Genomic DNA, 57,671 nt, shown 5'->3' with positions numbered 1-57,671 from the left:
CAATCGTCGTAATGCCTCGCTGCATCCACCAGCTAGCCGGGAATGCAAAGCCATTGCGATAGTCATTAAATCCATGTACCGCGATGACAATCGCTTTTTCAGGGTCTAATGATTTCCAGGTTTTTAAGGGGAGATCTACACCATCAGGGGCTTGAAACTGAGCCTCCTGTAACGTGGCCGGGCGAAATGCCTCTTTCGAGGGCTGTATTTTTGGGCTGCATGCAATCAATAGCAAAGCAGAAAAAATAAATAGGACGAAGGAATAAGGTTTCATTCTCATCTCAGTCCAAATAGCCAATAACGTTGCGATGTCGATGATATAGGTAGGAAACTATCAAAAACCCACTTTAGATACATTTCCAAAATTTACAAAAAAGGGCGGCAAAAGCCGCCCTGATATATACCTCTATTTACCTTTGAAATCACCATCGCGCTTTTCAAAAAAGGCATTAATGGCTTCCATGTGATCCTCTGTGTAATGACTCAAAGCCTGGAAACTGGCTGATAATTCCAGGAGACTGTCCAATCGCGTATGCTCCCCTTCTCGCATTAGCTTCTTGGACAAACGCAATGCATGAGGTGGATTTTTCGCAATTCTGCCTGCCAACTCATTGGCAGCAGACATCAAGTCTTCATCCTCTACGACCCGGGAAACCATTCCCCATTCAAGAGCCGTATCCGCGTCAATCATGTCACCTGTAAAGGTTAGCTCAGCGGCGCGACTTCGTCCGATCGTCCGTGGCAGGAACCAGGCCCCGCCATCGCCTGGGATAATTCCCAGCTTCACGAAGCTTTCTGCAAATTTGGCCGATTTTCCAGCAATTCGAATATCGCACATGCAGGCCAAGTCACAACCGGCACCAACTGCAGGACCGTTGACAGCAGCTATTGTTGGAACTTCAAGATTGTAAAAAGCTAGCGGAATTTTTTGAATTCCATGGCGATACCCTTGACGTAGCTCTGTTGGGATCCCGGCAAACAAACCTTCTCGGTCACGCATATGCTTGACGTTACCGCCCGCAGAAAAGGCCTTACCCTTACCCGTCAAAATCACGCACCGGACAGAATTATCTGAATTGATCCGGTTCGCCGCATCTAAAAATGCAGTGAAGATGAGATCGTCGGAAAGGGCATTGCGCTCCTCTGGACGATTGATTGTGAGGGTTACAATTCCCTCATTCTGTTCATAAATTAATGGTTCAGTCATGGTGAGCAAACTTTAGTTCTTTTTAGCCCGAATGCAAACAGGAACCTCCCACAGCAGAATTTTTTCATTGAGAACTATCAAAACCATTCTATATGTTGCCTCCGAAACTCTAAGACCTTAGGACATTTTCATCGTGAGAATTGCCATCATCGGTGCAGGCCTTTCCGGCGTAACGACAGCTTATCATCTGGCGAAAGACGGCCATGAAGTAACCGTATTCGATCGAAACCACCAAGTCGCAACAGAAACCAGTTTCGCAAACGGTGGTCAAATCTCAATCAGCCAGCCTTTTCCTTGGAATAGCCCTGATGTTCCTATGAAAATCCTTAAATGGCTCGGACGACAAGATGCCCCACTCGTCTTAAAGCTACAAACAGATCCTTACCTTTGGAGTTGGGCGATACGATTTCTTATTAATGCGCGATCAGGACCGTTTTACAAAAATGCACTTAAAAACCTGAAGCTGGGAATTTTTGGTAAAGAAGTTCTGGTTAAGACCGTTGAAGACGAAAATCTATCTTATCAAAGAGAAACCCGCGGCATTCTGAAGCTTTTTTCAACCAGCAAAGCTGCTAAAGAAGCTCAAAGACAACAAAAATGGCTACAGCAAAATGGATTTGTACAAGAGTTATTAGACCGCACTGCATGCGAAAAAATTGAACCCGCCATCGAAACGTCAAATCTCAACATCCTTGGCGGAACATATTCCAAAATGGATGAAAGTGGAAACGCCCACGAATTCGTTGTTCAACTCGAAAGCGTTTGCCGTAAAATGGGTGTCACATTTGAAATGGGGCAAGCAATTACAGGAATGGACGCTAAAGGAGCCTCTATAAATTCGCTCTATGCCGGAAAGGACCGTAGACATTTTGATGCATATGTTCTTTGTGCCGGCTCATTCAGCCCCCTGCTCGCTAAATCTGTTGGCCTGAAACTCCCAATATATCCAGTAAAAGGGTATTCCGTCAGTATTCCTATCGCCCAATCCAACACAGCACCCTGGACCAGTATCACAGATATGGAAAATCACGTGGTTATCAGTCGGCTTGGTTCTCATTTGCGGGCAGCTGGAACCGCTGAGATCAATGGTTATACAACCGAGCCCAATCAAACTCGGGAAAATATGGTCTTGGATGCTGTTCGAAGCCTATTTCCAAATGCTGGTGATTTTGATGCGGCTGAACGCTGGTGTGGTCTTCGACCCATGACCCCTGACTGTGTCCCTCTCATAGGCAAAACCCAATACAGCAATTTATTCCTCAATACCGGACATGGTCATTTGGGTTGGACACTCAGTTCAGGCTCAGCAAAACTTCTTTCTGACCTGATTGGAAACAAACAACCGCAACTTGACATTACGGCCTATTCAGTGGATCGTTTTTAAGCTGCTAACCAATAAAACCATTAAATCGCGGCGGAAACGGATCCTCATGACGGCTGAGCAAGTCACTAAAATTATCCCACAATCCTACAAAGGTATTCTCCTTTACTGCACAGCGATCACCATGTTCGTGATCATGGATTCGATCGTCAAATATGCCAACCAGACTTATGAGCCATTGCAAGTTGTCTGGGCCCGATATTTTTTCCACATGGTTCTAATGACCTTGGTATTGGCCCCAAAATTGCGAATGAAGCTCGTCAAAACGGCAAAGCCAAAGCTTCAGATATTCCGCTCCATGCTTTTGCTTGGAGCCACCATGTGTTTCTTCACCGCGCTAAAATTTGTTCCGCTTGCGGATGCGGGTGCAATGGCCAGTACCTCGCCTCTTTTCGTTACTGTTCTCTCTGTCCTCCTCTTAGGCGAAAAAGTCAGTTTTCGCCGCTGGACAGCCGTCTTGATTGGGTTCTGCGGCGCCTTGATTATTCTAAGGCCAGGACTTGGCGTGGTTCACCCAGCTATGTTCCTGGTTGTTTGCATGTCCGTTTTTTATGCCTCCTATCAAATTGCGACCCGTAAGCTCGCCGGAGTTGATAGTTCCTACACGACAATCTTCTATACAGCCCTCGTTGGGACAATTGTCATGAGCTGCATAGCGCCTTTCTTCTGGGTTCAACCGGATCTTTTTGGATGGGGGATGCTAATTGTTATTGGTTTGATAGGCGGTGTTAGCCACTTCATTATTATTCTGGCTTTTAATTACACTGCGGCGTCGACCGTTGCCCCCTTCTCATATACACAATTGATTTCTGCTGCAATTATTGGATATTTCGCATTTGGAGACCTGCCAGATGAGTTTACAATTCTCGGCGCTGTGATAATCGTCTGCAGCGGTCTTTATATCCTTTATCGTGAGCGTAAAATCGATCCAAACACTTGAAAAGTGTCAATTATCATTCACACAGTTTAGGTTGAATAACGAGCATGTCAGGATTATTGTTGGGCAACCAACATCCTGAATGGACCTGCCCAACATGCCTGAAAACCTCATCACTGACATCGATGCTCTGCAAAAGCTATATGGCGACATCAACCCGCTATCGTTGGAAAAAGAAACTATTTACCTGACTGATGATTATCGGGCCTGGATCGAAAAAAGCCGCTTCTTTGCGCTTGCCACAGGGGGCGTGGATGGCTTGGATTGCTCTCCTCGGGGTGACCAGGAAGGCCAAGTTTTAAAAATTCTGGACGATAGAACTCTTCTTATCCCTGACCGAAAAGGCAACAATCGACTGGATAGTCTGAAGAATATCATCAAGGATCCCCAAGTCGGGTTGTTGTTCCTTATCCCCGGCATTAATGAGGCGCTTCGCATTAATGGGCGGGCTGTTATTACGACAGATCAAAACCTAATTGACCTTTTTGAACTGAAAGGTTCCCTTCCCCGTTCCGTAATTCACATCGAAATTGAAGCTGTCTACTTTCAGTGTGCACGCGCACTCATTCGGTCAGACTTGTGGAATCCTGACGCCCAATTTGAAAAGTCACAGGTTCCGACGGCCGGGAAAATGATGAAAGCAGCTAAGTCGGACTTTGATGGTGATGCTTATGACAGCACACTCCCGGAAAGACAACGGTCAACCCTCTACTAAAAAAGGGCCCGTTTGGGCCCCTTTTCATATCTAGCTAACACCACCATCAGCAAGATCCCCATAGGTTTCCGGTCTACGATCCCTAAAGAATTGCCAGTTGTTCCGAATTTCCCGGATCATATCCATGTCCATATCAGCAACAATCAGTTCATCCTGATCTTCGGAAGCTTGCGCTATGATTTCACCGCGCGGGTTAACCACATAGGAAGAGCCATAAAACTCGCCAATATTCCATGGTGCCTCGGTTCCGACGCGATTATTTGCCCCGATATATACACCGTTGGCCACGGCAGATGCTGGTTGCTCCAACTCCCATAGATATTGGCTGACACCTTTTACAGTAGCGGATGGATTTACAATATATTCTGCGCCATTCAATGCGAGCGCCCGCCAACCTTCTGGAAAGTGACGATCATAGCAAATGTAAACACCGAGCTTGCAATAGGCCGTTTCAAACACTGGCCAACCTGAGTTACCAGGACGGAAAAAGAATTTCTCCCAAAAACCTGCCACCTGAGGGATATGTGTTTTCCGGTATTTCCCTAAATAGGTCCCGTCTGCATCAATAACCGCTGCAGTGTTGTAATAAATGCCTGTTTTTTCTTCCTCATACATGGGAACGACGATCACCATGTTGTATTTTCGGGCATATTCCTTCATCAGATTAACTGTTGGTCCATCTGGAATTTTTTCAGCAGCAGCATACCACTTGGCATCCTGTGAAGGGCAAAAATAGGGTTGATTGAAAACTTCCTGGAAGCTTAGAACCTGAACACCCTGCTCTCCAGCCTTTTCAATGTAGGGAATGTGGGCTTCAATCATCAGATCACTGATTTCTTTCGGAGACATATCAGTGTTCCCCTTAAGCCCAAGTTGTATCAAACCGGCTTTTACATTTGCCATTCATTACCTCCTGCCAGATAAAAAAATATTTTTGACCATATGGTCAGGATTTTAACTATCCTTTTGCAAAAGGGAAAGTTAAAATAGGCTAAGGGTAAGTGAGGAAAACCATAATTTTACAATAAGGGTTTGAGTTCAAGCTAACAGGAGATGGGAATGTCAACCTTGATACGTGGCGGTACAGTCGTCACTTCAGAAACAACGTTTCGTGCCGACGTTTATTGCGAAGACGGCGTGATTAAAGCCATTGGTGAAAATCTTGAAGTACCGTCGAGCGCAGAAGTTGTCGATGCAGGCGGACAATATGTAATGCCTGGTGGCATTGATCCCCATACACATATGCAGCTTCCATTCATGGGAACAGTCGCATCTGAGGATTTCTATACAGGCACGGCTGCCGCATTAGCGGGCGGAACCACTCAAATTATTGATTTCGTAATCCCGGATCCGGAAGAGCCACTAATGGAGGCCTACCAGAAATGGCGGGGCTGGGCTGAGAAATCTGTTGCCGATTACAGCTTCCATGTCGCCATAACCTGGTGGGATGACAGTGTTCATGAAGATATGGGTAAGCTCGCAACAGAAGAAGGAATTAACTCCTTCAAGCATTTCATGGCCTATAAAAACGCGATCATGGTTTCAGACGAAATGATGCTGGCAAGTTTTAATCGCTGCCAGGAACTGGGCGCGATGGCAACCGTTCATGCCGAAAACGGCGAAATGGTTTATTACCTTCAACAGGAAATGCTGAAGAAGGGAATTACAGGTCCGGAAGGCCACCCTCAATCTCGTCCGCCTGAAGTTGAAGGAGAAGCAGCAAACAGAGCCATTCGCACGGCCCAGGTTTTAAATACACCTGTCTATATTGTGCATGTCTCCTGTAAAGAGTCTCTTGAAGCGATTACTCGCGCCCGCCTAGAAGGACAAAGGGTATTTGGTGAGGTTCTTGCCGGTCACCTGCTCATTGATGACAGCGTCTATTACAATCAGGATTTTGAATACGCAGCAGCTCACGTGATGAGCCCTCCTTTCCGTCCGAAAGATCATCAACGGGCTCTATGGGCCGGTTTACAAGCTGGAAACCTGCAAACGACAGCAACAGACCATTGCTGTTTCTGTGCACCTCAAAAAGCTGCTGGTAAAGACGATTTCACGCTAATTCCGAACGGAACTTCCGGAGTTGAAGATCGGATGGCTGTACTTTGGCACCATGGGGTGAATACAGGCAAACTGACAATGAATGAGTTTGTTAAGGTAACTTCTACAAATGCGGCCCAGATCTTTAACATCCATCCTCGTAAAGGCTCCATCAGTGTGGGTGCGGATGCAGATATCGTCGTATGGGATCCTGAAATGACACGGACAATCTCTGTTGAGACTCATCATCAAAATATTGACTTCAATATTTTTGAAGGCATGGAAGTCAAAGGTAGCCCAAGCCACACCATCAGTCAGGGTAATGTTGTCTTTAAGGACGGGCAGCTTAATGTGGTGAAAGGTGCTGGTCGGTACATCAAGCGACCAACCTTTAATCCATATTTCGATGCACTCGCAAAGCAGCGGAAGATCAAAGCTCCGAGGAGCGTCAAACGTTAAACAACAAAACCCCGGGAAACCGGGGTTTTTTATTGGCTATTGATAGTCTGTTGATCACTTTCTGAAAGAATATCTTTAATCGTTGCATCAACTTTACTGACAAGGTTTTCATGCTTCTTGTGTAAGTAATGATAAACTGGCGTTTCAATAACCGGTTTCCCGCGTGTCAACGAACCTGCTAATTCTTGTTTCTGGTATTCAATTTCAAAATACGTATCAGCACTCAGAACAACGTCAATTGCACCTTCATGCAGCCTGTGTACGAGATGTATGAGTTCATCCGCTCTGACGACACCTTTTCTACCCTCTACCATTGCTTCAGACCAAACCACACCCCGTTGAATTCCAATCCTCATTGAAGGCGCTAGATCTCCTTCAGAATTAACAACAGTGCCGTCCAAAGTATAAGCGAACCCGCGTAGAACTAATATGGGCGTCGGAACCCTAATCAAATTTTTATATTGTTGCTCAATATGTGCTATTCGAAAAACTTCGCCATCCAATTGTCCTGCATCGCTCATCTCCAGCGACCGTCGACCCGGCAAGGGTAAAATCTTAATGGGAATATTCAACTTCCCGTAAACTTTTTGAATGAGTGGAAAAGTCTTAGGTTGCAGTGAGCTGCTAGCGATTGAACCAAATTCTAAAGTTTCAGCAACAGCGATTGTATTTGGTGAATACAATCCGAAGCACGCGAAAACAACCAAGATGCGAAAAAAATTCTTCAACGTTAGCTACCACCACATAGTACATCTATTACAGTATACTAAAATAAATAATTTGAGTACAAATAAAAAAAGAAAAGGTTGCCAGAGGCAACCTTTTCACTTGCTTTAAGCTAAGCATTATTGGAGCTTACATCCCCATTGCTTTTTCCCAGATTTCCTGAGTATAAGCTCCTTCTGGAGCTGCAGAAATCACTGGTGTAGAATTACTTGCAAGCAGTGTATCAACTGTCCGCTGATAGGCAGCTTCATCAAGTTTTCCGATTGCTTCAGTACTCCCAATCAGCTTGGCGATTTCACCCATCATCCGACGCTGGTGTTTTTCAGTCTGGGCACCGGTTGCATCATTTTCAAGGACAATGTCTGCAGCTTCATCGTTGTTATCAACTGCATATTTCCAGCCTTTCAAAGAAGCTTTCAGGAAACGCGCCAACTTATCTTTCATAGCGTCGTCTTCAAGGCTTTCTTCCAGGACATAAAGACCATCTTCAAGTGTTGCAACGCCTTGGTCTTCGTATTTAAAGACAGAGAGCTCTTCAGGTGTCAGACCTGCATCAATAACCTGCCAATATTCATTGTAAGTCATAGTAGACACGCAAGCAGCCTGCTTCTGGAGAAGTGGATCCACATTAAAGCCTTGCTTCAGAACTTTAATGTCCGCTCCTGAGCCTTCAAATTTCAGGTTCAATTTATCCATCCAGGACAGGAACGGATATTCGTTACCATAGAACCAGACACCCAATGTTTTGCCTTTGAAGTCTGATGGACTGGAAACGCCCATATCTTTACGGCATGTCAGCATCATTCCAGATTTTGAAAAGACCTGCGAAATATTGACAAGCGGGACCCCTTTTTCCCGAGTTGCCAATGCTGAAGGCATCCAGTCGATGATTACATCTGCTCCGCCACCTGCCAGAACCTGCGCAGGCGCCACATCTGGTCCACCTGGTTTAATTGTCACGTCCAAGCCGACTTCGTCATAAAAGCCTTTATCTTTCGCGACATAGTAACCTGCGAACTGAGCCTGTGTAACCCATTTCAGTTGCAATGTCAGTTTGTCTGCCGCCTGCGCCGAAATGGCGGTAAGACTAAGCAGTGCTGCTGACGCAATTAAGCCAATTTTTTTCATGTTTGAACTCCTCTCCTGTTCAAGACTTATGAATTTATTATGCTTCTTCCCTTACTTGTTTTCACCCTTTACTAAACAAATTTTTATTAATTCCTGGAACTTCTGTAAGATGGATGCCAAAAGGTAAATGTCCGCTCAAGTAGAGCTAGAATTCCATAGGATATGGACCCGGCAAGTGCTGCAACTGCAATTGTTGCCCAGACAACATCCACGTTCATGCGACCGACTTCGGTCGAAATCCGAAAGCCCATACCAACAATTGGCGTTCCAAAGAATTCAGCGACAATGGCCCCAATGAGCGCCAATGTTGAGTTGATTTTCAGTGCGTTGAAAATAAATGGCAACGCATTGGGCAGTCTCACAAAGAGCATGGTTTGCACGTAGTTTGCGGCATAAGATCGCATGAGATCCTTTTCCAAACGCCCTGTGGCCTCAAGCCCTGCCAGAGTATTGACGAGCATAGGAAAGAACGTCATCACAACGATCACCGCGGCTTTTGATTGCCAGTCAAATCCAAACCACATGACCATGATTGGTGCGATACCCACAATTGGTATAGCGCTAACCAGTGATCCAAGAGGCAAAAGTCCGCGTTGCAAGAATGGGATCCGATCTACAAGGATCGCCACGATAAATCCACTCCCACAACCAAAGGCAAATCCACTCAACACCGATTTAACGAAGGTTTGATAAAAATCAGCCGCCAGCGTATCCGTATTACCTGCAATTGCCCCCCCAATCATTGCGGGGCTCGGCAGTAAGACAGAAGGAATTTCAAACCCTGTTGTAATAACCTGCCAAAGGAAAAGAACCCAAAGTCCGAAAAATGTTGGTACCAACAACTTCATTGCTTTATTTGCTGACGCCAACGCAGAGGTCATTTCCATTGCTCTCCAGGACAGGAACCCAAGAGCAATAACAAACAGCCATAGGCCAGTAGCATTCACTCCATTGTCAAGCTCTGCTGTAATGTTAATGAGAACAGCGGCTGCACCTGCAAATGTTCCAATAACGATCAAAAATGTCATCGTTACGTTTTCGGACAAGGTAACCAGGCGAATAATCGAGACGAGAATTGCTAAACCAGCCAAGGCTAAACTCGGTAGCGATGCAAACCAGTATACGCCGCCCTGCTCCATTTGCCCAACTGGCAAAACGAGCGAAATAACAGCGAGCGCCACAAACGCAAGGAGCGGTTTATCCAATGACTTGAAATCCATCATACCTGCGCCCCCATTTTTTGGGTCACAAACTTCTCAATGATTGAGACAAGGTACACCAGAAGCATTCCCAATACAGAAGCCATTACCAAAGCCGACCAAATTTGAATAGTTTGACCATAATATGAGCCACTCAAAAGGCGAGCGCCCAATCCAGCTACAGCACCGGTCGGCAATTCACCCACGATGGCACCTACAAGACTGATAGCAATTGAGACTTTGAGACTAGCGAATAAAAACGGAATGGATGCAGGTAAACGCAGTTTCCAGAAAATTTGAGAGGTGGAAGCACTGTAAGTCCGCATCAAATCCATTTGCAAAACATCAGGAGAACGGAGCCCTTTCACCATACCAATGGTAATTGGAAAGAAACATAGATACATCGAAATGATCGCTTTAGGGATTGTTCCCGTGAGCCCCACATTTCCAAGTACAACAATGATCATCGGCGCAATCGCCAGAATAGGAATGGTTTGCGAAGCAATAACCCAAGGCATCAAACTGCGGTCCAATGTTTGAACATGCACGATACCTACAGCCAATAATATTCCGAGCAGACCACCAAAAGCAAAGCCCAACAAAGTGGCGGAAGTCGTCACCCAAGCGTGATAGACGAGGCTCCGCTTGGAGGTGATTTTCTTTTGCAGAACCGTTTTATTCAGTTCCTCAACAATCTGATGTGGGGCTGGCAAAATGGGGCGCTCCATTGCCCAGGCATCCTTTGCCAATTTTTCCATATCCCACTCGACTTTGGCCCGTTCATACTTTGAAATCAATGTATCTGAATTTAGATAAACGGCACCAGCATACCAAGCCACAAGGATCGCAATCACAACTGTGAGGATCGGAAGGGTTTTCCCGTGATACAATCGACCCCAAAGACTACCTTTCGAAGACGAAGATGAAATAGCGGCATCAGTCATCGTAGGAATGCCCTGCCCTCAGTCCTTCACGCACCCGGTGGGCTATTTCCAAAAATTCCGGCGTCTCCCGGATATCAAGGGTCCGGTTCCGGGGCAGATTACAATCGATTATATCAATGATCTTGCCAGGCCGAGGTGACATCACAACAATTTTTGAAGACAAGAATACAGATTCCGGGATGGAGTGGGTCACAAAAATAACTGTTTTCCCTGTCTGGTCCCAAAGCCGCAATAGCTGCTCGTTTAAGTGATCTCGTGTGATTTCATCAAGAGCACCAAAAGGCTCATCCATCAGCAAGAGATCCGGCTCTACGGAAAGCGCCCGGGCAATCGAAACCCTCTGTTGCATTCCGCCAGAAAGCTGCCACGGAAACTTCTTTTCAAAACCTTCCAAATTTACCAGAGACAGGTTTTTCTTGGCCCTAGCAAGTTGCTCTTCCTTGGAAATTCCCATGATTTCAAGGGGCAGCATTATATTCTTTTGGACGGTCCGCCACGGATAAAGTGCTGGCGCCTGAAATACATAGCCATAGGCGCGTTTTTCACGTGCCTGCTTCGGAGACATCCCATTGACCGAAATATGGCCATTCGTTGGTGTCTCAAGATCGGCAATAACCCGCATCAAAGTGGTTTTACCGCACCCAGAGGGTCCGATAAAGGAAACGAAATCACCTGAATTTATTGTCAGATCCACGTCTGATAACGCATGAACCGGAGCGTCCGGTGTTTGAAAGATCAGATTTAGTTTTTCGATCTCTATGACCGGTTTTCCCATACCGCTCATAGCCACCTCATCTTCGATAGCTTGCTTAGCCTGTTGCATTTCACTGCAAAATCCCCTGTTACACATATGGGAAGCGGCGAACCCTGTCAGTCATTTCGCCGCTTGCCTATTTTTAATACTATTACGCTACTGTGGCCCGTTCCACAACAGCATGCAACAACACATTACATCCTGCTGCTAGATCTTCCGGTGTCGCCTCTTCTTCCTCATTATGACTGATGCCATTTTCGCAAGGAACAAAAATCATGCCGGTGGGTGCTACACGGTTGATATAGCAAGCATCATGACCTGCACCAGAAATGATATCCATATGAGAATACCCGGCCTGCTCCGCACCAAATCGCACGGCGTTGACGCAATCATCATCAAAAGCAACAGGTGGTGAGTACCAAATTTGCTCAAATTTCATTTCGTAGCCACCTTCGCTGGCAACCTTTTCTGAAAAAGAGCGTAACTGCTCATCCATCTTTGAGAGGATTTCATCATCTGGATGACGGAAATCAACAGTGAAGAAAACTTCACCTGGAATAGTGTTCCGCGAATTTGGTGTTACGTTCATCAAGCCAACAGTTGCACAGGCGAAAGGCTGATTTTCAAACCCAATACGATTAACTTCTTGAACAATTTTCGAGGCCGCGACGAGCGCATCTTTCCGGCGGGCCATAGGGGTTGGACCCGCATGAGCTTCCTGCCCTGTGATGGTAATTTCATACCACCGTTGACCTTGCGCCCCTTTAACAACCCCAATGGTTTTTTCTTCATGCTCCAAAATAGGCCCTTGCTCGATATGGGCCTCAAAGAAAGCCTTGATCTCACGTCCACCGACCTCTTCCGGTCCGGCATAACCAATTCGCTCAAGCTCTTCGCCCATGGTCTTACCATCAAGATCCGCACGGCTCAGGCCGTATTCCAAATCAAAAACACCGGCGAAAACCCCCGAAGACACCATAGCCGGAGCAAACCGGGACCCTTCTTCATTCGTCCAAACAGCGACCTCGACCGGATTTTCAGTTTTAACGTCGAAATCATTAAGGGTTCGAAGCACTTCAAGACCTGCGAGCACCCCAAAAACCCCGTCATACTTACCACCCGTTGGTTGGGTATCGAGATGAGAGCCCATCATTACTGGCGGAAGATCATCGTTCACCCCTGCCCGACGCGCGAAGATATTCCCCATTTTATCGATTTTAATCGTACAGCCTGCATCCTTGCACCATTGAACGAAGAGGTCGCGCCCCTCTTTATCCACATCCGTCAGGGCAAGCCGGCAACAGCCGCCTTTTTCTGTGCCGCCAATTTTTGCCATATCCATCAGGCTGTCCCACAAACGGTCGCCCTTTACTGCCATATTTTTCATAATTATTCGCTTTACTCTGCTGCTTTTGAGTGAGGGTTTCTTGGATCCTGGTTCCAGTTCATGTAAGGCTTGCCATTATCCACCTCTACCATCGTAATACAATTCTCAACCGGGCATACATGGTAGCACAGATTACAACCCACGCATTCTTCATCCACCACTTCATATCGCCGCTCACCATTAACACGACTCGCTGTAATCGCCTGGTGAGATGTATCTTCGCAAGAAATATGACACAGACCGCATTTGATACATTTATCCTGATCAATGAGCGCTTTTACGTCATAGTTCATATTCAACTGGTTCCAATCGGTGACATTGCCCGAAGCGAGCCCACGGAAATCATCGATAGACTTATAGCCCTTGCTATCCATCCAGTTGCTGAGACCGGTTTTCATATCATCAACAATCTTGAAACCGTGATGCATTGCAGCTGTGCACACCTGAACAGATCCGCACCCTAATGAAATAAATTCAGCAGCATCTCTCCAGTTGGAAATGCCTCCAATGCCAGACATAGGAATGTTCTCACATTCAGGATCCCGGGCAATTTCAGCAACCATGTTCAATGCAATAGGTTTAACTGCCGGTCCGCAATAACCACCATGAGCTCCCTTGCCATCAACAGTTGGTGTCGGCGCCATGATGTCCAGATCAATATTCACGATTGAATTGATTGTGTTGATCAGTGAGACAGCATCGGCTCCACCACGCACAGCTGCCCGAGCGGATTGACGAATATCTGTAATGTTCGGTGTGAGCTTTACAATCACAGACATATCGGAATGTTTTTTACACCATTCCGTGACCATCTGGACATATTCAGGAACCTGACCAACTGCTGCGCCCATGCCACGTTCGGACATCCCGTGCGGGCAACCAAAGTTGAGTTCCACCCCATCGGCGCCCGTCTCTGCAACCCGGTTAAGGATATACTTCCAAGGCTCCTCCTCACAGGGCACCATAAGAGAGACAACCATTGCACGATCTGGCCAGTCTTTCTTGACGCGCGTAATTTCTTCCAGATTCACATCTAGGGGCCGATCTGTGATCAACTCGATATTATTCAGGCCAGCCATACGCTGCCCGTTGTAATGAGTCGCGCCATACCGGGACGACACATTAACTACAGGCGGGTCTTCTCCCAAAGTTTTCCATACAACGCCACCCCAACCGGCCTCAAAAGCCCGAACAACATTTATTTCCTTGTCAGTTGGCGGTGCACTTGCCAACCAGAAGGGATTGGGTGATTTAATTCCTACAAAATCATAGCTCAGATCTGCCATCTTCTTGGTCCCTTATCCCCGGTTAGGCTTTTAAATATTGATCAATTGCATGTGCGGCCAGCTTCCCATCCTGGACAGCAGCTACGGTCAGGTCTTCCCCCCCGAGAATACAGTCGCCTCCGGCGTAAACACCGGGAACGGAGGTCGCCCGATTGTCATCCACCTTGATACGACCATCCAGGATCTCCAGTGAAGTAGCCTCCTCTGTTACCGGATCCGGAATGAAGACCTGACCGATTGCTTTGAACACCATATTGGCAGCCAGTGTGAATTTCTCACCAGTACCTGCCAAAGATCCGTCCGCCGCTTTTTCAGTATATTCAAATGTTACGCCCGAAACTGAACCATTCTCTTCCTGAAGAGAAACCGGTTTTACGTAATGACGTATGGTAACCCCGTTAAGCTGCGCATATTCCTGTTCATGGTGGGTTGCGCTCATATCTTCTGCACCCCGACGATAACAGAGGGTCACTTCTTCAGCTCCCAAGCGCTTCGCTTGAACAGCGATATCAATCGCGGTATTGCCACCGCCAATTACGACAATCTTTCGACCAATTTCAAGATCCGCCTTTGTTTCAGACTGGCGAAGATCTGCAATGTAATCGACCGCGTTAAAAACCCCTTTAAGGCTTTCGTTTTCAAAACCGAGCGAGCGAACCGCGCCAAGTCCAGTTCCGATAAAGACTGCATCAAATTTCTTATGCAATTCTGCCAGACTAATTTGTGAGCCAAGCGCCATATTATGGTGAACCGTAATGCCACCGATAGAGAGAATGAAATCAACTTCTTCCTGGGCAATCCCATGAGGAAGTTTATAGGCAGCAATACCGTATTCATTCAGGCCGCCAGATTTTGCTTTGGCCTCAAATACCTCCACATCATGCCCGAGCATAGCCAGGCGGTGGGCGGCTGATAAGCCTGCCGGTCCGGCACCGACAACCGCAACCGTCTTGCCTGAGGAAGGTGCACGTTCAAAAGGCTGCTCTTTCGTTGCCATCAGCCAGTCAGTTGCAAATCGCTGCAAACGGCCAATCGTAACGGGCTTTCCTTCCTGAGTTTGTCGGACACAGACTTCCTCACAGAGGATTTCAGTCGGACATACACGTGCACAGGCACCGCCCATGATATTCTCAGTCAAAATATCAATCGCAGATCCCCGATAGTTCCCTGTCTGAATTTTACGAATGAAGTTCGGAATATCAATTCCGGTAGGACAAGCCTCCATACAAGGTGCGTCGTAACAAAAATAGCAACGATTAGCTTCGATATGTGCCTTAGCTTCTCCTAAAGCCGGATACATGTCGTCAAAGTTTTTTGACAATTCGTCAGCGGACAACCTGCCCGCCGCGATATCGGCGATACCACCCATGTTTTTCTCTTTCTAGCCCAGTTAATAACCCACCGGTTTTGCCCGGTTTGTTCCCTGAGAAAAACCATAGTCAAAATCTGACCAAATGGTCAAGATTAATTGTTCACTTATTTATAACCCGCAGAATTCTGGGCCTAAAGGAAATTAAAAATTTCTAATTTTGGCGACTTTTATATCATTCGATGATTTTTTAGGCGTAACTGATCTGGAACTAACCAGAAAAAAATAGACATTTACCCACAACGGAGAATCAGACGATCTGGATCGCCGAAAGTGGACACAAATTTGTTTGAGTGATTAAAACTTGCAAAAAATTAGCGGTTCAAGCCAAAATATGTTCCCAATACCGGTTACAGGCTGACTTAAAAAATGACGAAATCCAAAGAAGCGTCCTCTGCATCCTCAAATCAAGGACGAATCCGACAGGAAAACAGAAAAAAGATACTTGCCGCCGCTGAAAAGGTTTTTGCGGCCAACGGCTTTCGGGGTGCTACGACTGCCGATATCGCGGAGGAAGCTGGTCTGCCTAAAGCAAATGTCCACTACTACTTTGGCACCAAAGCCAAACTCTATCGAACCGTCATTGATGATATCGTAGAACTATGGCTATCCTCCTTTCGCGAGATTACAGAAGAGGACGATCCTGCACTCACTCTTGCAGATTACATTCGCGCCAAAATGGAGCTTTCGAAAAACCGACCAGAAGCCTCTCGCGTTTTTGCGAACGAACTGATCAGAGGTGCTCCGCGGATCAAACCTTATCTGTCCGGAGATCTAAAAGAATGGGTGGATTATAAATCGGCCATTTTAGACAAATGGATTGAACAAGGAAAAATGGCCCCCGTTGACAGCAAGAAACTGATCTTTCACATATGGGCAATGACACAAACCTGGGCTGACTTTGAAATTCAGTGGGCTTCCGTTCTCGGTCGGGAGAACAAGCTTGAAGAAGCTGATTTTGAAGAAGCCACCAACGCCATTATTACGACTGTCCTCAGGACCTGTGGATTAACTCCCGTGCCTGCCCGGAAAACAGATATAGAGCTGCCTATCGCCGGCTAGTCAGATTAAGAGGACCCGCCACTCAACTCTTCTTGCAGAATTTCCAATTCCAGAAGACGTTCCTCAGATTGCTCATACTTGCCTTTGGCTTCAGTCAGCGCATCCATCACTTTTTGGAATTTATCTGGATTTTTGGCAAAAAGATTAGGATCTGACATTTCGGCTTCCAGTTTAGCAATCTGTTCTTCCAGTTGAGCGAGAAGATCGGGAAGCATATCCAGTTCACGCTGGTCCTTGTAACTCAATTTTGCCCGCGCTTTTTTAGGTTTTTCAGCCTGAACCTGAACGGGTTTAGATGGAGAAGAAACTGGCTTTTCCTGCTCTTGGCGTTGCCGGACATAATCAGTATATCCGCCTACATACTCATCTACACGTCCCTCACCCTCAACAGCAATCACGGACGTCACTAACTGATCCAAAAACTCACGATCATGACTAATTAGGATAAGGGTCCCTTCATAACTACTCAGCATGTCCTGTAAGAGATCAAGCGTTTCCATATCCAGGTCATTGGTCGGCTCATCCAAAACAAGGAAATTGCTCTCGCGCGCCAACAACTTCGCAAGCAACAACCTATTTTTTTCTCCGCCAGATAACGATTTAACGGGACTCTTTGCCTGTTTTTCCTCGAACAGGAAATCCCGTAAATAAGCCACCACATGCCTAACTTCACCCTTCACCAACAACTGGCCGCTGCCTGGATCTGCAAGGGTATCCCAGAGACTTTCTTCGGGATCCAAACTTTCCCGCTGTTGATCAAATATGGCTGGCGTCAGGTTTGTTCCAAGCTTCACAACCCCTTCGTCTGGCTGCAACTCACCCGTCAACATTTTCAGAAGAGTGGTTTTTCCTGCTCCGTTCTCTCCGATAATTCCAACGCGATCGCCTCGCATGATCCGGGTCGAGAAATTCTTGATAATTGTTTTCTGCTCACCTTCCGCAGTCTCATAAAATTTTGAGATGCCGTCCGCTTCTACAACTACCTTGCCGCTCTTTTCTCCGGAAGCAACCTCAAGCCGCGCTTTTCCGACCCGACCGGTTCGCTCAGCCCTCTCAGCCCGCATCCGATGCAATGCACGTAAGCGGCCTTCATTTCGCGCACGGCGAGCAGTAATCCCTTTACGTGACCAGTCAGTCTCTTCCGCGATCCGCTTATCCAGTTTTCGCGTTTCCACCTCTTCAGCTCTCAGAATTTCCTCTGACCACTCTTCAAACGCAGCGAAGCCTTTACCGTGGGTTCTGAGTTTTCCACGATCAAGCCAGAAGAGGCGATTTGTCAGGTTTTTGAGGAACTGGCGATCATGGCTGATGATCAACAAGGCGCCTTTATACGTTTTCAGCTCTTCCTCAAGCCAAAGAATTGTTTTGATATCGAGATGGTTTGTCGGCTCATCAAGTAGCAGAACATCAGGCTCAGAAACCAACGCCTCTGCAAGCGAAACCCGGCGCGCTTCCCCGCCAGAGAGTGTTTCAAGTAGCCGGTCCCCATTAATACCAACACCTTCGAGAACCTGGTCAACCAGATAGCTATAATCCTGCCCATCGGCCTGAAGATCCTCGGGCAGGCCCTGATAAACCTGATCAAACACAGACCGACCTGCTATGACCTCTGGCTGTTGACGCAAATATCCAACCCGAATACCAGTTTGAACAAACCGGTCCCCGCCATCCAATTCTATTTCTCCAGCTATTGCTTTTAACAGGGTCGATTTGCCAGATCCGTTTCGCCCAACCAGAGCAATCCTCATGCCCGGCTCAACAGCCAAAGAAATGTTATTGAACAGATCACCACCACCGAATGTGATACGTGCGTCCTGCAAAGCGAGAATAGGTGCTGCCATAATTCTTGATATACCAATTGAAAAACTTTAGCGCTTCTATCACCTGCGACCTTATATCGCAATTGCAATCCCTGACTTGCATCTTCGGTCGCCTGTTTATATAAGATCCCTGAAAAATGACCTGCTCGCCGGATTTGCGAATTGGCTAGTTAAATTTTGGAATACGCTCATGTATGTCGTTGCTGCACTCTATAAATTTGTGAACCTGCCGGATTACAAGGAAATCCAGGCTAAGCTGCTGAAAGTCTGTTTGGACAATAATATCCAAGGGACATTGCTATTGGCTGAGGAAGGGATCAACGGAACCGTCGCTGGCCCTCGTGAGGGCATAGATACGCTTCTTGCATATCTCAAAAGTGATGAGCGGCTTGCTGATTTAAGTCATAAAGAAGCGATCAACGAGGAACAGCCGTTCTACAGAATGAAAGTCCGGCTGAAAAAAGAGATTGTAACACTTGGTGCACCGGGTACAGACCCCAATAAAATGGTTGGGGCCTATGTCAAACCAAAGGATTGGAATGACCTGATCGCGGATCCCGAAGTTCTACTAGTAGACACCCGCAATGACTATGAGGTTCAGGTTGGCACTTTTAAAGGAGCCATCAACCCAAAGACAGAAACTTTCCGTGAATTCAAACAGTATGTAAAAGAAAACCTGGATCCAGAGAAACACAAGAAGGTTGCGATGTTCTGCACTGGCGGCATTCGATGTGAAAAATCGACTTCTTACCTGCTCCGCGAAGGGTTCGAGGAAGTCTATCATCTGGAAGGCGGCATCCTGCAGTATTTTGAAGATGTCCCAGAGGAAGAAACCACATGGGAAGGCGAATGCTTTGTGTTTGATCAACGGGTTACCGTCAATCACAAACTGGAAAAAGGCTCGTATGATCAGTGCTATGCCTGTCGTTACCCTATTACAGAAGAAGACATGGCATCAGATAAGTATGTTAAAGGGATTTCATGTCCCCATTGCTACGACGAACTGACAGAAGAGAAAAAGACTAGGTTCGCTGAACGGCAAAAGCAGATTGAACTTGCCAAGCGACGCGGTGAAGTTCACATTGGAACAAAATAACCTAAGGGGAACAATACGTTCCCCTTCTTACTTACACCAGTAGGTTAGGAAATCACCTGAATTGATCTCAGTAAAACCTACTGTGGATCTGGTGTAGAGATACACCCAAGCAGACCGTTTTTTGCCCCCCGCCCCCAAAACTGGCAATCGTTTTCGGACATATGGCCATGGCTTTGGGTCGCTGGGACCGCATTCCTCATACTCATCAAAAACAGCAAGTGCATCTGGTGATTTCAGCTCCATGATATCACCCACAATGTCTATTGCATCCTTCTTCACATCTACAAACCCGGGATAGGATCCAAGATCATAAAGCTTTCCTCTAACAGTACCCGTTTCAACAAACTGGCAATAACGGCGGACTTCTTTGATCATTGGTCCCGGGAAATCACGCCGCAAGGTTCCGTAAACAAACAAGAAATTCGACACAAACTGTCCTACTTATTTCCGTAACTATAACCTAGACCTGCCCGGGCATCATTCTGGACACTGTAAGGTGGAATGGGGTAACGAAGTCCATTTTTGGCAAGCTTAGCCAGCCCTTCAATGGTTTTGGGTAGATATGCCGGCGGGATTGCCATGAGCAATTCATCCTCCATCACCCCGCCATAGCGACGCTCCGCAAAACAGGGCAGAGATAGACTAGGTTCACCAGTTGACAAAGCCCGTCCCCAACTATCAGCGCAGGAGCTTTCCCCAACCACCGAGAAATCAAGTTTTTTATATCCAGCCCATTGCAATCCATTGATGAACAGGATCATCTGCGCAGGCGTCGCATAAATAAGACATATATCCGGTGGATCTAACCGCCCAGTCGTCAATGGGGAGACAGCCATGGCCTTGTATTTTCCAAAAGGCACCACTGTCATTTCCTGCTGGTGTTTTTTGGTATCTTCCGGGCTCTCCCACCAAACACCAACATATCGCTCCCCTTTTTCCCATTCAGCGTCCTGCGGATGCAAGCCCAGAACCGCCCCACATTGAGAACCGACGAAATCTTCGGCAGTTGCCCCAACGGTCCAGCCCAGACGGCAAGCCTGTCCGACGATCTGATCCGCTGTATGAATTGAGTTTGGGCGTCTGATCCGATCAATCGCCTCCATCTCCTCAACAGTCTCGAATAATTTCATTCCGATAGGAGTGGCCCGAATTCTTAAATACTGGTTCAGACCACTTAATATTGCATCCCAGTCATAATGTCCCTCTAGCGCAGTCATGCTTCCTCCCTGTTCTCAGGTTATTATTTTTGGATTTGAAAGATTACTCTTTCAGTGACTGGTAGAAAGTTTGGACCTGTTCCAGAACAACTTCAAGCGGAAGTCTCTCTATTCTTTTGATTTGACCATTGGGATCTGTAACTGTTTTGGTCGTAATGTCCTCCCCTGCGGGGGAGCCGACTAAACATAAACTATTTGGACCAATAGGCCCGTAAACCTTGGGTTTACCGATGCCAAACAGTGCAACTGTGGGCACCTTCACCGCCAGCGCTGTGTGCATCAGGCCCGAGTCATTTCCAATAAAAAGCTTTGCTTTGGAAATCAAAGCTGCCGCCTCCATCGGATTGGTTTTGCCCACAAAGTTTAAAACTTGTTTGGCAGGCAATTGGCCGATGACTTTCTCAGCCTGCTCTTCTTCTCCCGGGGCACCAAAAATCATGATCTTAGCGCCGGGCAATATTCCCGTCTCTGACGTCAAAGACCTGGCAAGATTTGCATAATTATCTGCATCCCACTGTTTTAAGGGGTGATTAGCTGTTGGTCCGATCGCCAGAACCGGATCATCCGAAAGAGCTTGCGTTAAATCTGATCGGAGGTGAAAACCGTTAGTCCTGATCAAAGGGGGTATTGGTTGTTGAAGCCCAATCATCTTAGCATTGGATAGCGTCTTGGCCTCATCATCAGGTGGAGACGACCAGATATGTCTCTTTCGACAAGGTAGAAACCCAAGAGGGCTTCCCCGAAAATCAACAATTCGGTCCCAATAAATACCGTCAATTGCCTTAAAAGCATCCCACCAATGAAGACTATATTTCCGCTTCTTGATGGCAACAACCAGATGAACCTTGGGGTTACTTCGAAAAATCTCTGCCGGGATATGCCCGCAAACTATTGTCACAAGAGCATCTGGTTCTTCTGAGATCAAATGCTCAAGCACACCTGTCGTCAGGACCGCATCTCCAAGCCTATTAGAGGTAACAAAGAGGATCTTCTTTTGTCTCATACTGGAAAATCCTCAAACCTTCCGCGCCAGGATTTTAAGCCCTGTCTTATTGGTTAGAGTTTTTCGGATCAACTGAATACCATGCCTGGCGAACAAGATTTGTAGAGCCTTTTTTGTAAAATAGAGACAATGCTCAGGGGGTTTGAATTCATGCCACGCCTTAATATCTTTCGGCCTGAAAATATGTCCTGCATCTGGCGTGGTGAGGTAAACGAGGGAACCAGGCTTCATCAACCTGGACAGACTATCTGCAAAGCTGTCAGGATCCAGAACATGTTCAATCACTTCTGATGTATATAGCAGGTCAAAAGGCTCATACTGATCTGCCGCCTGTTCAATCGCCATAATATCAAAGTGACACCCAGGGAACTCTTGCTTACCGTATTCAATGGCTTCTTCACTTAGATCAATACCGTAAGCGTTGAACCCCTTTTCTTGAGCCGCCTTGACCACAAAACCCGCACTGCAGCCAATATCCAAGAAACGACCACCGGAGATCTTCTTTGACAAACGCCTCATTCGGCTTCTAGCCCGGCGGAACTTTTTATCTGCTTTTCGCTTGTAGCTCGCAGTTCCTGGATAGTCTCTGTAATAAGCAGCGATACTTGCCTGATCAATCATTGGGTTCATAAAGATAAAACCACAGTCGGAGCATTCGCTGAACTGCATCTCATCCTGTTTCACTGTATCTTTGATATTCGGACTTAAACATGCCCTGCAATGGTCAACTTTTTCAGTGAAATTCATAACCGCTTGCCCCGTAATTTAAACTGATTTGTAACTTACACAAAGTTCGAGGAAAGTCAGCAGCTATTCTCCAGATTGTTGTTTACAAAAAGTCAGGCGATTTCCAAACGGGTCTGTCACGGTGAACTCAACACCCCAAGGAACCGTATCCAAGCCTGGATTGGCAAATTTAAACGATTTCAAGTGGAGCTCCTGATGGAAACCCTCAATATCACCCGTTGGAATAAATATACGCACCCCAGGGACACTATCCGCGTAATGTTCTGTGAGATGAAGGACTAAACCATCTCTGGAAATTTGACGATAAGTAGGTTGCTCCTCAGGCTGATGCAGCCAGTCCTCCTCGAACCCTAAGAAGTCGAGATAAAATTCTCTCGCTTTCTCAATATCAAAAATTCTTAAGATTGGGATTGCGCCTTTTATATCATAACTCATGGATTCGAATTTACCCTCCCCAATTTATTAAGCCTCCAATAGCTCTATTAATAATGAAAATCAATTGCAAAAACCAGTGATCAAATATCCGCCTAAGCCATTGTTTTGTATCGACTTAAATTTCACAGACTCCGCTATTGTGCGGCCTCATCTTTTTCTATACAAGACCATTTTTGTCTGTTATACCCCCTTGAATTCAGACTAAATTGGTACGATATTAATTCCAAGATGATTAAACTGAGCAAAATGACAGACTATGGCGTTGTGATCATGTCAGAAATGGCACGGATCGAAGGGCGCGTCATGACAGCACCGGATTTATCTCTACACACCGGGTTGACCGTTCCGACGGCCGCCAAAATCCTGCGCATTTTGTCCAAAAGTAACCTTTTGACATCTATTCGAGGTGCCCATGGAGGATACCGGCTGGATCGTAAACCGACCGAGATTTCTATTGCCGAAATTGTGAGAGTTTTAGAAGGACCAGTTGCTGTTACATCTTGCGTAGATACAAGTCACGACGACTGCTCAGTTGAAGAATGTTGCCCCATGCGCGGCGGTTGGGAAAAAATCAATCGTGCCATTAATACTGCAATGGAAGAAGTCACCCTGGCCGATATGTGTCAGGGCAGTTCTGCCCCCCTACCCAGGCTCAACAAAACCGCTGCAAGTGGTTTGCCGAGCCTCAATGTAACGGAGTGAGCGATGGCTGTTAGCCAGGAAACTGTTGAACAAGTTGCATCCGTATCAGAAAAATACAAATACGGATTTGTCAGCGACATTGAAGCAGAAACAGCCCCAAAAGGGCTTAATGAAGATATCATTCGCTTCATTTCGACTAAAAAAGAAGAGCCGGAATGGATGCTGGAATGGCGTCTGAAAGCCTATCGGTATTGGCTTGAAATGGAAGAGCCCGACTGGGCGAAAGTCAATTATCCGAAGATCGATTTTCAGGATATCTATTATTACTCGGCTCCAAAGAAAAAAGACAAAATCAAAAGCCTTGATGAAGTGGATCCGGAAATCCTTGAAGTCTACAACAAGCTCGGTATTCCGCTCAAAGAGCAGGAAGTCCTCGCAGGTGTTGAAGGGGCATCAAATGTCGCTGTGGACGCCGTATTTGACAGCGTCTCAGTTGCGACTACCTTCCGTGAACGGCTGGAGAAGGAAGGGGTAATTTTTTGCCCCATTTCAGAAGCCATTCAGAAGCATCCAGATCTTGTGAAAAAATATCTGGGCTCAGTGGTTCCCTATACAGACAATTACTACGCAACGCTAAACTGTGCAGTCTTTACAGATGGCTCATTCGTTTACATTCCGAAAGGTGTGCGCTGCCCCATGGAGCTAAGCACCTACTTCCGGATTAACGCAGCGCAAACAGGCCAGTTCGAACGGACCCTCATTATCGCTGATGACGACAGCTATGTCAGTTATCTGGAAGGTTGCACCGCACCGATGCGGGATGAAAATCAGCTTCATGCAGCGGTCGTTGAACTGGTGGCCCTGGAAAATGCAGAGATTAAATATTCCACTGTTCAGAACTGGTATCCTGGTGATGAAAACGGCAAGGGTGGAATTTATAACTTTGTGACAAAACGTGCGGCCTGCCGGGGCGCAAATTCCAAAGTTAGCTGGACACAAGTTGAAACCGGTTCAGCTGTTACTTGGAAATACCCTTCCTGTATCTTGCAGGGCGATAATTCAGTCGGTGAATTTTATTCTATCGCGATTACCAACAACCTGCAGCAGGCTGATACCGGGACGAAGATGATCCATTTGGGTAAAAACACCACGAGCACCATCATCTCCAAGGGTATTTCTGCTGGTCGCGCCCAAAGCACATATCGTGGTCTTGTTCGGATGGGCCGTAAAGCAGATAACGCACGCAATCACACGGTTTGTGACAGCTTGCTTATTGGCGACCGGTGCGGCGCTCATACGGTTCCTTATATTGAGAACCAGAACCGCTCTGCCAAAATTGAACATGAGGCGACCACCTCAAAGGTGAGTGAAGAGCAACTATTCTATTGTCAGCAGCGTGGGCTTTCTGAAGAAGAAAGCATGGCGCTGATTGTAAATGGCTTTTGTAAGGACGTATTGCAAAAGCTGCCTATGGAATTCGCAGTCGAGGCCCAGAAACTGGTTGGGATCAGTCTGGAAGGCAGCGTTGGTTAAAAAAACCAACTGCCAAACCCTCGTTACAGTATGTTTTTAGATCGAGAGCTAGATCAAAATGTTGGAAATTAAAGACCTTCACGCCACAGTGCATGGCAAGGAAATCCTAAAAGGCATTAGCCTCACCATCAACCCTGGTGAAGTCCATGCGATCATGGGCCCAAATGGTGCTGGTAAAAGCACTTTATCCTACGTTCTTTCCGGGCGGGATGGATATGAGGTCACATCCGGATCCGTCACCTATATGGGGAAAGATCTCCTGGAGATGGATCCGGATGAGCGTGCCTGTAGCGGTGTTTTTCTAGCCTTTCAGTATCCGGTTGAAATCCCCGGTGTTGCCTCAGCGACTTTCCTTAAAACGGCCCTTAACGCGCAACGTAAGTTCCGCGGAGAGGAAGAACTTGATGCCATGCAATTTTTGAAACTTGTTCGGGAAAAATCCAAAGAGCTGGACATTAAAGATGATATGTTGAAGCGGCCTGTAAATGTGGGCTTCTCCGGCGGTGAGAAAAAACGAAATGAGGTTCTGCAAATGTCTTTGCTGGAGCCAAGTTTGATGATCCTGGATGAAACAGATAGTGGTCTTGATATTGACGCCCTGAAGATTGCAGCGGATGGAGTGAACCGGCTTCGCTCACCGGAGAGATCAGCACTTGTCATCACTCATTATCAGCGACTGCTGGACTACATCGTTCCCGATTTCGTGCATGTGCTGGCAGACGGCAAGATTGTCAAATCAGGCGATAAGACACTGGCGCTGGAACTGGAGGAAAAAGGATATGCAGATATTAGTGCAGCTTAACCTGCTCTGAACCTGCAGCTTTCCGACCAAGGATGAACAGATGAAGACATTATCCCCCCTCGCCCAAAAATATGTAGATCGATTTGAAACGGCACTTGAAACTTTGCCGGGTGCAGGCAATCGACATATCGAAACGCTTCGAAAATCAGGCCTAAAACGATTTGAAGGAACTGATTTTCCAAACAAACGGATCGAGGACTGGCGCTTCACCAATCTGTCTGAGTTCAGCAAAAAGTTTGGTGAGGTCGCCAATGATGGCACCTCCCCACTCTCCAATGCTGATTTTCATACTGAATTGGAAGTCGTTTTTATTGACGGGGTCTTTTCCGCTGAGCACAGCAAACTATCGAACCTTCCGGATGGAGTTCGCCTCTCTTCTTTTGCTGAGGATCTGCAAAAAGACATGGCGCTTTCATTGCCGGAGGATGAAAACCGTTCCCTATATTTGCTGAACACTGCTTTTATGCAGGATGGATACTGCCTCTATGTTGAAGATGAAACTCAGGTCGATACGCCTCTTGTCATTCGCTTCCTGAATAATAATGGAACCGAAGGTCGACACCTTCGAAATCGGATCCTGATGGGTAAAGACAGTTCTCTGACACTTTTCGAAATTCACGAAGGCACGGGAAGTTATTTCTCCAACCCGGTGACTACAGTCATGCTGGGGGAAGGCGCCGAACTCTCCCACTACAAATTGCAGAATGAAAGTACAGACGCTTATCATTTAGCCCTTACCGACGCAGAGCTGACAACTGGGTCGACATACAGCAATTTCAGCCTGTCCTTTGGATCGAAGCTCTCTCGCAATGAATTTCATACACGGATCATTGGCGCTGACGTGTGCAGCGAGTTAAACGGCGCTTATCTCATCGGTGGCCAACAACATTGCGATACAACAACCTTGACCGAGCATCTGGTGCCTCAGAATGAAAGCAAACAGATCTATAAGGGGGTACTGGACGGCAAAGCACATGGTGTTTTCCAGGGTAAAATCCATATCCATGAAGACGCGCAGAAAGTATCAGGTGATCAGCTAAGTAAGGCGTTGCTTTTGTCAGATACTTCACAGGTCTCAGTCAAACCAGAGCTAGAAATCTATGCTGATGACGTCAAATGCAGTCACGGCGCCACATCCGGTGAATTGGATGAAGATGCCCTGTTTTATCTGATGGCTCGTGGCATTGATCCAGATACTGCTCGGCAAATGCTGATCGAAGCTTTTCTAGGTGATGTTCTGGAAGAGATTCAACATCCTGAGATCAAAACCTATTTCACCCAACTGGCGGCAAATTGGCTGTCTGGAAATCGGGGCGAGTGATGAACGACATGACTACATTTGACGTAGAAAAAATCCGTGAGGATTTCCCGATCTTCAAAGAAAAAATCCACGGCAAGCGGCTAACTTTTCTGGATAGTGGTGCGTCCGCACAAAAACCAACAGTCGTCTTAGATGCGATCAACAAAGCCTACAGCCAGACTTATGCCAACGTGCATCGGGGTGTCCATTATCTGAGCCAAAAATCCACGGAACTATATGAAGGCGCCCGGGAAACAGTTCGCGCCCATATGAATGCTGAAAGTCTGGATGAAATTATCTTCACCAAAAGTACGACAGAAGCTATCAATCTGGTCGCACAGTCCTTCGGCCAGATGGCCATTGGTGAAGGCGATGAAATTCTTCTGTCCTATCTTGAGCATCACTCCAATATTGTACCGTGGCAACTCGTCGCGGAACGGGTTGGTGCAACGGTAAAGGCCGTTCCAATTGATCAGAACGGCGAGTTATTGATGGAGGAATATAAAAACCTCCTGACTGACAAAACAAAGATCGTAGCTATCACTCATGTGTCCAACGCAATTGGAACCGTGACGCCCATCAAGGAAATCATCCAGATTGCCCACCAGCAAGACGTTCCCGTTCTGGTCGATGGATCACAGGCTATTCCCCATATGAAAGTGGATGTGCAAGATCTGGATGCGGATTTTTATGTTTTCACGGGCCATAAGATTTTTGCCCCAACCGGCATTGGTGTTCTTTACGGCAAAGAAAAGTGGCTGGAGAAAATGCCGCCCTATCAAGGCGGCGGTGACATGATCAACCGGGTCACTTTTGAAAAAACAACCTATGCAACAGGCCACAGCAAATTCGAAGCTGGTACACCCCCGATTGTCCAGGCAATCGGGCTTGGCACTGCAATTGACTATACGAACGGTATTGGTTTTGACGCCATTGGCGCGCATGAACAGTCTTTGCTTGCATATGCGACTGAACAGTTAGGCCAGTTAAATAATGTCAGGATTATTGGTCAGGCCAAACACAAGGCTGCGATCGTGTCCTTCACAATGGACGGTATTCACCCCCATGATATTGGCACCATTGTCGATCAGGCTGGTGTTGCGGTTCGTGTCGGACATCATTGTGCACAGCCCTTGATGGATTTTTATGATGTCCCGTCAACAGTTCGGGCTTCGTTCGCCCTCTACAACAACAAGCAGGATGTGGACGAATTGGTAAAATCTATTCAAATGGTGCAGGAGTTCTTTCGCTGATCATGAGTGATCTGAAGTCCCTATATCAGGAAGTCATCCTAGATCATTCCAAGAATCCCCGAAATTTTGGGGAGATTTCTCCCTGTACGCATACAGGTCATGGCCACAATCCGCTTTGCGGGGATACGGTTACGATATTCTGTAATCTGGATAACAATGGAACTATTCTGGAGATAAGTTTTGAAGGAAAAGGGTGTGCTATTTCAATGGCTTCCGCATCATTGCTTACAGATATTCTGAAAGGAAAAACAGTCGAACAGGCCAAATCCCTGTTTTCAGAATTTCATCAGCTCGTCACCAGCGAGCAGGACAACAATGACCCTTCAGAAGAAGCTGAACGGCTACAAATATTGGCAGGTGTACGCCAGTTCCCTATGCGCGTTAAATGCGCCACTCTTCCCTGGCATGCCTTGATGGCTGCACTGGAAGGTAGAGAACCGGCCAGTACGGAGTTTTCATCATGAGCGTATCTGAAACACAAAGACCCGTTGCGACAGGCCCCTATCAGGAAGGAACAAGCTCCTCGCCCCTCGAAGGCAAGATTATTGAAGCCTTGCGAACAGTTTTTGATCCTGAAATTCCTGTCAGTATTTATGATTTGGGCCTCATTTACGTCATTGATATCGACGAAAGCGGTCATACATATGTTGGCATGACATTAACAGCACCTGGATGCCCTGTTGCAGGGGAAATTCCTGGCTGGGTAAGGGATGCAGTGATAAAAGTTGAAGGCATTTCTGAGGTAGAGGTTGAAATCCTCTGGGATCCGCCTTGGACACCTGATAATATGTCAGAAGCCGCAAAACTTGATTTGGGTATGTTTTAAAGAGGTGAGTTGATGAGTGATGCACAGATTATGACATTGACGGAAAAAGCCGAAGCCCGGCTAAGCACCTTGCTTTCCCAAAATGACAAGCCTGTTCTTGGCTTGCGCATTGGCATTACCAATACAGGCTGCAATGGCCTTTCCTACACAATGGATTATGCGACTGAAGAAAAAGAGTCAGACGCAATTGTAGATACTGGCAAGGTACGCCTGCTCGTCGATGAAGATGCCATTCAGTATGTAAATGGCACCGAGATGGATTGGGAAGAAAAAGGCCTTGAATCCAAATTCACGTTCGTGAACCCCAATGAAAAGGGACGCTGCGGCTGCGGCTCATCTTTTCACGTATAAGGCTAGTCCACGAAAACACATTGATTGCGACCGAGTTTTTTCGCCTGATAAAGTCCTTTATCAGCCCGATTGATCATGTCCTCTATTGAACTGCCCAGTTCAGAAGCGATCCCCATACTGGCCGTCACACGGACATCTTCACCCCCATAGTTAAATCGCAATGTCGCAATCGCTTCACGAAGGCTGTTGAAAAAGCTTTCCCTGTGGTCTTTATCAACATTAACAGCCAGCAGGCAGAACTCCTCCCCACCCATGCGCGCAAGAATATCTGTATTTCGAAGGATTGATTTCAGCGCGTTAGCAACTTCAGCCAGGATTTCATCACCGGCCTCATGACCATAAGTATCGTTGATCCGCTTAAACCGATCCATGTCGATCATAGCGATATCAATGGTAATTTGTCCGCGCTGAGCACTTGCAAACAAATTTGGCGCTGAGTCCATAAAAAACATCCGATTGGGAAGCTTGGTCAGATAATCGGTCGTTGCTCTGAACATCAGTTCATTCAGCATATCCATTTTGTTCATGTTCATCGCTACGCGGGTTTCAAACTCGTCCGCATCCAACGGTGTCTGAATGAAATCATCAGCGCCAAAACGGATCAGGTCTGCAGCAAAGCGGTTATGATCTTTGGGCGCAATTCCAACAATGGCGAGATCCTCTGGGTCTCTCCCCAACCGAAGTTTCTTTATGAAGTCAAAATTTTTCATCTCGGTTTCGGTAAAGCCAGCGATTACCAACCGAATGGATGGATTATTTTCAACCGCTTTCAAAGCAGCATCAGGGTTATCCACCTCAACCACCTTAAAAAGATGCTTTTCCAGAGAATATCGAACCGATTGTCGCAAAGTTTCCGGGCTTGCGGCGACCAACACTTTTGTGTGCCTGTTATTATCCAAACGCTTTACCGCCTGGCGAACAAGGTCGAGATCCCCAACATTCTCTTTAATAAGATAATCAACGATCCCCAGTGTTTTCACTCGGGCAATTAAGTCAACCTGTGAGGAATTTACAAGCGCAAGCGTCGAAATCCCGCTTTTATGAACAAATTCGAGGGCTTCACCGTCGGTTGCTCCTGGAACAACAGAAGATACAAGTGCCAAAAAATAGTCGTCGCGATTTGCGGATAATTTTTCTTCCAGATCATCGAAATGATGAACAACATCAATCTCACCAGAGAAAACTTCCCGCAGTGAACTTTCCAATACCGCTAGATATATTGGTGAATGCTCAACAAGTAGCAGTCGCTCCTTTGCCGCGGAACCTTTATCAATCTGCACTGTTGTCTCAAGTGACGTCATACCCGAAAACCCCTGTCCGTAGTCAATCAGGACAAATTACACCTTACCACCTTAATAATTCTTTATAGCGTAAATTTCAGGAAACAATGTCAAATTGGAAAATAAATTACTAAGCTAGCTTATCTTTTTGGTTGCTTATTGACCAATTATCATCAAAAATCGCCCCAAAATCCCACAAAGTAAATTAAGAAAATAGGGTTTCCAAATGACACGCAGACTTCTGACAGAAGACCATCGCATTTTTCAGCAAGCCGCCCGAAAGTTCGCAGAAGAACGGATTGCACCTTTTCATGACCAATGGGAAAAGGATGGACAAGTTCCAAAATCCGTTTGGCGCGAAGCCGGAGAAGCAGGCTTCCTTTGCTGCACGGTTCCAGAAGAATACGGTGGACCAGGTGCAGATTTTCTCTACAGCGCTATTTTCTGTGAAGAAATCGCTAGAGTTGGCGCAACTGGACCTGCTTTTCACCTCCACTCCGAGATCGTTGCTCCTTACCTGATGCACTACGGTACAGAAGAACAGAAGAAAAAGTGGCTCCCAAAACTGGTTTCAGGAGAAGTTATTGCTGCTGTTGCCATGACAGAGCCCGGTGCAGGATCAGATCTTCAGAATATCCGGACAACCGCTATTCGAGATGGCGATGATCTGGTCGTAAATGGTCAAAAAGTCTTTATCAGCAATGGCCAAATTGCAGATTTAGTGGTTCTGGCCTGCAAAACAGATCCTGAAGCCAAGGGTAAAGGGGTCAGCCTTCTGCTGATGGAAGGAGACCGTGCGGGTTTTGAGCGAGGCCGTAACCTGGAAAAAATTGGGTATAAAGCGCAAGACACTTCAGAACTTTTCTTTAATGATGTACGTGTTCCCTACTCCAATATTCTTGGTGAAGAAGGCAAAGGCTTCTACCAATTAATGGAGCAATTGGCACAGGAAAGACTTGTGATTGCCATCCGGTCCGTTGCCGTTATTGAAGCTGCCCTTGAATGGACTGTTGCCTATACGAGTGAACGAAAAGCATTTGGTCGTTCCATCGCTGATTTCCAGAACACTCAGTTTAAATTAGCTGAAATAAAGTCTCAGGCAGTCATGCTTCGCTATTTCGTTGATCGCTGCCTGGAGGATCATCTGAAAGGTGAGTTGGATGCTGTAACAGCTGCGATGGCCAAGCTTCAAACGACCGAAATTTTAATGCAGGTCCTTGATGAGTGCGTTCAACTTCATGGTGGCTATGGCTATATGTGGGAATACCCGATTGCCCGTGCATGGACTGATAACCGGATGACCCGGATTGCGGGCGGTTCATCAGAAATCATGAAACAGATCATCGGCAAGGATTTGCTCAAAAATTCATAAATATCGTTGAGGCCGGTCAAGCCGGCCTCTTTTTCTTTGATGGATTTATCCGTGTAAGATAAAAAACCGTTATTCAACATCGGTCCGACAATGAATTCTTACACCCCACCACAGGAGCCATATGCTCCGGTTCTTTTTTGCGATGATCACATTCTCATTGCAAACAAGCCCTCTGGATTATTAACGGTTCCAGGCCGAGGACCTGAAAAAGCGGATTGCCTCTATTCACGCCTTCAAAAACAATTTCCGACAGTTGAAGTTGTTCACAGACTGGATATGGAAACCTCTGGCATTGTTCTTTTTGCTCTTTCCAAAAGAGCACAAAGTCATCTTGGAAAAGCATTTCAACAAAGAGAGGTTTATAAAGTCTATCACGCCCTTGTCTCGGGCTACCCCAAAGAACAAAGCGGTCTCATTGACCTTGCATTAATCGCTGACTGGCCAAACAGACCCAAACAGAAGGTCGATCCAGAAAAAGGAAAGCCTGCACTTACGAAATGGCAAATACTTGAAAAAAGAGAGGCTTGTAGCCTCATAAGGCTTATGCCTTTTACCGGAAGATCCCATCAGCTAAGGGTTCACATGCAGGCAATTGGTCATCCAATTTTGGGGGATGCCTTATATGCACCACCTGAAATCATAAAATTGGCAGACCGCCTGCAACTCCATGCCAGTTTTCTCAGCTTTACTCACCCGATCACACATGAACGGGTTGAATTCTTCACCGACTTACCGTTTTTACGAAATTAAACAGCCCTTCTATTGGTCTCTAATTCTGACGCTTCAGATTGAACCGTAATCGCATTGTTACCTTTTTTAATGGATTCCAATAGAGCCGCTTCTGTCTGCCGAAGCATTGCATCAAGTGTCAGTCCCAGTTTATTGGTTGCTCCAATACTGATCTGCAGGGGATGCCCCTTGACCATATAATTTTGCGACTGAACGGCAAGAGCTAAGTCATCCATAAAGGTATAAAGGTGTGTGGTCCGCATATTTACGGCCAGTATACAAAATATGTTTTCTCGATACCGACACAGTAAATCAGTGTCTCTTTGCCGTTTCTCAAGAATTTCTGAAACAGACAGTAGAATTTTCCCTTGCTCTGTTTCAGGTAAAGAATTGCCTGAGAAGCTTACGTCGTCCAGTGAGAGCATTACGCAAGATAGGGTGATTTGGTCTCTTTCTGCACTTGCAAACAGAGCCCTTCCCCTCTCGAGAAACGCCAATCTTCCCAACAAGCCTGTAAGGGTATCCCGCTGACCAATCAAATTAAACGCTTCTTCACGGAATAACCTTTCAATCGCCAGGGCAATTCGAACCTGACAATCATGTTCTGACACCGGTTCCAACGCATAGTCAAAATAATTGGCATTGATAACGTCAGGGATATTTTTCAGATCCTGAGATTTTAGGAAAAACAATATGCTGAACTGATGTGCAGGTAAGTCAGATTGCCATCTTTGTATCTGCGCGACCATGGCTTTATCAAGCCGCTGCTCTGTAATAACAAGCAGCGTTGGCAAGGAACTGTTTTTTACTTTTTCACCAACCTCATCCAGATTGACTTCATCCAATGCAAGCAACTGATTGCTGGCAACCATATTCTGAAATAACGCCTTGGTCTGCTCCCGCTTACTGACAAGCAACAACCTCATCGGTTTACCAATATGTATTGCCAGATTTGCAGCTCCCATATCCAGGTACTCCTATGACTAAATCCATATAAATCAATCAATAACTGGTGAAACCAGCGTACTACCATTTAGATAATTATATAATCAGTAATTTAGTGTAATCAAAATATTGAAATGAGAAAAAATTGTTTGATTTCTATCATAGATTTAGACTGTTTACCCATTTTCAATCAGTCCACCGATAAAAAAATAATATAAAATCTAAAATTACCAATATATTACATGTATTTATCAAATAGTATTTTAACATTAAAATATTTCTAAAATTGATTGCACCCCAACAATCATTAACCATAAATATGTTTAATATTCTTATTTAGATAGCCTTAATGTTACCTGAGCGTGCATTAGAAAATATTTTTAACCTCAAATTAACATTAATCAGCGACTTTAAGCATATCACTAAAGTAATGCGTAAACCTGAGTTCAAAATTTGTCTTTAATTTCAACATTTATGGTTAAGCCGTGCAGATCGAAGTCAATGAAAATAATGTAATGCTTCCAGAAATTCTCAATTTGAGTATTGCGGAAAATCTTCGTGAAACATTTCTACAACTTCAAGGCTCAGTCTCTGATGTAACGCTTGATGCTTCGAAAGTTGAAACAATCACAACCCCCTGCCTGCAGGTGATTGTTGCAATGGGTAAGTCTCTTGAAGAAGCCGATAAATCGTTACGGATATCAGAACCCAGTGATGCTCTGAATTCAGCCATAAATGATCTCGGACTAGCAAATGTCTTTTCTAAATGGAGTACCGAATAAATGGGGAAGAGAGTTCTAGCAGTAGACGATTCCAAAACCATGCGCGACATGGTCAGCTTCACACTCAAAGGTGCAGGGTATGAAGTTGTCGAAGCTGCTGACGGCCTGCTTGCATTAGACGCAATCAAGTCAAACATGGTGGATCTCGTAATTACAGATATCAACATGCCCAACATGGATGGGATCGGGTTGGTAAAAGCGCTACGGCAAAACCCAGCACATAGCTCCACCCCCATTCTGGTTCTGACGACCGAAAGTGACGATAGCAAAAAGAATGAAGGTCGGGCAGCCGGTGCAACAGGCTGGATTGTAAAACCATTTGAGCCTGAAAAGCTCTTGAAAGTGGTTCAGAAAGTCTGCGGCTGAAAATCATAGGACACGGGAATTACCATGGACGAATTTGCCCAATTTAAAGCAACCTATTTTGCAGAGTGCGCAGAGCTTTTAAGCGACGTTGAAACTCAGCTATCTGAACTGGCAGACGCTTCAGATGATCCTGAAGTTATGAATGCTATTTTTCGGGCAGTTCATTCAATCAAAGCAGGCGCAGGCGCCTTTAAATTCACGCAACTTGCTGAATTTTCACACGAATTTGAAGCGTTACTGGACCGAATGCGCGATGGCAGGATTGCAGTAACTGAAGAAGGTGTAAGCCTGCTTTTCCGCGCGTCAGATATCCTTAGCGCGATGGTAGAGTCTGCGGAAAACGAAGAAGCATTAACTCCTGAGTTTGGTAAAGAGATCCTCGATGAGATTACTCTTATGACCAAAGGAGAGAAGATTTCAGAGACAAAGGACGTTGAAGTAGAAGAAGTTTCAGAGACTTCACCTGAAGCGTCTGACGCGAAGCAAAAAACATATCATATTTCTTTTGCCCCCAAGGCAGAACTATTCAAACACGCAAACGAACCTCTGCTAATTGTTCGTGAACTCAAAACACTTGGAGAACTGACTGCCGAGCCTGATTTGGATCGACTCCCCTCTCTTGCGAGCATGGATGGCGAAGAAGCATATTTCGCTTGGAAATTTACTTTAGTTTCTGATGAAGATATTTCAGAAATCGAAGAGGTATTTGAGTTCGTAACTGAGGATTGCGATCTTTCCATTACAGTAGCTGGAGACACGCCTTCATCTTCTGAAATAGAAAAAACAGACGAATTGGCCTCAGAAGCTTCCGCAACAGCGGAGACTAAAACAGCTGAAACAGCTCCTGAAAAAACTACCGCACCGGCAAAAACACAGAAACAAGCCGCCCCAAAAGTTACGTCCATTCGCGTTGAACTGGATCGCATTGATCGCCTTGTGAACATGGTGGGTGAACTTGTTATCACACAATCTATGCTATCTCAGCAAACAGACGACCTTCCAACAGAACAATACCCCAATATGGTTAGGGGTCTGGAAGAACTGGCATTACACACACGGGAACTGCAGGAAAGCGTGATGGCTATTCGGATGCAGCCCGTAAAATCTGTATTTTCCCGTATGCCAAGACTTGTACGGGAGCTTGCTGCTAAGCTTGATAAGAAGGTTACGCTGACGACTGTCGGAGAACAGACCGAAGTCGACAAAACCGTTATCGAAGAAATTAGCGATCCCATTACCCATATGATCCGCAATTCATTGGATCATGGCCTTGAAAGCACAGAAGATCGCATCGCTGCTGGTAAACCTGAAACCGGAAATGTGACTTTATCAGCTGAACATCGCGGAGGCCGGATTGTAATCACAATTTCCGATGATGGTCGCGGTATCAACCGTGAAGCCGTTTTAAAGCGTGCAATAGAACGTGGACTGATTGCAGAAAACGCAACCCCATCTGATGAGGAGATTGATAACATGATCTTCGCACCAGGATTTTCGACCGCGGAAAAAGTTACAGATGTTTCTGGACGTGGCGTCGGAATGGACGTCGTTCGCAGAAACATTCAGGCTCTGGGCGGCCGCGTTTCCATTCAGTCAAATCCTGGCAAGGGGTCACGCTTCACAATGACCCTGCCCCTTACCCTTGCGGTGATGGACGGCATGATTGTCCAGGTGGGACACGCAAAATACGTTATTCCTATTCCAAACATTGTGGAAAGTCTGCGCCCCACGAAGGAAAGTCTTAAAAAATTACCTAACGGCCAGCGACTTGTCTCAATTCGCGGCCAATATATTCCGCTCTGCTCATTGCATCAGCTGTTCAATATTCAGAACGCTGAAAGCGATCCTTCCAAAGCCCTCGTCGTACTTGTGGAAAGCGAGGAATTTGGCACAACCGGTATCGTGGTTGATGAGCTCATAGGGCAACAACAGGTCGTTATCAAAAGTTTGGAAAATAACTATCGACCAGTAGTGGGTATTTCCGCAGCCACAATCCTCGGAAACGGCAAGGTTGCCCCAATCCTGGATATCGAAGCGCTCTACAAAATTTCACAGAAATACCTGAAGGAAGGATCAGCTTCCGGTGGACCAAATAATGGTTCAAGCAATGGAAGTGGACACGAAAATATCATTCCACCTTCAGATATGACAGGGATCGCCACTCTTGAAAATGGTGTATCGACCCAACCAGCAGGATAATTAAGTATGGAAGCATTAGACGTTAAAAATAGCGATGAAAAACTGGGAAATGCCGCTCTTTCTGCGTCAGAAGTTGCAGAAAACGATGACCAGATCATTCATGGAAGCCAGCAATTCGTTACCTTTGCAATTGGCGACGAGGAATATGCTGTCGACATTATGCAGGTCCGTGAAATCCAGGCCTGGTCAGAGGTTACAGTGCTTCCCAATCAACCTGAATATATGCGGGGCGTTCTTAACCTAAGAGGCATCATCGTTCCAATTTTCGATTTGCGATGCCGTTTCAAACAAGGACGGACCGAAGCGTCGCCCGTTCATGTTGTCGTTATCATTGCAATTGGGGAACGCATTATTGGGGTCCTTGTGGACCGTGTGTCTGACATTTTGACCGTCGAACAGGACGATATCAGACCCGTTCCGGATATGGACGACAATGGGGAAAGCAAACACTTAATGGGGCTTGTCACCGCTGAGGAGCGAATGGTGGCTCTACTTAATACCGAAAGTCTTTTTAACAAAGACATCATCAATCCAAGTATCAGCGGTGCCGAGCAGGCACTAGCTCAGAATAGCTGAGTAGTGAGGAACTGAAAAATGACAGACATGACATTTAATTCTGGCGGTTTGCCTAACTCGGCAACTCAAAAGAAAATCTCTTTTTCAAATATGTCCATCAAGATGCGGATATATTCTGGTTTTGCGCTGGCAGGCATCCTGCTAATCGTCGCATCCATCATAAATATCGCCACATCGTCTGCGGACACCCTGACCATGATCCTAGTCGATCTTGTCATTGAACTAGCAATTGTTGCTGGTATTGCAGTCTTCACTGCCTCTTCAATTGAGAAAATCCTGCGTAATCTTGCGGATGCCTCAATTACTAGTATGACAACCGGTCAAAGTGTTCACATTCCCTATACGAACACACCTGGTGCCCTTGGCCAATTTGCCCGTGAAATGTCAACGCTGTCTGACAATACCATTGCAAATATGAGAACCAAGGCCGCTTTGGATAGCTGCCGTACAAACGTGATGGTGGCTGACGAAAATCACAACATTACTTATGTAAATGACACCATGCTTGAAATGCTGCGGGAAAATGAAGGGGCTTTGAAGTCCGACCTACCGCAGTTCAACGCAAATGGCATCATTGGCGTAAATATTGATGATTTTCACAAAAATCCGGCTCACCAGCGGGGTCTACTGGATGGTCTACGTCAACCGCTTGAAACGTCCATCACAATCGGCGGTCGCAACTTTGAACTGATCGCATCTCCAGTCTTTAATTCCCAACATGACCGAATTGGTACTGTTGTTGAGTGGGAAGATGTAACAGAGAAAATGGCTAAGCAAGCTGCTGAAGAAAAACAGGCAGCGGAAAATGCCCGGATCAAATCAGCACTCGATAATTGCCGGACGAATGTCATGGTTGCGGATGCCGATTACAACATCGTCTACGCGAACGATACCATGATGAAAATGCTGCAGGAAAATGAGAAAAACATGCAGCAGGATCTGCCTAAATTTGACGCTGCCAAACTTATCGGCACAAACATTGACAGTTTCCACAAAAACCCAAGTCATCAACGTAACATTCTTGGCAACATGTCAGAACCCGTTGAAACATCGCTGGAAATTGGCGGCAAGAACTATGATCTGGTTGTGTCTCCTGTTCTTGATGAAGCAGGAAACCGCACAGGTACAGTTGTTGAATGGGAAGATGTTACTGAGGAACTGGCAAGAGTTCGTGAAGAGCGTCGGGTCGCTAATGAAAATTCACGTATCAAGTCAGCTCTAGATAACTGCACAACGAATATGATGGTCTCTGATGCGGACTACAATATCGTTTATATCAATGACACTATGCGCGATATGCTCATCGGTAATGAAGATGCCATGAAAAAGGATCTTCCAAGTTTTGATGCAAGCAAAATCATTGGAACTAACATTGATAGTTTCCACAAGAACCCATCCCACCAACGGGGAATGCTGGATAAACTGACATCATCCTTTGAAACTAGCATAACAATCGGTGGCCGGTTCTATGACCTGATCGCAAGCCCAGTTATGGACGATGAAGGTGAACGTATCGGTACTGTTGTTGAATGGGCAGATGTAACAGCCGAACGCAATATTGAAGAAGAAATCAATACTGTTGTCTCTGCTGCTGTGTCTGGTGATTTTGAAAGCCGCCTCACCCTTGATGGGAAAGATGGCTTCATGCTCAACCTGTCAAAATCCATCAACAGTCTGTCTGAAACAGTTTCAAGCGCAATGGAAGATGTAGGTGTAGCCCTATCGGCTCTGTCTACAGGTGACCTGACACGCAGAATTACCACAGACTATGATGGTCTTTTCGACACCCTGAAAACGAACGTAAATAACACCTGTGAGCAACTGACAGAAATCGTAGGTGACATTGTGATTTCCGCCTCCGAAGTGAACAACGCGGCCCAGGAAATCAATGAAGGTACCATAGATCTCTCCCAGCGGACGGAACAACAGGCTTCTAACCTTGAAGAGACCGCCGCTGCCATGGAAGAAATGGCTTCAACCACAAAACAAAATGCTGAAAACGCCCAGCAGGCCAATCAGCTCTCCATCTCAGCGCGTGATGTAGCAGAGAAAGGTGGAAATGTTGTGGGTGAAGTGGTGACCGCCATGAACCGGATCGAAACTTCTTCACAAAAAATCTCTGATATCATTGGTGTCATTGATGAAATCGCGTTCCAGACTAACCTTCTCGCTCTTAACGCGGCTGTTGAAGCTGCCAGAGCCGGAGATGCCGGTAAAGGCTTCGCGGTTGTGGCTGCGGAAGTTGGCACCCTCGCTCAACGGTCCTCACAAGCAGCGAAGGATATCAAAGGCCTCATCAACGATAGCGGCGCCCAGGTTAAAGACGGTGTCCGTCTCGTTGGAGATGCAGGTGAGTCCCTGACGGAGATTGTAGACTCCATTAAGCGTCTCAGTGACATTGTTTCTGAAATTGCAGCTGCTAGTGATGAACAATCAACCAGCATTTCAGAGATCAATAAATCTGTCGCACAGATGGACGAAATGACCCAGCAGAACTCTGCATTGGTTGAGGAAAATGCAGCCGCTTCAAGAACGCTGCAAGATCAGTCTGAAGCAATGAAAGACAGAATTTCCTTCTTTACTGTGGACGATAGTCACTCCTTCCAATCCAAGCCATCAGCTGCAGAAACTGCAACTGAATATAAGGCTCCAAAGCCGAATGGCAAAAGCGACCCAGCAGCCCATCGACCAATGCCAGTGGCATCGATGAGTTCAAACGCTGCGGCGGCTGAAGACTGGAGTGAGTTCTAGGGTACCAATTCCATTCCACCCAAATTTGGGTGGAATGGAGATTAGCGGATTACGTATATGAGCCAGCAAAGTGAAACCCTTGAAAAGAAAAGAGAGTTTGAATTCACGCATAAAGAATTCAAGAAACTTTCTGGTCTTATTCATGAACTGACAGGGATCGTTCTCGGCGATCATAAGCAGGATATGCTTTATGGTCGCCTTGCACGCCGCCTCCGTCAACTGGGTCTAAAGACTTTTTCTCAATATTGTGAGCTTCTTGACTCCCAAAAAGGAGATGAGGAAACAAGCTTTCTGGTTAATGCTGTTACGACAAACTTGACCAAGTTTTTCCGGGAACATCATCATTTCGATACTCTGACAGAGCACCTCTTGAAGCTCTCAACAGATACCAAACGGAGATCTCAAAGTTCCTCAGTGTTGATCTGGTCTGCAGGTTGCTCTTCTGGTGAAGAACCCTACTCTATTGCGACAACAGTACAGGATAAAGTCCCGGCACTTCGTAACTGGGATGTTAAAATTCTCGCGACTGATCTGGATACCAACATGCTCAATCATGGCAGGGCCGGTATATACAAATCGGATGCCCTTAAAGGCCTTCCAGAGGGCTACACCAGCACCCTAAAGGATAATGTCTCTGTGTCCGGGGACAGGTTTGAGTTGAAGGACCGGATCAAGCAGATGGTTCATTTCAAACAGCTCAACTTACTACACCAATGGCCAATGAAGCAGAAATACGACGTAATTTTCTGCCGCAATGTACTGATCTATTTTGATAACGCGACGAAAGAGCAACTTGTTGAAAGATATACAGATATGCTCCGTCCTGGAGGAAGGTTGTTCTTGGGCCATTCTGAAAGTCTTCAGCGATTGCCCAGAAGCTTAAAGCTGACGGGTCGAACTGCTTATGTGAAAGAGGCTTAACCAGAATGAACCGTCATCTATCAAATGATGTAGATCGCCGTCATCGCTCCCATCTCGAGGCCGCTATTGTCGATGGGAAGCGCAGGTATTTTGACCCGAAGCGAAACCGCAACGTTATTCGGGTTCTTCCTGGCGAGCACTATGTCTGCCATGACGGTAAAAAAGAGATGATTGTCACCATTTTAGGATCCTGTGTTGCAGCCTGTATTCGGGACCCCCTCACGGGGATTGGCGGCATGAACCATTTCATGCTCCCTGCCAGTGACACCGGAAATTGGGGGTCAGTAAGTGCCACCATGCGATATGGAAACTTCGCTATGGAAACCCTCATCAACGACATCCTTAAAACAGGCTGTCCAAGAAGCCGCCTAGAGGTGAAGTTGTTCGGCGGTGGAAACGTGACCACGAATTCCACGCGTGTTGGCAACATGAACGGTCAGTTTGCCATGAACTATCTTAAATACGAGGGCCTTGAGCCAGCCGCATACGATCTTGGTGGGCCTTGGCCAAGGCGTATTCACTATTTTCCAGACACTGGAAAAGTCGACCGTCTTCTGATGCGCCGTGATGACGATGTGCATCTACTGAAAGAAGAAGAAGAGTACCAGACACGCCTTCCACAGAATGTGGATAAAGGCGGTGAGATTGATTTGTTCTAGGGGATAAAATGGAACGGCGTAAAATTACAGTCCTGATTGTTGATGACTCTGCCCTCATCCGGCAGATGCTAACAACAATGTTGAACAGTGACCCAGGGATTGAAGTCATTGGTTCTGCACCTGATCCCTTAACGGCGCGTCAGATGATCAAGGAACTAAATCCTGACGTTTTGACGTTGGACATCGAAATGCCGAAAATGGATGGCATCGCCTTTTTAGAGAAAATCATCACACTACGCCCAATGCCAGTAGTGATGATTTCTTCTCTAACACAGGAAGGTGCCGATATTGCCCTGAAAGCATTGGAAATTGGGGCTGTTGACTATATTGGAAAACCGACATCTGACGTTCGGGTTGGTTTAGAAGAGAAAAAAGCAGAAGTTATTTCCAAGGTTAAAACAGCTGCGCGAGCTCAGGTTTTTGCCAAAAAACCATCTGACATACGGAAAGTTACAACGGTTTCCTATTCTGGGTATAAGACAACTGAGCAAATTATCTGCATTGGAGCCTCCACTGGTGGTGTTGAGGCGCTGCGGGAAATTGTAACCGCCCTGCCCGCCAACTCACCTGCTGTGCTGATCACTCAGCACATGCCTGAGTCCTTCACAACCTCTTTCGCAAATCGTCTCGACCAGATTTCCAAAGTAACAGTGGTCGAGGCAAAGCAAAACCAGCGAATTCTGCCCGGACATGTTTACATCGCTCCCGGTCACAGCCATCTGGAATTGGCAAAATCCGGAGCAAACTATGTATGCCATTTACATGATGGCCCACCGGTCAGTGGACACAGACCGTCCGTTAATGTCCTCTTTAATTCCGCAGCTAAAATCGGTGGAAAGAATGCGGTCGGCGTTATCCTGACAGGAATGGGAAAAGACGGCGCAGAAGGCCTATTAGCAATGCGCCAAGCCGGGGCTCCAACCATCGGACAGGACGAAGCCTCCTGTATTGTATATGGCATGCCTAGGGTCGCATTTGAACTCGGAGCCGTCGAAAAACAATATCCCCTAAACAAAATAACAGCGGCCATCTTTGAACAACTGAAAGCTCACGATGTAAAGGCTATTCGCATATGACCACATCTACATCACCCCATACCAAACCTCACATGGACCCTGATTTGGAGATTGTTCAGGCAGTGGACGATAGTGATAGTCGACTAGACCAGTTTTCAGAAGACGATATTGAACTTTTTGGTGCCCCTCTTGCTGAAGAAGCCGGGGATGACCACACCATCGATAGTGAAGCTGTTATGGAAGCCGTACCAGAAGTTGACGGCGTCGAAGATTTCTTCTTTGAACAAGACGATAAAACACCTGAAACAGACGAGGCTGCAGATGAAGGTGTAACGGTATTCGGTGAACCTGAAGTTGAAGAACCTGCGGCTGAAATTGAAGATACACATATCCAGGCAGAGGTCTCACAAATGGAAGAAATCTCCACTTCAACATCTGATGAAATTTCTGTTGTGGGAACTCATCAGAATGAGGAAGAAACTTCTGCTGACCCTACCGATAACCAATTGGTTCAACCAGAAGATACAGGGGAAGAAGAGATCGAACCGAAAACTACAACACTCGACTTGTCAGACTTACCTCATGATGCAGTTGATTTTCTGAATAGATGGATGAGCCTTGGTGAAACCCAGCGTAAGGCAATGAATATTGTTCTTTCAGAAATTGAGCTTGTTCAAGATCTAATGGAAACGAACATCTCCGAAATTTCCGAAAAATTCCAGGAACTTGCGGCGCATAGTCAGAAACAGTCTGATCAGGTCAGCCAGTTGGCAGAGGCCGCCCAAAACATTGAATATCAAGGAAAAACAATCGATCTTTCAAATGTTATTCAAACAATTGACGAGCATTTAACGAACATGATCAGCAAGATTGTCGACACCTCAAAACATGGTGTTGAAGTTGTTTATGCCCTTGATGACGTGAAAAAGGATGTCGCGAATGTAGAGGACTTGATTACCCAGATTGAAGGGATCAATAAGCAGACCAACCTTCTCGCCCTGAATGCTCGAATTGAAGCGGCTAGAGCTGGCGAGGCAGGCAAAGGGTTCGCCGTCGTCGCACATGAAGTTCAGGACTTGGCAAAATCCGTCAATGAAATGGCGATGAATATGCGCGAAGAAGTCAACCGCATGGCAGAGGGTGTCAGAGTTGGCCACACACGGATCAAAGAGGTTGCCAACATTGATCTATCAGAAAATATTCTGGTGAAAGACAATATCCGAGAGTTGATGGATTGTATTGTGGAGCAAAATGCAAACTACACAGAAGCGCTAAGATCTTCTGAGTCAGTCTCCAAGGATATTACAGCCGATATTTACGGAGTTATTACTAAGCTCCAGTTCCAGGATCGCGCGCGTCAGAGACTGGAAAACATTACTGGCACGCTTCAGGTCATGGACGAGAGTATCTCCGCATTTTCAAACGCAACAGGGGATGTCTTTGAGGAAGAAATGGTCGGCATGTCCAAAGACACTGAATGGTTTATCCAGATCATCGAAGGCTTAACTCTTGGCGAAATGAGAGAGCGCTTTATCAAATCCGTATTCGGTGAGGAGTATGAGGCGACTTCAGCAATTCCCCAAACCGCTGCGACCCCAGAGCTAAGTCAAACAACAACACCGTCAAACAACGAATTTGACGATGATGATATTGAGTTATTTTAAGAGAGGAAAGACAGGGAAATGAAGCCAGTCGTCACAAGTGATAATACAACGCTCAACATTGCTCTTACGGAAAAACTATCTTTTGAGGATCACAATAGTTTTAGGGAATTATTGGACCTTCTGAACGATAAAAAATACAAGAGCTGCCTGATAGATCTAAGTGGCCTTGAAAGCATTGATTCAGCTGGCCTGGGTATGCTGATGATCGCTCGCGAAACCGCTGATAAAACAGGCGCTAAACTTCAATTGCTTAAACCTGCGGGCCAAGTCAAACGACTATTAGAAATTTCCGAGATTGATAAGATCATTACTATTGTTCCGTAGGTTGCCATGTCATCAAACCTGTCTCCAGAAACACAAGAACTCGATTTATCGAACGAAGAGCAATCCGCACTCTTTTCCTCTCGGATTTTAGTTGTCGATGACTCCATGCTTATCCGAGAATTAATAGGTGCCTGCCTTAAAGCAGGTGGCTATCAGAATGTCCAATTCGCCGTAAATGGATTGGAAGCGCTTGAAATGATTGAGGAGGAAATACCAGATCTAATTATTTTGGATTTGGAGATGCCAAAAATGGATGGGTTTGAAGTTTGTAAAAAACTCAGAGCGAACCCTCAAACGCGGAACATACCAGTTCTAATCGAAAGTGGTCGAGATACAGCTGCTGATATTACAAAAGCTTTTGAATTTGGCGCCAGTGACATGGTTGTCAAGCCAATCAAAAAATACGAAATTTTAGCCCGAACCAAAGTTCATCTTGAAAACAAGATTTATATTGCGCGTCTTCAATCCTTTCATGATCGTGTCGCCAGCGAATTAGAACAGGCCAGAAAACTTCAACTCGATATATGTCCACAGCAAAACGATCTCAAAGACTTCGCCGAAAGATATAACCTTGATCTTGGCTGGCATTACGAGCCTTCCTCCGAGCTAGGTGGTGACATTGGCGGCATACTTCCTATTAATGAACACCAAATTGCCTTTTATGTTGCAGATTTCTCGGGTCATGGTGTTGCTGCTTCATTAAATACCTTCCGCATGCAGACCTGGCTAGCATCGGCAAGTGATTTGTATGCTCATCCGGACCAGTTATTTAATGAGCTCAACAATTTCCTAAATAAAAATCTCTCTACCGGTTCTTATGCAACGATGCTTTATTTTTGCCTCGATGTGAAAGAAGGGGAACTCACATATGCAATAGCTGGAAGTCAGCCCCCCCTACTCCAAAATCCTGCAACAGGTCCCAATTTTGAAATCATGTCTGCATCGGGCCTGCCATTAGGGCTACAGAGTGGTTGGCAATACAAAAGCCAAACCATCCCCTTTGGTGCCAACTGTAAGGTGATTGCTTATAGTGACGCATTGGTGGAGGTTGAAGCTGAACACGGCGGATTTCTTGGTGATGAGGGCCTGAGAGACGATCTGAATAGACACTGGTCAGCAGATCAGTCTGGAAATCAAATCCTTGAATCTCTTGTCACAAATTTTCACAAACTGACTTTTGGTGAACAACCAGATGACCTGACAATCATTTATCTGGAGAACAGGAACAGTGATGAAACCTGAACTCCACTCTAAAATTGCGGTCATTGCTGGCGATAACAAAGCGCTCCATAAACTCAATCAGTTTGTTCATGGTGATGTAAGGTTCTGTTCGCCGGCAGAAATGAACGGAAGCAATAAAGCGAGCCAACTCCTAGAAGGAAGTGAGGTTATAATTGCTGACTTCATGGGCCTCAGCCACGAACAGCAAACCCGCATTGTTGAGCCCTATAGTCTACAGTCCTTAAACGGATCTGAAATTATACTCCTCTATTCGAAAGACCAAGCCGACGAAGTGCTGCCAGAGCTGATCGAAAAGGCCACTACTGTTGTTGAACGCAACAAGAAACCTGAACAGCTTGTTGAGTTGATCGAAAATGCTCTTGCGAATTTTCAAAGAAAATCTGAACTCAGAGAAAACTACCAAACGGTTTCACTTGGTATTTCACTGCTAGAGCAAGGAACTTTTGTGCTTCGAAAACCAGAGGAAGCAAAAGCTATTGCCTCACTTCTAGCCTCCCTGGCTCCCAACAAAGATGACGTTGCATTGGGCTTAACAGAGCTTCTGATCAACGCAATTGAGCATGGTAACTTGGGCATATCTTATTCAGAGAAAGGGGAATTGCTTAAAAACGGTGTGTGGCACCAGGAAATAGAGAACCGACTGCAGCATAAAAACTTTAAAAATAAGCGTGTTATTCTGGAGTTCGCATCCAAAGATCAAACCCTTGAATTCAAAATAACAGATGAAGGCAAAGGCTTTGATTTTAATAAATATTTAGAACCAAAATTCAAATCAGATAATGAGAGCCATGACTACTTTCATGGACGCGGCATCAAACTCGCAAAACAGCTCTGTTTTGATAATCTTCAATTTCAAGGATGCGGCAATATAGTTGTCGCCAGCTTGGAGCTAGGCACTTCTGAATGACCAACTGGCAAACAGATGCAAAGCGGTCACAAATTTCGGTTAAGGGTATTGGCGATTACCTTATATCAAACCGCTTTATCACCTGGTTCTTAATTAGTGCGATTGTTTCAGCGACAGCTCTACTTATTAGCTCTTCAGATCTAGTTGATTTAGGCGAGCTGTTTATTTTTTCATCTAGTGTTTTACTCATACTGACATCACTTGTTGTCGCTACAAGTTTTGGCTTTTTATACCTTGTTCAAAAATCCAATACAGATCTCTTTATCGCGCTCGTTGGTTTCGGCTGCGCTTTACTGAGCTATCGCCCTTTGCATTTTGGTTTTGAACAGGCAGCTGAAATCCCCCCAAAAGATTTTTTAAGTCTGACTTATTCTATCAACATATACGGAGCCTATATCTTCGCTCAAATTATGTTGGGTTTGCGATTTTTGGAAAAAAGATATGACTGGGCAAATATCGGCGCTCTAGCAGGCACTACTGCCCCTGGCTTGATTATCTGTTTAGTTGGCAGCACGATCTATTTTTTATGCTTGGTTTCTATCAGTGTTCAAAACCCACAATTTCTTCTGGGTAGTCAGTCAATATTTGCCAGACTTACAGACCCTTCATTAATAATCGGCGCTCTTGCGTTGGCCTGCGCTTTTCCAAAAACCAAACCGAGCCTATTCGCAATCGATTTTTGGGGAAGAACATTTCTACTCAGCAGCTTTATTTTTTCAATCTCGATCGCTTTATTTCCGCAATTTTCGACTGGCCAAATAGCTTTCGGAAGAGCAGTAATCCTGCTGTTGGGATTGAGCTTATTGCTTTTGGCTTTGTTCGCTCAGGCTCTACAAATAATAACCAAAAATTCGAAAATTGATAAACTAACGGAACAAAAGCATGTCTCAACGGATCTGCTCCACAAAGTCAGCCTGATCATATTTGAAGCCCCCTATTTCAAGACTGCTTTGCAAAGAAGTTTAAACCTTATTTGTTCCATTGGCGGTTGGAACCTGGGACACATTATCTTACTTGAACCGAACTCTGTTCAGTCCGAGCACATCTGGTCAGATCGCAGCAAACCGGAATTTAGAGACTTAATCAGAGAGACAGAGGGACAAACCCTTCTAAAAGAACAAGGGCTGACAGACAAAGTCTGGAAAAATCGAGAGTACATTTACATCCCAAGTATTTTTGGTGCATCTGGATTTAATCGAAAAAAAGCCGCATTGACAGCACGTTTAAACTCTGTGGTTTCTGTTCCCATCCTCAACGATGATGAGCTCATCGGCATAATTGAGCTTTTCAGTGATAAAAAGAATTATCTCAGCCAGAGTTTTCTTAAAATATTGAATATTGTCTGTAAACAATACAGCAATGCTTATAAGCGCGAGCAAGAGCTTAACAAATTCCAAAATTTTCAAACAGTCATCAAGGAGATGTTTGAAAAATTTCCGGCGGCCATCGCAATCTTTGATGAAAATGATAAGCTCAATCTCTTCAATACCCAGTTTAATCGATTAAACCGCTCCTTAAACTTAGACACCGATCAGGAGATTGACTTCATCGAGTTCATCACCATGATTGCCTATAATGGGCACATTGAAGATGCTGTGGGACGAGAGCCGGAATGGATAGAGGAGCGCTTCAATCTACATAAGAATGGATTTCAGCAATTCGATCGTCACATTAATGATGGCCGCTATATCCGGGCCTTGGAGTTCCCCCTGACCTCAGGTGGAACTGCATGTGTTTGGGTGGACATTACGGAACTTAAAACGCAAGAATTAGAGTTTAAACGTGTAAACGAAGTTGTAGACGCAACTTTAAGCGGCTTTCCCGGTATGATCGCCGTTTTTGATCATTCTCTTCAATTACGCCTTTTCAACGATAACCTACTAACTCGCCTAAATTTGCCTCGTGAACTATTCGAAGCAAACCTCAATTACGAGGACTTCCTTGACCTTCTTAGAGATAACCTAGAGGACTATGGCCCCCTTCTAACAAATATTTCAAAAACCTATGCCAATGTTGTGGAGACTGATGCGCCCGCTCTCAGTGAGATGTTTCAAATAAGAGACCAAGTCTATTTGTTACATATTGGTCCGGTTCAAAATGGTGGATTTGTCCTCAGTCTGTTCGACGTTACTGAAATAAGTGAGTACCAACAGAGTCTTCATGAAAAGATTGAACAGGTCACAGACAAGGCAGAACTTGCCCTTAAATCCGCACGCGAACAAGAACTATTAAACCAGGCCAAAACTGATTTCGTTAGAACCATAAGCCATGAATTCCGGACACCTATGAATGGGATCATGACGGCTACAAACCTACTGCGAGATACATCTCTCGATAAAGAACAAGTGGGGTATCTCAAGACCGTTAAGAGTTCTGCAAACTCCTTGATGAGGCTCTTAAACGATTTGATGGAACTGAATAAAATTGAGACCAATCAGCTCGTCTTGGAGCAAACTCCAATCAGTATCCCTGAGTTCATTCACAATATCCAAAATATTTGGATTTATGAAGCGGCAGCTAAAGATCTTGATTTCAAAATAACAAAGGCGGAAAACATACCAGAAGTTGTTGAAACTGATGGGGTTCGTCTCCAGCAAATTCTCCATAACCTGATTGAAAATGCCATTAAGTTTACTGACGAGGGGTCAGTCATTGTCAATTTCAATCAAAAAGACCATGCCGAAAATAAAACTGACATGATCTACCTACGTGTCGAGGTTCAGGATACAGGTAAAGGTATTTCTAAAGAAGCCCAAGCAAATCTCTTTGACAAGTTCACGCAAGAGGATCTTTCACAAACTCGGAAATATGGGGGTTCTGGTATAGGTCTGGCGATGGCACAAAAGCTAGTAACCTTAATGGGCGGTGAGATTGGGGTTGAAAGCGAGCACGGAAATGGAACCCGGTTCTGGTTTGAACTCCCAGTCAGGTTATCAAATTGGCAGCAACTGGAGCAGGCACGATCAAAAAGCCTTCCCGAAAAACAACACAGCGTTACGCAAAAACCGCTTAACATACTTGTCGCTGAAGATAACGAGGTGAATCAACTAGTTATCCAGCAGTTATTAAAGAAATGGGGCCACAGCGTTGAAATTGTCCCCAATGGAGTGGAGGCCGTCGCAAAGGTTGCAAGCTGCCAGTTCGATATGGTTCTAATGGATATTCAGATGCCAGAAATGGATGGCCATACTGCAACAATAGAAATTCGGAAACTGCCGGGAGAAGTTAGTAAAATTCCGGTCGTCGCATTGACAGCCAATGCGATGTACGAAGAACGCAAGAAATGCCTCGACTCTGGAATGAATGACTACCTGACAAAACCTGTTGAAGAATGGGTCTTACAAGACACATTAAAACGGATTGCAAACCAAAAATACGGTGAGCAGCCCGCAATGGAGTCCAGTGAGACTCCATATGAGAGAAAGTCTTCTTCCGATAATTCCTCTTTCACAGTTCAAGTCCTGAATACAGACAAATTTAAAGATCTCATTGAAAATTTCGGGATAGAGATGGTTCAAATTTTGGCTGAGAAACTGATAGCTCAGTATTCCGAGCAAAGAGAAGAGATCAACGCCGCCATCAAAACTGAGGATTGGCAACTGATTGGTCGGGAAGCCCACTCACTGAAAAGTAGTTTTGCTCAATTCGGACTGGAAAGAGCTTCTGAAAAAGCAAAAGAAATAGATCAGGGATGCAAATCAGAAAAAATAGAGGCTGTTATTAATGAGGCTGGGGAAATGATTGAAATTTGCGACCAGTCAATTATTGCTCTTCAAGAAAAGGTAGAAAGTGAAGTCGCCTAATGGCGTTTTTTCCTTGTTGTCAAAACTATTTCTGACAGACTGGGGAAATTCAAAAAACCAACACTAACAGCCTTAGCATGACCTCCAATTTTCTTGATCTGAACACGCACCGCATTTTTTACAAAATTCAGGGTAAAGGCCCCCGCATCGTTCTGGTAACGGGTACAAATTCAGATACCCGGCACACCCCCACGATATACGACGTTCCGGGAATCGAGAAATTCGAAGTATTAAATTTCGATCATCGTGGCATGGGTCAATCAACGTCTCCGGCAACCGATCCAACTTTAAGTGCCTACGCCGAAGATATTGCTAAGCTCTTGCATCATATCGGATGGGAAAAATCCAACATCATTGGAGTGAGCTTTGGAGGCATGGTTGCACAGCATTTTGCTGTTTCACATCCGGAGATGATCGATAAGCTCGTTCTATGCTGCACTAGCAGCGGGGGCAAAGGTGGCTCCTCATACCCCCTGCATGAACTGATGGATCTAAGTGCCGAAGAATACGCGGCCTTCATCATGAAAAAGATGAATTTAAAACACACTGATGCTTGGCAGAAAAGCGATCCCGAAAAAGCCAAAAAAGCATACGAATTTTATCTTAAAGGCGCAAAAGGTAGCCATAGTACACCTGAAAAATTGGAAGCGATGAAGAAGCAGTTTGCCGCGCGTGCTAATCACGATCTCTACGAAGAGCTGGGGTCACTGCCAATAGAAACATTTATTGCCTGTGGCGAAGACGACGGCGTTGCCCCTGTCGCAAATTCAAGAGCGCTCGCAGCAAGAATCCCGCATGGGCAGTTACATATTTATAAAGGTGGGCATCTTTTTTTAAAAGAAGACGCCAAAGCATGGCCAAGCATATTGAAATTTATCACTGGTGAAAGCTGAACAGTTCTGAGCAATGAGTGAAGTCAAAAATATTCTTTTCATTATGTGCGACCAGCTCCGATTTGATTATCTGGGCTGCAATGGGCATCCAACGATTAAAACGCCCAATATCGACAAACTAGCCTCTCGCGGTGTTAATTTTCAAAATGCATATGTTCAGGCCCCTGTTTGCGGCTCTTCGCGCATGTCATTTTATACAGGCCGTTATGTGTTCACACATGGTGCAACCTATAACGGGGTCCCTTTGAACATAGGACAACCCACGCTCGGCGATCATCTTCGCGAGTTAGGCGTGAGCACTGGGCTGGTTGGCAAAACACATATGACCGCTGACCTTGCCAACATCGACCGATTAAAAATAGACCCCAGCTCTATTTCAGGCGTTCTTGCCAAAGAATGCGGTTTTGAGCCTTGGGAAAGAGACGATGGACTGCATCCTGAGGGCGCCAATACAGCAAATCTGGCATACAACAAATACCTCAATGATAAAGGTTATGAAGGTGATAACCCCTGGCATACAGCGGCCAATTCCGGCCTTGATGAACAGGGTGTCCTGCAAAGTGGTTGGTTTCTTCGAAACGCTCATCTGCCAGCTGTTGTCGACAAGGCACATTCAGAAACAGCCTATATGACAGATCGGACGATGCAACGCATTGAAGATCTCGGAGATATGCCTTGGTGCCTTCACCTCAGTTACATCAAACCCCATTGGCCCTATATTGCACCAGCACCTTATCATAACATGTATGATAAAAGTGATGTGATCCCCGCAAATCGTAACTCTCAGGAAAAAGTATCCCCGCACCCGGTTGTACATGCATTCATGAAGCACCAGGAAAGCCAAAACTTTTCTGATGAGGAAAAACGTTTACACGTTATTCCTGCTTACATGGGGCTGATTAGCGAAATTGATGATCATATTGGCCGCCTGATTGCCTTCTTAGACGAAAAAGACAAACTTAAAGACACCCTGATCGTTCTCACCAGTGACCATGGAGACTATCTGGGAGATCACTGGTTAGGCGAAAAAGAACTCTTCCATGAGGAGAGCGTGAGGATCCCACTGATTATTGTCGATCCAAGTAAGACGGCTGATAGTACCCGCGGCACGACTTGCGATAAGCTTGTTGAAGCTATTGATCTTGTTCCGACTTTTATTGAAAGTCTTGGCGGAAAAGCAAAACCCCATGTTCTAGAAGGGCGATCCCTACTCCCTCTTCTATATGGTCAAGAACCTGATGATTGGCGAGAGTTTGCCGTAAGCGAAGTTGACTATGCCTGGCGCGGCGCGAGGCTGACCCTGAACTTAAAGCCTGATGAAACCAGAGGTTACATGATCCGGACCGAAAAGTGGAAATATGTATCCTTTGATGGTTTTCGCCCACAGCTTTTTGACCTTCAGTCTGATCCTAAAGAGCTTCATGATTTAGGTGTATCGCCTGAGTTCAGCGATGTGCGTGACGAACTTGAACTAAAACTCCTAAACTGGATACGGAAACGAAAAACCCGATTTACAGTCGATTATGATCAGATTGAAAGCAAAACGGACAATGCTGATAAACGCGGTATCTATTTTGGGATATGGTAAGTTTTCAGATGAAGCCGAGTAAAACATAAATGCCGATATTCACCTGTCACCAGATCTTTCTGAATGGGAAGCTAGCTGAACAAGCCTATGTAGAAGTCGAAGATGGCACCATCATCTCTACTGGTTTTCTGGATAATCTTCCAAAAGATGTGGCTCCTTATGATCTTGGAGAAAAAACCTTGGCTCCCGGCTTTGTCGACATCCAAGTCAATGGCGGGGCTGGTATCCTCTTTAACGATAAACCAACGCATGAAACTATCCATAAGGTTGCCGAAACATTCCGAAAACTCGGCACAACTGCTTTACTGCCGACGCTCATCACAGATGACATGGAAAAGATCCGCTGCATGGCTAATGCGGTCGAAACCAGTCTGATGATGAAGACACCTGGAATTTTAGGCGTTCATTTTGAAGGTCCCTTTCTGAACCCTGATCGCAAAGGCGTTCACGATGCCAAATATATGAACGCCTCTGAGCAGGAGTTTGTTTCTATTTTAGACGAACATGATCTTGGCTCGGTTTTGGTTACCTTGGCACCAGAGACAGTGTCTACAGAATTTATTGACCAGTTGGTGAAACGCAAAATTACTGTTTCTGCAGGTCATACAAATGCCTCCTACGAGCAAATCTGTAAGGCCGCAGAACAGGGATTAAGAGGCTTTACTCATCTCTTTAACGCCATGCCACCCTTTTTGTCCCGAGACCCGGGAGTTGTTGGAGCTGCATTCCAGCTTGAAGACTGCTTCAGCAGTGTAATTGCAGACGGCCATCATATTCACCCTGCGACATTGCAAAGCGCCCTGCAACTGCTAGGTCCGGAAAGGGCAATGCTAATTAGTGATGCGATGCCCTGCGTTGGTTCGGACCAGGATTTTTTCCATCTCTATGGCGAGCGAATATCCGTCGAAGATGGGAAGTGTGTAACCGAAGATGGCACCCTAGCTGGCAGCGCCATTTCAATTGCTGACGCTGTTCACTACTGCGTAAAAGTTCTGCAGCTTCCCTTACAAGACGTTCTCGCGATGAGTTCCAGAACACCCGCCCATTTCATAGGATACGAAACTGCTGGAGATTTAAGTTCAGGGATGGCGGCCGACCACCTTATTCTCATTGATAGCGACTTAACTGTGGAATTAGCCGCCCCGTTTTTAAAATAGCACGCTTTAACGAAGATCTGGCTCGACTGTTCCATCATGCATCCATCTTGCATGGTTTGGCGCCTTCTTCGTTTTATCCCATTCTTCCAACATCTCCCATTTTACATCATCCAGACGTTTGTTCATGTCTGGAGTATCGGAATTTGTCGCAAGTTCAAGGCGATGGCCATTTGGATCAAAGAAGTAAATAGATTGAAATATTGTGTGGTTGGTCGGGCCGATCACTTCTATGCCGTCAGCTTCAAGCCTGGCCTTGGCTTCCAATAACTCGTCCATAGACTCAACTTGCATCGCAAGGTGCTGGACCCAGTCAGGAGTATTGTTATCCCTTCCCATTTCTGGTGAATTTGGCAACTCAAAAAACGCCAGCACGTTTCCGTTACCTGCATCCAAAAATACATGCATATACGGATCCGGTGCTTTAGTGGAAGGAACCTCATTCTCTGCAATTGCCAAGATAAAATCCATGTTTAGATACTTCACATACCATTCCACAGTTTCCTTGGCATTCTTGCAGCGATACGCCACATGATGGATTTTCTGGATTTTCATATCAGCACACCCTCAAAATAGTTATAGCTCGAAAATAAGTTACATTTGTAACTATATCAAGCCCTATTATGAGATATCGCTAGCTTCGCCTATTCTGGCAGATAAGATTTTTTATCTAAAATCTCTAACCACCAGGCAATGGTCAGTTCCGCGACGGCGAATAACTCCTCAGATTTATCACGCGCATTTTGAATGTCATTCGCAGACATTTCAAGCTCCCTCGCGTAATGAGCAAGGCGCTTTGCCTGCATGGAATAACAGGCCCCTTTCAGCGCATGAGCCGCAGCCTTCAAGGCTCCTGAATCTTCCGCCTCAAGAGCTGCTTTTATGTGGGCGTTTTCTTTGTCCACTGCATCCGGTGCACTAGCGATTAATTCCTTGGTGATGGCCTCACCAGAATTTTTTGCCAACGCTCTAAAATATTCTATATCACCGAGTGGAAGTTCTGTAGGGTCAGTCACAACAAATCTGTCATTTACATGGACATGCATTAAAGACGACGCTTATCAACTCTATACTGTTGATAAACATAATTTATTAATGTTATCCCACCATTTATGAATTGTCTTCTAAAATCATTTCTGAAGCTTTTTCTGCAATCATGATAACCGGCGAGTTTGTATTCCCAGATGTTATGGTCGGCATGATAGAGGCATCAACGACTCGTAACCCCTTCAATCCATGCACTTTTAAACTACTATCCACAACTGCCATTGAATCATCCCCCATCTTGCAGGTACCAACGGGATGAAAGATTGTCGTCGCGATATTGCCAACGGCTTTTACAATGTCTTTTTCATCAACCACCGTTGGCCCTGGTAGAAACTCCTCGGGTTCAAATTTGGCAACGGCCTTTGTCTTCATCAAGCGTCGCGTGTGGTGAATGCTCTCTGCTGCAATTCTCTTATCTTCCGGTGCTGAAAGATAATTCATGGTTAGCTTGGGCTGCAATTCAGGATCCAGGCCCTGTAAGTGACAATGCCCGCGACTTTCTGGTCGCAAATTACAAACTGATACAGTTACTGCCGGAAACGGATGTAGTGGATCACCTAACTTATCAGTGCTGAGGGGCTGAACATGATACTCAAGATCCGGTGTTTCCAGGGAGGGATCACTCTTCGCAAAAATGCCAAGCTGACTGGGGGCCATAGACAAAGGACCAGATTGAGATAACAAATATTGCAATCCGATTTTTGCTTTTCCAAATAGACTATTCACCTGTTCATTCAGCGTTTTAGCGTTTTTGAGTTTGAAAATTGTTCGGATCTGCAAATGATCTTGTAGATTTTCCCCCACACCCTGCAATTCATGAACAGGATCAATACCAAAGGATTTCAATAGATCTGGCTGACCAATGCCGGATAGCTCCAAAATTTTTGGCGAGTTGACGGCCCCTGCTGCCAGAATGACTTCCTTTCCAGCTTTTACAAAAACCGGCTTACCGCTTTGCATAAATTCAACACCGGTGACAGCCTTGCCCTCCAACAGCAACCGCTCCGTTAAGGCACCCGTAATTACCGTTAAGTTGGGTCGTTTTTCTACCGGTTTCAAAAACGCTTTAGCTGTACTCCAACGGATCCCTGATTTTTGATTAACCTCAAAATACCCAACACCTTCATTATTTCCCTGATTGAAATCGTCGGTTGGCGGAATGCCTATTTCCTCAGCAGCACCGATAAAACTATCCAGAATTTCCCATGAAAGGCGTTGTTTCTCAACGCGCCATTCTCCATCACTTCCATGATCCTCTGATTTGCCTAGGTGATAGTTTTCTGATTTCAGAAAATAGGGTTTGACGTCGTCCCAACTCCAACCTTGATTGCCAAGTTGCCGCCATTGATCATAATCGCGAGCTTGCCCCCGCATATAAATCATCCCGTTGATCGACGAACAGCCACCAAGGACCTTCCCTCTTGGATAATTCAACACTCGACCATTAAGTCCAGCGTCAGGCTCAGTCTTCATCATCCAATCTGTTTTTGGATTGCCCATGCAATAAAGATAACCAATCGGGATATGGATCCACGGATACGTGTCACGACCTCCAGCTTCCAGAAGAAGTACCTTATTTGCTGGGTTTTCGCTCAGCCGGTTTGCAAGAACACAACCAGCTGATCCTGCTCCAACAATAATATAATCGTATGACCCGACATTTTCCCGCGAAGACATCTGCCCCTCCCTTTTTTAGTCATACTATCTAAGGATAAGGAAAATTGTCGATGAAATAATAGAGGTGCAGACAAAAAGAAAAGGCCTGCCGAAGCAGGCCTTTAGATGTAGTGTACCAGCTATGATTTACCTACATCATGAAAATGTACCGTTCTGG

Annotated in this window: 54 protein-coding genes (1 of these 54 only partly in view); 32 read left to right on the top strand and 22 right to left on the bottom strand. The window is 45.7% G+C overall.

The genetic code is table 11. The annotated features are described in order from the left end of the window. Both HH301_RS11485 and HH301_RS11480 read right to left on the bottom strand, forming a co-directional pair. Positions 1 to 274, bottom strand: partial view of an alpha/beta hydrolase gene (locus HH301_RS11485; RefSeq protein ID WP_169569043.1) — the 5' end (the start) only. Its footprint begins 704 nt before the window's first position; only the first 274 of its 978 coding nucleotides appear in the window; it begins with the start codon at positions 272 to 274; its stop codon lies beyond the left edge, outside the window. A 132-nt stretch (positions 275 to 406) separates the two neighbouring features. Beyond that, on the bottom strand, positions 407 to 1,207 hold the full coding sequence (locus HH301_RS11480; protein WP_169569042.1) for a crotonase/enoyl-CoA hydratase family protein: 801 nt from the start codon (positions 1,205 to 1,207) through the stop codon (positions 407 to 409). A 133-nt stretch (positions 1,208 to 1,340) separates the two neighbouring features. On the opposite strand from HH301_RS11480, the gene HH301_RS11475 reads away from it, so the two are divergent. From HH301_RS11475 to HH301_RS11465, 3 genes are all read left to right on the top strand, one after another. Beyond that, positions 1,341 to 2,591: a D-amino acid dehydrogenase gene (locus HH301_RS11475; protein ID WP_169569041.1), complete on the top strand. Its 1,251-nt coding sequence runs from the start codon at positions 1,341 to 1,343 to the stop codon at positions 2,589 to 2,591. Between the two features lie 46 nt (positions 2,592 to 2,637). Next, on the top strand, positions 2,638 to 3,528 hold the full coding sequence (locus tag HH301_RS11470; RefSeq protein ID WP_169569040.1) for a DMT family transporter: 891 nt from the start codon (positions 2,638 to 2,640) through the stop codon (positions 3,526 to 3,528). 85 nt (positions 3,529 to 3,613) lie between these two features. Further along, entirely contained in the window at positions 3,614 to 4,240 is a 627-nt protein-coding gene (locus HH301_RS11465) for a pyridoxamine 5'-phosphate oxidase family protein (RefSeq protein ID WP_169569565.1), read from the top strand. A 30-nt stretch (positions 4,241 to 4,270) separates the two neighbouring features. On the opposite strand, the gene HH301_RS11460 is transcribed toward HH301_RS11465, so the two are convergent. Continuing rightward, complete coding sequence (locus tag HH301_RS11460) at positions 4,271 to 5,143, bottom strand: nitrilase-related carbon-nitrogen hydrolase (protein WP_169569039.1); 873 nt, start codon at positions 5,141 to 5,143, stop codon at positions 4,271 to 4,273. A 156-nt stretch (positions 5,144 to 5,299) separates the two neighbouring features. Between HH301_RS11460 and hydA the strand changes: the two genes are divergently transcribed. After that, positions 5,300 to 6,739, top strand: a complete 1,440-nt coding sequence (gene hydA / locus HH301_RS11455; RefSeq protein WP_169569038.1) for a dihydropyrimidinase — start codon at positions 5,300 to 5,302, stop codon at positions 6,737 to 6,739. A gap of 29 nt (positions 6,740 to 6,768) precedes the next feature. Here the strand turns inward: hydA and HH301_RS11450 are convergent, their stop codons facing one another. The 8 genes from HH301_RS11450 to HH301_RS11415 form a co-directional block, all read right to left on the bottom strand. Beyond that, on the bottom strand, positions 6,769 to 7,467 hold the full coding sequence (locus HH301_RS11450; protein WP_169569037.1) for a hypothetical protein: 699 nt from the start codon (positions 7,465 to 7,467) through the stop codon (positions 6,769 to 6,771). A 127-nt stretch (positions 7,468 to 7,594) separates the two neighbouring features. Beyond that, positions 7,595 to 8,593 (bottom strand): ABC transporter substrate-binding protein, encoded by a 999-nt coding sequence (locus HH301_RS11445; RefSeq protein ID WP_169569036.1) that lies wholly within the window; start codon positions 8,591 to 8,593, stop codon positions 7,595 to 7,597. 86 nt (positions 8,594 to 8,679) lie between these two features. Beyond that, positions 8,680 to 9,816: an ABC transporter permease gene (locus HH301_RS11440; protein ID WP_169569035.1), complete on the bottom strand. Its 1,137-nt coding sequence runs from the start codon at positions 9,814 to 9,816 to the stop codon at positions 8,680 to 8,682. Beyond that, the gene (locus tag HH301_RS11435; RefSeq protein ID WP_169569034.1) at positions 9,813 to 10,736 is read right to left on the bottom strand and encodes an ABC transporter permease; all 924 of its coding nucleotides are present in this window, start codon (positions 10,734 to 10,736) and stop codon (positions 9,813 to 9,815) included. The genes HH301_RS11440 and HH301_RS11435 overlap by 4 nt, the downstream gene beginning before the upstream one ends. Next, entirely contained in the window at positions 10,729 to 11,520 is a 792-nt protein-coding gene (locus HH301_RS11430; protein ID WP_420821187.1) for an ABC transporter ATP-binding protein, read from the bottom strand. The genes HH301_RS11435 and HH301_RS11430 overlap by 8 nt, the downstream gene beginning before the upstream one ends. 121 nt (positions 11,521 to 11,641) lie before the next feature. Then, positions 11,642 to 12,877 (bottom strand): Zn-dependent hydrolase, encoded by a 1,236-nt coding sequence (locus HH301_RS11425; protein ID WP_169569032.1) that lies wholly within the window; start codon positions 12,875 to 12,877, stop codon positions 11,642 to 11,644. Positions 12,878 to 12,888: 11 nt separating this feature from the next. Beyond that, positions 12,889 to 14,163 (bottom strand): NAD-dependent dihydropyrimidine dehydrogenase subunit PreA, encoded by a 1,275-nt coding sequence (preA, locus tag HH301_RS11420; RefSeq protein WP_169569031.1) that lies wholly within the window; start codon positions 14,161 to 14,163, stop codon positions 12,889 to 12,891. Positions 14,164 to 14,185: 22 nt separating this feature from the next. Next, positions 14,186 to 15,532 (bottom strand): NAD(P)-dependent oxidoreductase, encoded by a 1,347-nt coding sequence (locus tag HH301_RS11415; RefSeq protein ID WP_169569030.1) that lies wholly within the window; start codon positions 15,530 to 15,532, stop codon positions 14,186 to 14,188. A gap of 369 nt (positions 15,533 to 15,901) precedes the next feature. Here HH301_RS11415 and HH301_RS11410 point away from each other — a divergent pair, with 369 nt between their 5' ends. Continuing rightward, positions 15,902 to 16,594, top strand: a complete 693-nt coding sequence (locus HH301_RS11410; protein WP_169569029.1) for a TetR/AcrR family transcriptional regulator — start codon at positions 15,902 to 15,904, stop codon at positions 16,592 to 16,594. Between the two features lie 5 nt (positions 16,595 to 16,599). On the opposite strand, the gene HH301_RS11405 is transcribed toward HH301_RS11410, so the two are convergent. Next, positions 16,600 to 18,435 carry an ATP-binding cassette domain-containing protein gene (locus tag HH301_RS11405; protein ID WP_169569028.1) on the bottom strand — a complete coding sequence of 612 codons (1,836 nt, stop codon included), beginning with the start codon at positions 18,433 to 18,435 and terminating at the stop codon, positions 16,600 to 16,602. 169 nt (positions 18,436 to 18,604) lie between these two features. Between HH301_RS11405 and trhO the strand changes: the two genes are divergently transcribed. Beyond that, positions 18,605 to 19,510: an oxygen-dependent tRNA uridine(34) hydroxylase TrhO gene (gene trhO, locus HH301_RS11400; RefSeq protein ID WP_169569027.1), complete on the top strand. Its 906-nt coding sequence runs from the start codon at positions 18,605 to 18,607 to the stop codon at positions 19,508 to 19,510. Between the two features lie 27 nt (positions 19,511 to 19,537). Here the strand turns inward: trhO and HH301_RS11395 are convergent, their stop codons facing one another. From HH301_RS11395 to HH301_RS11375, 5 genes are all read right to left on the bottom strand, one after another. After that, positions 19,538 to 19,939 (bottom strand): gamma-glutamylcyclotransferase, encoded by a 402-nt coding sequence (locus HH301_RS11395; protein ID WP_169569026.1) that lies wholly within the window; start codon positions 19,937 to 19,939, stop codon positions 19,538 to 19,540. A gap of 8 nt (positions 19,940 to 19,947) precedes the next feature. Continuing rightward, a complete protein-coding gene (locus HH301_RS11390; RefSeq protein ID WP_169569025.1) occupies positions 19,948 to 20,727 on the bottom strand; it encodes a DUF169 domain-containing protein in 780 nt (259 codons plus the stop codon). Positions 20,728 to 20,770: 43 nt separating this feature from the next. After that, positions 20,771 to 21,730 carry a glycosyltransferase family 9 protein gene (locus HH301_RS11385; RefSeq protein ID WP_169569024.1) on the bottom strand — a complete coding sequence of 320 codons (960 nt, stop codon included), beginning with the start codon at positions 21,728 to 21,730 and terminating at the stop codon, positions 20,771 to 20,773. A gap of 12 nt (positions 21,731 to 21,742) precedes the next feature. Further along, positions 21,743 to 22,477 carry a class I SAM-dependent methyltransferase gene (locus tag HH301_RS11380; protein WP_169569023.1) on the bottom strand — a complete coding sequence of 245 codons (735 nt, stop codon included), beginning with the start codon at positions 22,475 to 22,477 and terminating at the stop codon, positions 21,743 to 21,745. 63 nt (positions 22,478 to 22,540) lie between these two features. After that, the gene (locus HH301_RS11375) at positions 22,541 to 22,912 is read right to left on the bottom strand and encodes a glyoxalase superfamily protein (RefSeq protein ID WP_169569022.1); all 372 of its coding nucleotides are present in this window, start codon (positions 22,910 to 22,912) and stop codon (positions 22,541 to 22,543) included. Positions 22,913 to 23,140: 228 nt separating this feature from the next. Here HH301_RS11375 and HH301_RS11370 point away from each other — a divergent pair, with 228 nt between their 5' ends. From HH301_RS11370 to HH301_RS11335, 8 genes are all read left to right on the top strand, one after another. Continuing rightward, entirely contained in the window at positions 23,141 to 23,614 is a 474-nt protein-coding gene (locus HH301_RS11370) for an SUF system Fe-S cluster assembly regulator (RefSeq protein WP_169569021.1), read from the top strand. Between the two features lie 3 nt (positions 23,615 to 23,617). After that, positions 23,618 to 25,087 (top strand): Fe-S cluster assembly protein SufB, encoded by a 1,470-nt coding sequence (gene sufB / locus HH301_RS11365; protein WP_169569020.1) that lies wholly within the window; start codon positions 23,618 to 23,620, stop codon positions 25,085 to 25,087. 61 nt (positions 25,088 to 25,148) lie between these two features. Then, positions 25,149 to 25,889: a Fe-S cluster assembly ATPase SufC gene (gene sufC, locus HH301_RS11360; protein WP_420821186.1), complete on the top strand. Its 741-nt coding sequence runs from the start codon at positions 25,149 to 25,151 to the stop codon at positions 25,887 to 25,889. 40 nt (positions 25,890 to 25,929) lie between these two features. Beyond that, positions 25,930 to 27,210 (top strand): Fe-S cluster assembly protein SufD, encoded by a 1,281-nt coding sequence (gene sufD / locus HH301_RS11355; protein ID WP_169569018.1) that lies wholly within the window; start codon positions 25,930 to 25,932, stop codon positions 27,208 to 27,210. Positions 27,211 to 27,218: 8 nt separating this feature from the next. Continuing rightward, complete coding sequence (locus tag HH301_RS11350; protein ID WP_169569564.1) at positions 27,219 to 28,442, top strand: aminotransferase class V-fold PLP-dependent enzyme; 1,224 nt, start codon at positions 27,219 to 27,221, stop codon at positions 28,440 to 28,442. Between the two features lie 2 nt (positions 28,443 to 28,444). Continuing rightward, positions 28,445 to 28,906 carry a Fe-S cluster assembly sulfur transfer protein SufU gene (gene sufU, locus HH301_RS11345; protein ID WP_169569017.1) on the top strand — a complete coding sequence of 154 codons (462 nt, stop codon included), beginning with the start codon at positions 28,445 to 28,447 and terminating at the stop codon, positions 28,904 to 28,906. Beyond that, entirely contained in the window at positions 28,903 to 29,268 is a 366-nt protein-coding gene (locus HH301_RS11340; RefSeq protein ID WP_169569016.1) for an SUF system Fe-S cluster assembly protein, read from the top strand. Before sufU ends, HH301_RS11340 begins: the two co-directional genes overlap by 4 nt. A gap of 12 nt (positions 29,269 to 29,280) precedes the next feature. Then, positions 29,281 to 29,619: a HesB/IscA family protein gene (locus HH301_RS11335; protein ID WP_169569015.1), complete on the top strand. Its 339-nt coding sequence runs from the start codon at positions 29,281 to 29,283 to the stop codon at positions 29,617 to 29,619. A gap of 2 nt (positions 29,620 to 29,621) precedes the next feature. Here the strand turns inward: HH301_RS11335 and HH301_RS11330 are convergent, their stop codons facing one another. Beyond that, positions 29,622 to 30,920, bottom strand: coding sequence for a diguanylate cyclase (locus tag HH301_RS11330; protein ID WP_169569014.1), 1,299 nt, complete (start codon positions 30,918 to 30,920; stop codon positions 29,622 to 29,624). 205 nt (positions 30,921 to 31,125) lie between these two features. Here HH301_RS11330 and HH301_RS11325 point away from each other — a divergent pair, with 205 nt between their 5' ends. Beyond that, positions 31,126 to 32,271 (top strand): acyl-CoA dehydrogenase family protein, encoded by a 1,146-nt coding sequence (locus HH301_RS11325; protein ID WP_169569013.1) that lies wholly within the window; start codon positions 31,126 to 31,128, stop codon positions 32,269 to 32,271. 90 nt (positions 32,272 to 32,361) lie between these two features. Further along, a complete protein-coding gene (locus HH301_RS11320) occupies positions 32,362 to 33,021 on the top strand; it encodes an RluA family pseudouridine synthase (protein ID WP_169569012.1) in 660 nt (219 codons plus the stop codon). Here HH301_RS11320 and HH301_RS11315 read toward each other — a convergent pair. Next, complete coding sequence (locus tag HH301_RS11315; RefSeq protein WP_169569011.1) at positions 33,018 to 33,965, bottom strand: GGDEF domain-containing protein; 948 nt, start codon at positions 33,963 to 33,965, stop codon at positions 33,018 to 33,020. The genes HH301_RS11320 and HH301_RS11315 overlap by 4 nt on opposite strands. Positions 33,966 to 34,430: 465 nt before the next feature. Between HH301_RS11315 and HH301_RS11310 the strand changes: the two genes are divergently transcribed. The 16 genes from HH301_RS11310 (at position 34,431) to nagA (ending at position 54,793) form a co-directional block, all read left to right on the top strand. Beyond that, entirely contained in the window at positions 34,431 to 34,727 is a 297-nt protein-coding gene (locus HH301_RS11310) for an STAS domain-containing protein (RefSeq protein WP_169569010.1), read from the top strand. After that, the gene (locus HH301_RS11305) at positions 34,728 to 35,093 is read left to right on the top strand and encodes a response regulator (RefSeq protein WP_169569009.1); all 366 of its coding nucleotides are present in this window, start codon (positions 34,728 to 34,730) and stop codon (positions 35,091 to 35,093) included. 24 nt (positions 35,094 to 35,117) lie between these two features. Beyond that, positions 35,118 to 37,292, top strand: a complete 2,175-nt coding sequence (locus tag HH301_RS11300) for a chemotaxis protein CheA (RefSeq protein ID WP_169569008.1) — start codon at positions 35,118 to 35,120, stop codon at positions 37,290 to 37,292. 6 nt (positions 37,293 to 37,298) lie between these two features. Further along, positions 37,299 to 37,868, top strand: coding sequence for a chemotaxis protein CheW (locus tag HH301_RS11295; protein WP_169569007.1), 570 nt, complete (start codon positions 37,299 to 37,301; stop codon positions 37,866 to 37,868). Positions 37,869 to 37,886: 18 nt separating this feature from the next. After that, positions 37,887 to 40,619: a methyl-accepting chemotaxis protein gene (locus tag HH301_RS17785; RefSeq protein WP_169569006.1), complete on the top strand. Its 2,733-nt coding sequence runs from the start codon at positions 37,887 to 37,889 to the stop codon at positions 40,617 to 40,619. A 57-nt stretch (positions 40,620 to 40,676) separates the two neighbouring features. Beyond that, positions 40,677 to 41,540, top strand: coding sequence for a CheR family methyltransferase (locus HH301_RS11285; protein ID WP_169569005.1), 864 nt, complete (start codon positions 40,677 to 40,679; stop codon positions 41,538 to 41,540). 5 nt (positions 41,541 to 41,545) lie between these two features. Then, complete coding sequence (locus HH301_RS11280; protein WP_169569004.1) at positions 41,546 to 42,199, top strand: chemoreceptor glutamine deamidase CheD; 654 nt, start codon at positions 41,546 to 41,548, stop codon at positions 42,197 to 42,199. A gap of 8 nt (positions 42,200 to 42,207) precedes the next feature. Further along, positions 42,208 to 43,275: a protein-glutamate methylesterase/protein-glutamine glutaminase gene (locus HH301_RS11275; protein ID WP_169569003.1), complete on the top strand. Its 1,068-nt coding sequence runs from the start codon at positions 42,208 to 42,210 to the stop codon at positions 43,273 to 43,275. Then, positions 43,272 to 44,879, top strand: coding sequence for a methyl-accepting chemotaxis protein (locus tag HH301_RS11270; protein WP_169569002.1), 1,608 nt, complete (start codon positions 43,272 to 43,274; stop codon positions 44,877 to 44,879). The genes HH301_RS11275 and HH301_RS11270 overlap by 4 nt, the downstream gene beginning before the upstream one ends. An 18-nt stretch (positions 44,880 to 44,897) precedes the next feature. Beyond that, positions 44,898 to 45,203, top strand: a complete 306-nt coding sequence (locus tag HH301_RS11265) for an STAS domain-containing protein (protein ID WP_169569001.1) — start codon at positions 44,898 to 44,900, stop codon at positions 45,201 to 45,203. 6 nt (positions 45,204 to 45,209) lie between these two features. Beyond that, entirely contained in the window at positions 45,210 to 46,445 is a 1,236-nt protein-coding gene (locus tag HH301_RS11260) for a PP2C family protein-serine/threonine phosphatase (RefSeq protein ID WP_169569000.1), read from the top strand. After that, complete coding sequence (locus HH301_RS11255; protein WP_169568999.1) at positions 46,435 to 47,352, top strand: ATP-binding protein; 918 nt, start codon at positions 46,435 to 46,437, stop codon at positions 47,350 to 47,352. The genes HH301_RS11260 and HH301_RS11255 overlap by 11 nt, the downstream gene beginning before the upstream one ends. Beyond that, a complete protein-coding gene (locus HH301_RS11250; protein WP_169568998.1) occupies positions 47,349 to 51,155 on the top strand; it encodes a GAF domain-containing hybrid sensor histidine kinase/response regulator in 3,807 nt (1,268 codons plus the stop codon). Before HH301_RS11255 ends, HH301_RS11250 begins: the two co-directional genes overlap by 4 nt. Before the next feature lie 77 nt (positions 51,156 to 51,232). Next, positions 51,233 to 52,048 (top strand): alpha/beta fold hydrolase, encoded by an 816-nt coding sequence (locus HH301_RS11245; RefSeq protein ID WP_169568997.1) that lies wholly within the window; start codon positions 51,233 to 51,235, stop codon positions 52,046 to 52,048. Positions 52,049 to 52,061: 13 nt separating this feature from the next. Then, entirely contained in the window at positions 52,062 to 53,636 is a 1,575-nt protein-coding gene (locus tag HH301_RS11240) for an alkaline phosphatase family protein (RefSeq protein ID WP_169568996.1), read from the top strand. 29 nt (positions 53,637 to 53,665) lie between these two features. Further along, positions 53,666 to 54,793, top strand: coding sequence for an N-acetylglucosamine-6-phosphate deacetylase (gene nagA / locus HH301_RS11235; protein WP_169568995.1), 1,128 nt, complete (start codon positions 53,666 to 53,668; stop codon positions 54,791 to 54,793). 6 nt (positions 54,794 to 54,799) lie between these two features. Here the strand turns inward: nagA and HH301_RS11230 are convergent, their stop codons facing one another. The 3 genes from HH301_RS11230 to HH301_RS11220 all read right to left on the bottom strand — a co-directional run bounded on the left by HH301_RS11230 (position 54,800) and on the right by HH301_RS11220 (position 57,514). Further along, positions 54,800 to 55,345 carry a VOC family protein gene (locus tag HH301_RS11230; protein ID WP_169568994.1) on the bottom strand — a complete coding sequence of 182 codons (546 nt, stop codon included), beginning with the start codon at positions 55,343 to 55,345 and terminating at the stop codon, positions 54,800 to 54,802. A gap of 89 nt (positions 55,346 to 55,434) precedes the next feature. Beyond that, entirely contained in the window at positions 55,435 to 55,836 is a 402-nt protein-coding gene (locus tag HH301_RS11225) for an Hpt domain-containing protein (protein WP_169568993.1), read from the bottom strand. Positions 55,837 to 55,900: 64 nt separating this feature from the next. Further along, positions 55,901 to 57,514, bottom strand: a complete 1,614-nt coding sequence (locus tag HH301_RS11220) for a GMC family oxidoreductase (protein WP_169568992.1) — start codon at positions 57,512 to 57,514, stop codon at positions 55,901 to 55,903. Positions 57,515 to 57,671 lie beyond the last annotated feature (157 nt).

Source organism: Sneathiella limimaris (genome assembly GCF_012932565.1).
Classification (GTDB): domain Bacteria; phylum Pseudomonadota; class Alphaproteobacteria; order Sneathiellales; family Sneathiellaceae; genus Sneathiella; species Sneathiella limimaris.
Note: the sequence above shows the minus strand (reverse complement) of the source record. Positions and strands in the feature narration are given on the sequence as shown.

Coding starts and splice junctions, on each gene's coding strand:
- HH301_RS11480 (WP_169569042.1), bottom strand. CDS start 1,207: ATGACTGAACCATTAATTTATGAACAGAATGAGGGAATTGTAACCCTC.
- HH301_RS11470 (WP_169569040.1), top strand. CDS start 2,638: ATGACGGCTGAGCAAGTCACTAAAATTATCCCACAATCCTACAAAGGT.
- HH301_RS11460 (WP_169569039.1), bottom strand. CDS start 5,143: ATGGCAAATGTAAAAGCCGGTTTGATACAACTTGGGCTTAAGGGGAAC.
- hydA (WP_169569038.1), top strand. CDS start 5,300: ATGTCAACCTTGATACGTGGCGGTACAGTCGTCACTTCAGAAACAACG.
- HH301_RS11445 (WP_169569036.1), bottom strand. CDS start 8,593: ATGAAAAAAATTGGCTTAATTGCGTCAGCAGCACTGCTTAGTCTTACC.
- HH301_RS11440 (WP_169569035.1), bottom strand. CDS start 9,816: ATGATGGATTTCAAGTCATTGGATAAACCGCTCCTTGCGTTTGTGGCG.
- HH301_RS11435 (WP_169569034.1), bottom strand. CDS start 10,736: ATGACTGATGCCGCTATTTCATCTTCGTCTTCGAAAGGTAGTCTTTGG.
- HH301_RS11430 (WP_420821187.1), bottom strand. CDS start 11,520: ATGAGCGGTATGGGAAAACCGGTCATAGAGATCGAAAAACTAAATCTG.
- HH301_RS11425 (WP_169569032.1), bottom strand. CDS start 12,877: ATGAAAAATATGGCAGTAAAGGGCGACCGTTTGTGGGACAGCCTGATG.
- preA (WP_169569031.1), bottom strand. CDS start 14,163: ATGGCAGATCTGAGCTATGATTTTGTAGGAATTAAATCACCCAATCCC.
- HH301_RS11415 (WP_169569030.1), bottom strand. CDS start 15,532: ATGGGTGGTATCGCCGATATCGCGGCGGGCAGGTTGTCCGCTGACGAA.
- HH301_RS11410 (WP_169569029.1), top strand. CDS start 15,902: ATGACGAAATCCAAAGAAGCGTCCTCTGCATCCTCAAATCAAGGACGA.
- HH301_RS11405 (WP_169569028.1), bottom strand. CDS start 18,435: ATGGCAGCACCTATTCTCGCTTTGCAGGACGCACGTATCACATTCGGT.
- trhO (WP_169569027.1), top strand. CDS start 18,605: ATGTATGTCGTTGCTGCACTCTATAAATTTGTGAACCTGCCGGATTAC.
- HH301_RS11390 (WP_169569025.1), bottom strand. CDS start 20,727: ATGACTGCGCTAGAGGGACATTATGACTGGGATGCAATATTAAGTGGT.
- HH301_RS11385 (WP_169569024.1), bottom strand. CDS start 21,730: ATGAGACAAAAGAAGATCCTCTTTGTTACCTCTAATAGGCTTGGAGAT.
- HH301_RS11380 (WP_169569023.1), bottom strand. CDS start 22,477: ATGAATTTCACTGAAAAAGTTGACCATTGCAGGGCATGTTTAAGTCCG.
- HH301_RS11375 (WP_169569022.1), bottom strand. CDS start 22,912: ATGAGTTATGATATAAAAGGCGCAATCCCAATCTTAAGAATTTTTGAT.
- HH301_RS11370 (WP_169569021.1), top strand. CDS start 23,141: ATGATTAAACTGAGCAAAATGACAGACTATGGCGTTGTGATCATGTCA.
- sufB (WP_169569020.1), top strand. CDS start 23,618: ATGGCTGTTAGCCAGGAAACTGTTGAACAAGTTGCATCCGTATCAGAA.
- sufD (WP_169569018.1), top strand. CDS start 25,930: ATGAAGACATTATCCCCCCTCGCCCAAAAATATGTAGATCGATTTGAA.
- HH301_RS11350 (WP_169569564.1), top strand. CDS start 27,219: ATGACTACATTTGACGTAGAAAAAATCCGTGAGGATTTCCCGATCTTC.
- sufU (WP_169569017.1), top strand. CDS start 28,445: ATGAGTGATCTGAAGTCCCTATATCAGGAAGTCATCCTAGATCATTCC.
- HH301_RS11340 (WP_169569016.1), top strand. CDS start 28,903: ATGAGCGTATCTGAAACACAAAGACCCGTTGCGACAGGCCCCTATCAG.
- HH301_RS11335 (WP_169569015.1), top strand. CDS start 29,281: ATGAGTGATGCACAGATTATGACATTGACGGAAAAAGCCGAAGCCCGG.
- HH301_RS11330 (WP_169569014.1), bottom strand. CDS start 30,920: ATGACGTCACTTGAGACAACAGTGCAGATTGATAAAGGTTCCGCGGCA.
- HH301_RS11325 (WP_169569013.1), top strand. CDS start 31,126: ATGACACGCAGACTTCTGACAGAAGACCATCGCATTTTTCAGCAAGCC.
- HH301_RS11320 (WP_169569012.1), top strand. CDS start 32,362: ATGAATTCTTACACCCCACCACAGGAGCCATATGCTCCGGTTCTTTTT.
- HH301_RS11315 (WP_169569011.1), bottom strand. CDS start 33,965: ATGGGAGCTGCAAATCTGGCAATACATATTGGTAAACCGATGAGGTTG.
- HH301_RS11305 (WP_169569009.1), top strand. CDS start 34,728: ATGGGGAAGAGAGTTCTAGCAGTAGACGATTCCAAAACCATGCGCGAC.
- HH301_RS11300 (WP_169569008.1), top strand. CDS start 35,118: ATGGACGAATTTGCCCAATTTAAAGCAACCTATTTTGCAGAGTGCGCA.
- HH301_RS11295 (WP_169569007.1), top strand. CDS start 37,299: ATGGAAGCATTAGACGTTAAAAATAGCGATGAAAAACTGGGAAATGCC.
- HH301_RS17785 (WP_169569006.1), top strand. CDS start 37,887: ATGACAGACATGACATTTAATTCTGGCGGTTTGCCTAACTCGGCAACT.
- HH301_RS11285 (WP_169569005.1), top strand. CDS start 40,677: ATGAGCCAGCAAAGTGAAACCCTTGAAAAGAAAAGAGAGTTTGAATTC.
- HH301_RS11280 (WP_169569004.1), top strand. CDS start 41,546: ATGAACCGTCATCTATCAAATGATGTAGATCGCCGTCATCGCTCCCAT.
- HH301_RS11275 (WP_169569003.1), top strand. CDS start 42,208: ATGGAACGGCGTAAAATTACAGTCCTGATTGTTGATGACTCTGCCCTC.
- HH301_RS11270 (WP_169569002.1), top strand. CDS start 43,272: ATGACCACATCTACATCACCCCATACCAAACCTCACATGGACCCTGAT.
- HH301_RS11265 (WP_169569001.1), top strand. CDS start 44,898: ATGAAGCCAGTCGTCACAAGTGATAATACAACGCTCAACATTGCTCTT.
- HH301_RS11260 (WP_169569000.1), top strand. CDS start 45,210: ATGTCATCAAACCTGTCTCCAGAAACACAAGAACTCGATTTATCGAAC.
- HH301_RS11255 (WP_169568999.1), top strand. CDS start 46,435: ATGAAACCTGAACTCCACTCTAAAATTGCGGTCATTGCTGGCGATAAC.
- HH301_RS11250 (WP_169568998.1), top strand. CDS start 47,349: ATGACCAACTGGCAAACAGATGCAAAGCGGTCACAAATTTCGGTTAAG.
- HH301_RS11245 (WP_169568997.1), top strand. CDS start 51,233: ATGACCTCCAATTTTCTTGATCTGAACACGCACCGCATTTTTTACAAA.
- HH301_RS11240 (WP_169568996.1), top strand. CDS start 52,062: ATGAGTGAAGTCAAAAATATTCTTTTCATTATGTGCGACCAGCTCCGA.
- nagA (WP_169568995.1), top strand. CDS start 53,666: ATGCCGATATTCACCTGTCACCAGATCTTTCTGAATGGGAAGCTAGCT.
- HH301_RS11230 (WP_169568994.1), bottom strand. CDS start 55,345: ATGAAAATCCAGAAAATCCATCATGTGGCGTATCGCTGCAAGAATGCC.
- HH301_RS11225 (WP_169568993.1), bottom strand. CDS start 55,836: ATGCATGTCCATGTAAATGACAGATTTGTTGTGACTGACCCTACAGAA.
- HH301_RS11220 (WP_169568992.1), bottom strand. CDS start 57,514: ATGTCTTCGCGGGAAAATGTCGGGTCATACGATTATATTATTGTTGGA.